Raw genomic sequence first — 50666 nt, forward strand, 5'->3', positions numbered from 1 at the left:
CGCCGCCGCAGGCTTGAAACGCCGGTCGGGCTACGCCCTCCCTGCGTTCCAAGCCTGCGGCATTCTCATCTTGATTGTCGTTGCGCTCTCACCTTGTTTGTCGCGCTATAGGCTTCGATCCGCCGGAGTGCTTTGCAGCGCGCGTACCGCAAATGTGTGCCGCAGATCGTGCAGACGCGGGCGGCGCTTCGCCGCCGGTACGACACCAGCCCTGCCGACCAGCCTGTCGAAGGTCTCTTTGACCGCAATGTAGCGCAGCGGCAGACCACGCGCGTCAACGAACACCGGATCAGTCTCGGAACAGGACCGGCGACGCGCCAGATAGCCCTTCAAGCCCGCTACTGCTGTGTTGTGCAGCGGCACCAGGCGCGTTTTCCGAACTTGGTCTCGCGGATCAGCAGGCCATCGCGCGTCACGTCGGCGACCGTCAACTTCAGCGCTTCGGAGATCCTCAACCCGGTGACTGAGAGCAGTGCGATCAATGTCGCATAGGTCCGCGAGCGCAAGCCGCCTTTGGGTCGAAGCCGAAGGGCGGCCTTGATGAGGCGATCGATCTCCGCTGCTGAGTAGATATGCGGCGAGCGCCGCGTCTTGCGGGCGCCGAAGTGATTAACCGGCGGCAGCTCATGCCGAGCGTCTTCAATCCGGACATAACGCACAAAGCGGCAGACGGCTTTTAGTCGGGCATCGCGTTGCGCGACAGACGGTCCGCGCGCCGCCCAATCGATTGCGGTTTGCGTGAGGACATGCGTTTGCCCGCGCTCGATCGCAAAGGCGGCAAAGCTCCTGAGCAGGTATCCCGCATTCAGCATCGCGAATCCAGTGGCACGGCGGAGCGCCAGATAAGTCTCGATGGCCTTCAACATCAGAGAACCTCCGGCCAGGGCTGCGCGATTTGCTTCAGGAGCGTGACATCGGCCTTGGCGTAATGGGCCGTCGTGTCGATGCCTCGGTGCCGCAGGACCAACCCGATCTTCTCGAGCGGAACGCCATGGCGCAGCATCTCGGTCGCCGCCGTGTGTCGCAGGACGTGCGCCCTCTTGGCTGGCGCCACGATGCCGGCCCGCTGCATGAGGCGTTTCACCACCGACGAGATGCCGTCACCGTTCCGGAACGGTCGAAACGGCGCGATATTGCGCAGGAACACGTGGTCGCTCGGGCAGGTCGAAGGGCGGCACGCGAGGTAGATAGCGATCGCATTTCCGGCGTCTTGCGGAAGTGGCAGACGCACTTCGTAGCGCGACTTGCCCGAGACCCGCAGCGAGCCCGTCTCCCACTCGATGTCGTCGAGGCGGAGTTGCGCCACGTCGCCGGCCCGCAGCCCGAGGCGCACCAAGAGCAGGACGATCGCGCGATCACGCCGGCGCGCAACGACTTCGCCATCGCATGCCGCGATCAGCCGGTTCACCTGCTCCGCCGCCAGATATCGCGGCAAGTCGGCAAGCCGCCAATGGGCATAGCCAGGAACGACATCGGCGAGACCTGCTCGGCAGCGGCCTTCGACAGCGAGATACCGCAAGAACGCGCGCAGGCTGGTCGTCAACTTCTCGACGGTTCCATTGCCGCAATGGCTCGCGCGGTCCAGGAAAAAGCTGCGAATAGCGGCTGGTTCCCACCGCTCTGGATCGTCCCCGAGTACCGCCATCAAGCGGGCGGCGTCGCGGGCGTAGAGCTTGATGGTGGAATCGGACGCCCCGCGGTGCTTGCGCAGCCACACTTCGAAGTGAGCCACCAGGCACGGCTCGGCACGCTGCAATGCGGCAGCGGCGGACTGGCAAACGCCGATTTCGACAAGGTGCTGACGAAAGAGCCTGGCGCCGAAAATGGTGTGGTGGTTGCGACGTCCTCCCATGGCGCGCGGACATCGACAAGTGCGCAAGTGCTCGCTGAACACCGCCAGATCAATGTCGCCGGGCATTGCCCCTTGCCGAACCACGACATGGCCGAGGTGCGCTGCCGCCCGAAAATATCGCGCGGCCGTGCCGGCGCTATAGCCCTGCCGCTCGAGCGCGGCTGCGAAACCGTCAAGAGTATGGTCCGCTTGGCCCGCTCCGCAAATGCCCCAGCATCTTCGGTGCCGAGAAGTAGATATCCAACATGTTCGTCCCCGTTTGTGACCGGCCATCTGTGGCCGCGTCGACGGAGGCGCAGGACCGCGCTGTTATGGAGATAAAAAGCGCAACAATTCACCGAAAATGCCGACGTCAGTGCGCCAGCTCCCCATTACTGAATCTGCCCATAAGGCAGGTAATGGGCGTCGCCCATTACCTGTCGCAACCGGCACTGCCCCAAATGCCAGGGACAGGCCTGCCGGGACTGGCTCGCCGCGCGTCAGGACGAGTTGCTTCCGGTTGCCTACTTCCACGTGGTGTTCACGCTGCCGGCCGAGGTCGCCGCGATCGCTTTCCAAAACAAGGCGGTGGTCTACACGATCCTATTCAAGGCGGCCGCCGAGACACTACGCACGATCGCCGCCGATCCCAGGCATCTCGGCGCAGAGATCGGCCTCATCGCGGTTCTACACAGCTGGGGCCAAACGCTCACCTACCATCCCCACCTGCATTGCATCGTGCCGGGCGGCGGCGTCTCGCCCGACGGCACACGCTGGATCTCGTGCAGGCCAAGCTTCTTTTTTGCCCGTGCGCGTGCTGTCGCGCCTGTTTCGCCGCCGCTTTCTGGAGGAACTGCGAGCGGCCCATGATGCGGGCCGGCTGGGCTGCTTTGGCGATCTCGCCCACCTGGCAAAGCCTGATGCCTTCGCCCGCAGCCGCAATGCCGGATGCGACGGAAGCCGTCGGGTAGTGTGTGCAGGAGGAAGCGGCGGATGAACTCGTGGGCGTCGAGCGTCATGACCTTCGTCCTGCCGCCATGACGATAATCTCTCCAGCGGAACGCGACGCGATCGTCGTCCATGCTGATCAGCCGGGAGTTGGCGATGGCGACGCGATGGGTGTAGCGGCCGAGATAGGCCAGCACCTGCTCCGGCCCGCCGAAGGGTGGCTTGGCGTAGACGACCCATTCGAGGCGACGGACTTCGGCGAGCATGTTCCTTGCCAATGGTCATCGAGCCGCCAAGCTCGACCTGTGCCGCAGGCTGCTGGCCAGCCCGCAGCAGGACGCTCTCGAACCGGATGCCGAAAGCGTCGCCGTCGCCGCCGCGGATCGCTGCCCCTGTTGCGGAGGACCGATGATCACGCTCGCCATCTGGCGGTGCGGACAAACGCCGCCGAGCCCTTTTGGAGCGACACCTCATGATCGCCCCCGGCGCGTCCTCATCGCCATGCGCATCCGTCGCCATGGGCGCCGGAACGCCAACTCTCGGCCCATCGCACAAGGGCGGAAGCAGCCAGGCTGGTCATGAGAGGCCCAGCAATCTGACCGACGGCACCCGCCATCACGATTCCGCCATCTATCGTGACGTCCTTCGCCGTCATCGCATCCCGAGAGCCCTTCATCAATCTGGCAAAGACTATCCCGGCCTCCGCTCCGGGCTACAATCCCCATAGCGCCAGTCCTGCCCGCGGCTCCGTTCAATCCGGCTTGCAATGAGGTCCGATAGCCAGCCCGACCGCTCCGCCGTGCCCGCGGACCTCACAGAAGCCAGATTCACAGAAATTCATACCCGAACGGATGCGCAGGGCCTTGCCATCGGCTTCTGCCTGACGCCCGGCCAGGCCTCGGACATGGCCGCCTACGAGGATCTGATGCAGGAGGAGGCGCCCGATCCGGCCGCGATGCTGGCCGACAAGGGCTACGACAGTGACGCCATTCGCAACGATCTCGAACGGCGTGGCGCAGACCCGGTGATCTCGACAAAGTCGAACCGCAGAGTTCAGTGCCAGGTCGACAAAGCCAAATACGCGCTGCGCAACCGCATCGAGCGCTTCTTCAATCGCCTCAAGCACTCACGCCGCATCTCAACCCGATACGACAAGCTGGCTTCCAGCTTCCTCGGCTTCGTTCAACTCGCTACGATCAGACACTGGATCAGGTTTGTCCACACGATCTAGCCTAAAGAGCAGGGAAGAATTCGGATAGCGGCGCTGGTTCGTCTTGATCATTGGAACCACTCAACTTTCTTTTCACAATCCTCGCTGCGGACTCGGTAGCCAATCGTGCTGACAAGCTCGGTCGCGAAGGCAGTGCTCGCAGCGAGATTGACCTCGCATCGCTTCACATTCGCAACAACGCCCGCGACACAGGTCCGGGCAAAGGCGTCGATGGCGTTGGAAAGCAGATCCACCGACCTGTGAACGCTGTAGACAATCACCGGCTCCATCGCGTTGAGCTGCAACTGTCCCGCCTCGGCGGCCATGGCGACGGTGCATTCGAGGCCGTAGACATAGAAGCAGACCTGATTAAGCGCCTCCGCCGCGACTGGGTTGACCTTGCCCGGCATTAGCGAGGAGCCGGGCTGAATTGCCGGCAGCACGATTTCACCAATCCCGCCATTCGGACCGCTCGATAGAAGCCGGAAATCGTTGGCGATCTTCGAGAGTTTCGCGGCACTGCGCTTGATCATGCCCATTTTAAGCATATACGCGCCCATGTCCCAGTTGGCCTCGATCAGATCGGGAGACCGGACCAAGGGTAGCCCGGTGATCTCAGCGAGACAGTCAAGGGCGCGGACACGGTAGAAGTCGCTGGCCGAAACCCCGGTTCCGATGGCCGTGCCGCCAAGATTCACCTCGCAGAAGAGGCTTTCGAGTTCGGCGTGGCGCTTGCAGTCTTCGCGCAGTGTGGAGGCGAATGCACCGAACTCCTGGCCCAATGTCATCGACACCGCGTCCTGCAGCTGAGTACGGCCGAGCTTCTGGATTCCGGCAAATTCCTTTGGCTTAACGGTTAAGGCACCGGCCAGGATGGCCAAGGTCTCCTGCAGGCGCCGGCTCTCGGCAATGACCGACAACCGGACCGCCGTCGCATAGGCGTCATTTGTCGATTGGGAGCGGTAACCTCATCATTCGCATGCACAAGACGCGATGCTCCACCAAGAATCTCACTGGCGCGGTTGGCGATGACCTCGTTCATGTTCATGTTGGTGGAGGTTCCTGCACCACCTTGAAGAACATCGACCGGGAACTCCGCGTCATGCTCTCCGGCGATGACCTCCCGACAAGCCGCGATGATCGCGTCGCGCTTCTCGGGCGCGAGACCGCCTTCATCGCAATTAGCCTTCGCCGCGGCGATCTTTACTTGTGCCAGCGACCGAAGAAGGTGTGGCAACCTTGCAATCGGCACGCCGGAAATCGGGAAGTTTGCGACCGCACGGGCGGTCTGCGCGCCATAATAGCGCTCCGCACGTGGACTGTCCCGAGGGAGTCGGTTTCCACGCGCAGGTTCATTGAAGGGGTCTCGTTCATCGTGGTCTCCAGTGGCCGCAGTCAGATTCGTCGCCGGATACACAGCGGATCTTCGCATACGGCGGTATTCAGGCGCTCATCTTGGGGCCGGATTCACTCCGCCCCTACAGCGGATGTTGAGTTTGTTTAGTTGTTGAAGCTACAGCGCCGACGATGCTGTTGACTGCCCATTTCCTTTGAGTTATGCAGGATTTCTGCATCGTTTTGGACAGCACGCATAAGATCCGCGGAATGAAGCTCGATCACGCAGACGCCGCCATCCTTAAGGCGGTACAACGTAATAATCGCCTGACCTCGGAAGAGCTGGCGGCGATTGCGAACCTCTCTCCCACTGCCTGCCAGCGCCGCCTCAAGCGACTGCGCCAGGAGCGGGTGATCGAGAGGGACGTTTCGATCATTTCTCCAAAGGCAGTTGGCCGGCCCATCGCGATGATCGTCATGGTCTCGCTCGAACGGGAACGCCATGACATTATTGACCAGTTCAAGAAGGCAGTCCGCGAAAGCCGTGAAGTAATGACAAGCTACTACGTCACGGGCGACGCAGATTTCTTGCTCGTCGTGACCGCCGAGAACATGGAAAGTTACGAGGAGTTCACGCGAAGTTTTTTCTATGAGAACCCCAACATTAAGGGTTTTAAGACAATGGTGGTCATGGATCGCGTCAAGGCCGGGTTCGAGCTGCCGATTGACATTGACTAAGCGGCACACCCGAGTCCACACGCGAGCGGACTTCCCGAACGCTTTCGCGGTGCATTGAACTCGGAAAATACCGCGTCCGCAGGAATTCGGCCAAACTAAGCAAAGATGGTAGAAATCCTGCGTGTAGTCGCAAAACTACGCCGCGGGGGAAACCTACGGGTACTTAAGATCGCCCATTGAGCTCCGAACGCGCGGTGCTGCTCTGACGGCGCCGCCGTAGCCAATGGGTTTTTGCATGCACGACACTATCTTGCTGGCACCCTTTGACGTGACCGACGCGGGTCTTTGCCGTTCGGACTCCTACATCAACGGCAAATGGCGGGGCGCCGGGGACGGCGCCTCCCTTCGCGTCTTCGATCCCGCAAGTGGCTCTGAAATCGGCTCGGTTGCGTCGCTCGGCGCGGCGGAAAGTGCGTCCGCAGTGGAGGCGGCGCAGGAGGCCTTCGCCCTCTGGTCTGCCCTCCTCCCGCAGCACCGCGCGGCGATCCTCCACCGCTGGTTCGACTTGATCATTGGGGCCAAGGAAGACCTCGCCCGCATCATGGTCGCCGAACAAGGTAAGCCGATCTCCGAGGCGCGCGGTGAGATCGGCTATGCGGCGAGCTTCGTCGAGTTCTATGCCGAAGAAGCCAAACGCCCCAACATCGAGGGTGTCACCAGCCACTTGCATAATGCCGAGGTCGAGCTTTGGCTCGAGCCGGTCGGCGTCGTCGCACTGATCACGCCCTGGAATTTCCCGTCCGCCATGCTGACACGCAAGGCTGCGGCCGCGCTCGCGGCAGGCTGCACGGTGGTGGCACATCCCTCTCACGAAACCCCTTTCTCGGCGCTGGCACTCGCCGAACTCGCCGAACGTGCGGGCGTTCCGGCCGGCGTGTTCAACGTGGTCACGGGTCGAGCCTCCACCGTGGTTCCGCCCTGGACCGCGGATTCGCGCGTACGGGCCCTTTCGTTCACCGGCTCGACCGAGGTCGGGCGGATCCTCTACCGGGACTGTGCCCGCACGATCAAAAAGCTGGTGATGGAACTTGGCGGCCATGCGCCGGTGATCGTGTTCGACGGCGTGGACCTCGATCATGCCGTCGCCGAGAGCATCAGGGCCAAGTTCGCCACTTCCGGCCAGGACTGCCTCGGCGCCAACCGTATCTTTGTCGAGCGTCCGATCTATGACGCCTTCTGCGATAAGTTCATCTCCGCAACCAGGGCGCTGACCGTGGGTCGGGGCATGGACGACCCGGACATCGGTCCACTGATGAACGAAAAGGCGGTCGCCAAGCAGGAAGAGCATGTCGCCGATGCTATTGCCAAGGGTGCCAAGCTCGCTTGCGGCGGCAAACGGCATGCGTCGGGCCCGCTGTTCTATGAGCCCACCGTGCTGACCGATGTGCCGGACGACGCACTGATCGTCAGCGAAGAGACGTTCGGGCCGGTCGCCGCAATCATGCCGTTCGACACCGAGAAGGAAGTCGTCGCGCGGTCCAATGACACCGAATATGGGCTGATCGCCTATGTCCACAGCCAGGATCCGCGTCAGATCTACCGCCTTACCCGCGCCCTGCAATACGGCATGGTCGCGGTCAACCGCACCAAGGTCACCGGCGCCCCCATCCCATTCGGAGGAACCAAGCAGTCCGGTCTCGGCCGCGAGGGCGCCCGCCGCGGAATGGAGGAGTTCATGGAAGTCAAATACGTCTGCCGCGACTGGGCGTGAGGCAAGAAAGGATCGATGAGATGTTGCACAACGACCACCTCCAACAATGGGACCGTGAGAGCTTCTTCCATCCCTCGACCCATCTGGCCCAGTTCGCCCGCGGCGAGGCGCCGCAGCGGATCGTCACCGGCGGCAAGGGCTGCCACATCCTCGACCGTGACGGCAACCGCCTGCTGGATGCCTTTTCCGGACTTTACTGCGTCAATGTCGGCTATGGGCGTGAGGAGATTGCGGACGCCATATCGGAACAGGCCCGTACTCTGGCCTACTACCATGCCTATGTCGGACACGGCACCGAAGCCTCGATCAAGCTAGCAAAGATGATCCTCGACCGGGCGCCGGATCACATGTCGAAGGTCTATTTCGGGCTCGGCGGTTCGGATGCAAACGAGACCAACATCAAGCTTGTCTGGTACTACAACAACGTTCTCGGTCGGCCGGAAAAGAAGAAGATCGTCTCGCGCTGGCGAGGTTACCACGGCTCAGGTCTCATGACCGGCTCGCTGACCGGCCTGGAACTCTTCCACAAGAAGTTCGATTTGCCGCTGGCCCAGGTGATCCATACCGAAGCCCCCTATTATTTCCGCCGGGAAAATCTGGCGCAGAGCGAGGAAGAATTCGTCGCCCATTGCGCCGCTGAGCTGCAAGGCCTGATCGAGCGCGAAGGCGCCGATACGATCGCCGCCTTCATCGGCGAGCCGGCGCTCGGCACCGGCGGTCTGGTGCCGCCGCCCGCGGGTTACTGGCAGGCGATCCAGGCTGTCCTCGTCAAGCATGACATTCTGCTCATTGCCGACGAGGTCGTGACCGGCTTTGGCCGCCTCGGCACCATGTTCGGTTCCGAACACTATGGCATCAAGGCGGACATCATCACCATCGCCAAGGGACTGACCTCGGCCTATGCGCCGCTTTCCGGGTCGATCGTCTCCGACAAGGTCTGGAAGGTGCTTGAGCAGGGCACGGACGAGTTCGGTGCGATCGGTCACGGCTGGACCTATTCGGCCCATCCAATCGGTGCGGCCGCCGGCGTCGCCAATCTAGAACTCATCGACCGGTTGAACCTCGTCGATAACGCCCGCCAAGTCGGCGCCTATCTGAAGAAGGCGCTTTCCGACGCCGTCGGGTCCCACACCAATGTCGGCGACGTGCGCGGCGACGGGCTGCTCTGCGCCGTCGAATTCGTCGAGGACAAGGGGGACCGGGTTTACTTCGATCCGGCGAAAACCATCGGCGCCAAGGTCAATGCAGCGCTTTTGAAGCGCGGCATCATCAGCCGTGCCATGCCGCAGGGCGACATCTTGGGCTTTGCTCCGCCCTTCTGCCTGACAAGCGAAGAAGCCGACGAGATTGCCGGCAAGCTCAAGGACGCCCTCACAGAGGTTCTCGGCTGAGGCCGAGCAACCTACACGCATCGATAAGGCGAGAACGAAATGAAAATTGGTGTCCCCAAAGAAATCAAGAACCACGAATACCGGGTCGGCCTGACGCCGGAAAGCGTCGCCGAACTGGTCTCGCGCGGCCACGATGTTGCCGTCGAATCCAATGCCGGCGCCGGCATCGGTGCCGCCGACGAGGCCTATGTGGCAGCCGGCGCGCGCATCCAGCCGACAGCGGCGGAGATCTTCGCCACGGTCGACATGATCGTCAAGGTGAAGGAACTGCAGGCCGCCGAGCGCAAGATGCTGCGCGAGGGGCAGATCCTCTATACCTATCTGCATCTCGCGCCGGACCCTGAGCAGACGAACGACCTGGTCGAAAGCGGGGCTGTTTGCATTGCCTATGAGACCGTTACCGACAATGCCGGCGGTCTGCCGCTCCTGAAGCCGATGAGCCAGGTCGCGGGGCGTATGTCGATCCAGGCCGGCGCCGCTGCGCTGGAAAACTCGCGCGGCGGCCGCGGCATGCTGCTTGGCGGCGTGCCCGGTGTCGCCCCGGCCAAGGTCGTGGTGATCGGCGGCGGCGTCGTCGGGTTCAATGCCGCGCAGATGGCCGTCGGCATGCATGCGGACGTTACCATCCTCGATCGCAACCCGGCACAGCTGGAGCGCTTGTCGAACCATTTCGAGGCCTCGGCCAAGGTCGTCTATTCGACCAAGGCAGCGCTCGAGGCGCTCGTCGCGGAAGCCGATCTGGTGATCGGCGCGGTGCTCATTCCGGGTGCGGCCGCCCCCAAGCTCGTCACCCGCGAGATGCTCGCCACCATGCAGCCGGGCGCGGTGATCGTCGATGTTGCGATCGACCAGGGCGGCTGCTTCGAGACCTCGAAGGCGACCACGCATGCCGAGCCGACCTACGTGATCGACGGCGTGGTGCACTACTGCGTCGCCAACATGCCGGGCGGCGTTGCCCGCACGTCGACCTACGCGCTCAACAACGCGACACTGGCTCATGCCATTGCGATCGCCGACAAAGGCTGGAAGCAAGCCCTTGCCGATGACGCCAACCTACGCAACGGGCTAAACGTCGCCTTCGGTGAGATTACCTACAAGGCCGTCGCCGACTATCTCGGCTATGCCTACAAGCCTGCCGAGCAGGTCGCCGCCTGAGGGCAGTTGACGGGATCCAAGGATGGAGATGGCTGCGAGGGCGATGAACGCCTGGCAGCGTGTCTCCTGGGACAAGACCACGCTCCGGCAATGCATCGATCCGGAGCGACCCAAATCGAAACTCGATGCCCCACGCCGCATGCCCTTCCCAAGCAGTCAGGGCGCATGGCGGCCCGTCCTGCCGGCGCTGTTCCTCCCCGCCGGCAGGACGTTTCTTTTTTAATTCATGATGCCAGGCATTTTTCGACAGGCTCACACCGTCCGCTCACCGGGGCCGCGATCCATGAAACTGTCACTACCTCCCAGGAGTTCGGATCTACTCCACGAAGTCGCAAAAGCGGGGCAGTAATAGCATTGCGAGGTAGACAAAGCACTGACGATTTGAAGCTCTCTTGGCGAACTGACGGCAGGTTGCCGGGCACGAATTGGCTGCTCTTCGACCGACCTAAAGCGCGCGTCCATACGGAATGCGCGTAGCAGCTATGACTGTCGCCGACCATCTTTCTCCAGTAATTTGGGCCGCTACCCAAAGCCTGCAGTCGCCAGTGCTGTCGAATGCAACAGTCATTGTCGATTGAACGCGCTGCTAACCCGCGTCCCGAAGAGCAACGCCCATGCCTCCGCGCTCGCTTTCTGTATCGCGACGATGCTGCTGTCCCCCGTCCACCAACCATTGCCAATCGCAACGACAGCGTCATGTTCGAAGACCATCGCCTCCACCACGGGCCAGACGAACAGCTGCTCATGACAGATCAGCGGCGCGATCCGAGTTCCTGCAACCTCGGCAATTGGACCCTCAAAGAAATGCGCTCTCGCTCCAGCCCGCGCCCACGGCTGCCACATCGAAACAGGCACAGGCATTCGCTGCCGATAGACGATTCGAGTCCCCTCCCCCGACACCTCCACAACGACATTGTCGTAGCCCGCCTCGTTGATGACGATCGCACCGCCCAGCACTATTGCGTCCACGCCCTGGAGGCCTTCGGCCCAGAAACGCTCTGTCGTAGGTGTCCAGATGCCGAAGGCGCTTTCCGTCAACACAATGGTCGAGACACCTGATGGTGCGGCCTGGCGGACCAGCGAGAGCGTTGCCAACTGCTGCTCGTAGTCAGCGTACTGATCTCGATTTTCATAGTGGAAATTCGTATCGATCCCAACCCACCCATCTGGCGCTCTTGGCGGGGTCCAAGTTGCGGCAGAAACCGCGAAGGCCAAGCCAAACACAAGCGTCGGGACCAGCCACGCCCTTGTGGTCATGACCGACAGACCCAGTGCGGTCACACCCAAACCCATCCAGCCCCAACCTCGAAACAGAACGCCGGCGGCGGTGATCGGGCTTGCCCATCCGATGATCCCGAATGGCGGGACGCTCATCAGGATCCAAGCAACGGCATAGCGCAGTGCTCTGCGCAATCCGGGGCTCGACGACCAAAACATGGTGTGAACGAAGACGAACAGAAGCGATGCGGAAAGCCAGGGCCCGATCCCGAGCCACATGTCGGTTTCGTAGAAGATCGACACACCGATGGGCAGGTCACGCGAGGCCGCCAGGAAATACGCCATCGCGACCAGCGCGGAAACCGCCCGCGATGGCGACCATGCCCAGAGCGCCGGGTACAGGCAGGCGACCGGCAGTGTGAGCACCTGGCCGCTCCAGGCAACAGCACCCACGACGGCCGCGCCGGCGATCAGGGCAACGGCAAAGGACATTTCACGGGTCGAAGGTAAGGATGGGCGTCGCCAGCCCGAGGACACCCTTGGCCGGGACCGGCCCGAAATATCGTGAGTCATATGACCCCCAGTAATCTGAATGAAGAAACAGCGTTCCGTCAGGTACGGCGCCGCCGCCGAATGGTGTGAGCGGCCGCCCCGACCCATCTATTGGCCGGAGTTCAGAATTCGGCAGCGTGTGCCCGTCGATCACGACGGAATGCCCGATCTCAATTGCCTGCCCCGGCAGCGCCACGACCGTCTTGATCAGGGGACTGAACCATCCGGGACATAAGCCGCGGCGTAGATATCCGCGCTCGCGCGCTTGCCGGAACGTGTCGGTCAGCGGCGGACAAATGAAGATGCGATCGCCGACTTGAACCTCGCGATCGAGCGAATCGATCCGCCAGAGACCGAGCGGGTAGCTCGGCGTGAAGTTCACCAGGAAACCGGCTGCACATCCCGCGCCGAACAGAACGACCGGAAGACAGACGAGAGCTGCCACGATTGCAATGCGCCGGCGCTTGATCACTGCTTCAGCCCCTGACTTTGCCGTTGTGTCTGGCGCAGGGCCTCACTTTCCTTCAACGCGGTTTGCGTGCGTTCGTGTGCGGCGACCTGCTGGCCGGCCCGCATCACCGGCCAGGCGGATTTCAGCTTTTCGCGCTCGGACGGAGACATGCCCTGGGCCGCCTTGTCGAAGGTCGAACCCGATGGATCCTTGGCTCCATTTCCGAGAAGCGTCCGCTCCCCGAACCGCTCCGAAACCGCCCTGTTGAACGTGTCGAGTTCGGCCTTGATCACGCGGTCGGCGAGCGCAAATCCGAGCGCCGCGGGCAGGTCGTTGCGATCGATGGCGTCACGGACCTTTTCCATGGCGCGCGCTGCCGCCGGCGACAGGGACGGGATATCGATCGAGGTCCGCTTTCGGTGTCCTTCCTCTTCCTGCCTGTTTTTCGCTGTCGCCCTCTGCCGCATGTCGAGATAGCGCTCGAGATCACGGCGGAGCGCGGGGATATTCACCTGCGCGACGCGCCGGTCTTCGCGGTCCGCCCGGCTAGCCAACAATCCATCGCGACCCTTCAGCGCCCCGAAGCTTGCCGCGTTCCGTTCGATTTCGCCGAGGCGCTCACGGGCGACATTCGGGTCTTCGACAACCGCCTCCAGTCGCATGGCCTTGAAGGCGGATTCGGGATCCGCGTAGACGAGCCGAATGCGATCCGAGAAATTGTCCCACTGCTTTTGCAGGACCGGATCGGTTTGCAGCTTTTGGTCGGCGGCATCGGTCACCGACACGGTGAAACCGGATATGCCCTTGACCATCGGCTCGGCCTTTCTGACTGACTGGGGAAATTGCTGAAGCGGGCGATCGAGGAGACCGAACCGCTCTCCGGCGGCCCGAAGCCGGAGCCCCAGATCGATGAGTTTCCGTTTCTGGCGGATGGTCCACTGAACCCTGTCGCGCATCAGGGTTCGCGCGACACGAACGAGATGGAGACCGCGATTGTTGGCGAAGCGCAGCGCCTGGGCATAGAAGCGGCCGCCTGCATAATCGAGCGTCACTTCCTTGGCGTTCTTTCGGGAAAGAAGCTTCTCCAGCCCACCGGCGAGGTGGAAGGACCGGCTGCCATAATAGAGTGTCATGTCCTCCCGGTGACGGGTCATAGCGACGTAGGTCAGATGCCGGTCGAGCGAGAGGGAGGCGAGCACCTTCACCCGGTCGACTGTGGTGCCCTGTGACTTGTGGATCGTCGTGGCGTAGCCGTGATCCAGGTTGCGGTAGAAGCGCTGGTCGACCACGACCCGCTGCGCACCCTCCCCGTCCCCGATGGTCGCAACGATACGACCCGGTGCGGCTTCGACGACCTTGCCGATCATGCCGTTCTTGACGCCGAGCGAGCCTTCGTTTTTCAGGAAGACGATCTGATCGCCGGCGGCGAACCGCCGCTCACCGTCCTCGGTTGTGAAGACATGGCCGGTCTCGATCAGCCCGCGCTCGACAAGCTTTTCCCGGGCCATCGTGTTGAGCTTGCGCACGTCGCGGCGCAGATGCGCGAGGATCAATGTCGCCTTTACCGGATCGTAGTCGCGGTTCCAGTCGGCAATGAGGGTTTCGACCGCATCGGCCTTCAGCGGCTGCGCGATCAATCGGCCCTTCGCACGATAGGAGGAAAGCGCTTCCGCCACCCGGCCACGCGCCAGATCGAGGGATGCGGCACGCATCCAGGCTTCCTTCTGACGATAGATGGTTTCGAGTTCGGCATAACCGGTGCGCTCGACGATCGCCCGAAAGGCTGCTCCCGCCTCGATCGGCTGCAGCTGCTCGGCGTCACCGACCAGGACCAGTTTGGCGCCGGCCTTCGTAACCGCTTCGACGAAACTCGCCATCTGCCGTGACGAAACCATGCCCGCTTCATCGAGAACGAAAACCGTTTTCTGATCGACATGTCGGCGGCCCTGCTGCCAGCCGAGCTCCCAGGACGCCAATGTCCGCGAGGGAATACCCGCTTCCTTCTCGAGACCCTCGGCGGCCTTGCCTGCAAGCGCGCCGCCGACGACGGTGTAGCCGGCCAATTCCCAGGCTTCGCGGGCAGCCTTCATCATCGTGGTCTTGCCGGCCCCTGCCCGGACGACCACGGTTGCGATCCGTTCCGCGCCCGCCACATGCTCGATGGCCGCACGCTGTTCTTCCGCCAGCCGCTCGTGGCGTCCGAAGACGGTTTCCAGAACCTTCGCCCGGACCGCAAACCCGCTGCTTTCCGACAGCCGGTTCGCGCGGGCAACCATCTCGGCCTCGAGCCTGATCATCGCCCGTGTCGTCAGCCGGGCCGGAACACGTGCGCCTGTTGCGAAATCGATGGTTTCATCGGCAAGCTTCAGGCATTCCGGACTTTCCGTGATGCGGGTCAAGAGCCGCTGGAAAGTCTCCGGATCATCGACATAGCGATGCAGCACCTTGGCGATGTCACGCTGATCGAAGACGCTCTTTTCGGAGGTGAGAATGTCGAGCACCAGCTCGGGCCGAGCCTCGACGCGCGCGGCGTTCTTTTGCCGTTGCGCCTCATGAAGCGCCAGCCGTTCGAGATCGATGGCGCTCGCCGCGGTCTCGGCCTTGCGCTGCAGCGCCTTGGCACCGACACCGATATGGGTGGTCGGCTCGATGTCGATGCCGCGCTCGGCATAGGACCGGCCATCGACACGGATTTCCAGTCCGGCCATGGCCAGGTGATGGTTCCGGAGATCGAGCCATCGCTGCCGTTGTACGAGGAATTCGACCTTCTCTCCGGACCAGAGCCTGTACTGGATCTTTCCGGTCTTGGTCCGTACCGGTTGCCCGTCCGGGCCGATCACGGCGACCTTCTTGGACCCGAACCCGTCTTCGGTCAGCGGGCGCAGCGTGGTCATCAGATGGATGTGCGGGTTACCGGGATCGTCGTGGAAGACCCAGTCGGCGACCTGGCCGCGGGCAAGCACCTGTTCTGAGACGAACTGCCGGACGAGCGCGACGTTCTGCTCGCGGCTCAACTCGACAGGCAGCGCGATGATGAATTCTTTCGCAAGCTGCGCGTCGCTGCGCTTCTCGAACGCCTCGACCCTGTTCCAGAAGGCCTCAGCGGCGCCGGCGACAGAACACTCCGCTACCATATCACGCGCCCATTTCGGGGCATCGGGCGCAGCAGGAACTCCTCATGGGCGGTTCTTCTTGTTGGAATAGTCGACGGTTCGCGCCTCGGCCTCGTGGCTCATTTTCGCGCAGTGGCGATAAGCGGCCGACAGCACCGCGCTGCGGCCATTTCCGCGCGAAATAAGCTGAGGTGTGAAATGCGTGATCGCCACGGCGCGGCAGGCTCCTGAGAACAAGTCCATCCTTGTTCCTTTCAGGAAGGCGGCCCACTCCAGGAGGGCCGCCGAGCGAGCCACGTCGCGTCGGCGACGTATTACTGCGCCCTTGGACGCATTCCTCGGAACGCTGGGATCATCACCCAAAGCGTCGGCTTCGCCGACCCGGCATTTCTGCCGGGATGCGCTCCACGCGCACCCGGGCGATTCTGCTCATGCCTTACGGACATTCGCGAGAACCGGGAGCAGACGGAATGAAGAAGCCATCGTCGACGATCAAACAGGAGATCGCCAGGCTGCAAGAGCAGCTCAAGGCCGCAGAAGCGCGCGAGGCGGAACGGATTGGCAGGCTCGCATTGAAAGCTGGCCTTGGCGAAATCGAAACCGACGAGACCAAGCTGCTGTCGGCCTTCGAGGAGCTGGCGAAACGGTTTCGCGGCGGAAGCAACGCGACCCGGAAGTCTCCGCCCGCGCAAAACCCGGCTGGCGCGTCTTCGGGCGGCAATAGCGAGGCTTGAGCGCATGCGACAGGCGAGCCGATCAGAAGCGCGCAGACAAGATACACGAGAGAAGATCCAGCTCGGCGGGCTCATCGCAAAGGCAGGCCTGCGCTACGAGAAACGCGCGCTCCTGCTCGGACTGCTGATCGACGGCGCCAGCCGGATCAAGACCGATGAGACTGAGCGAAACCGACTGATGGTCATCGGCGAGAAGGCGTTTTCCGATGACAGCAACTAGGGTTCTTTTCCTGACTGCACCGGTCGGCTTGATGATCGCAGTGTGTATTGGACTCACCGGCTGCGAAACGTGGTTGGCACCGTTCGGCAATTCGCCCGAGGCGCAGCAGGCGCTCGGGCGGATCGGCCTGGCCGTGCCCAGTGCGGCCGCCGCAGCCATCGGGGTTATCTTCCTCTTCGCCGCGCGCGGCGCCATCGCCATCAAGTCAGCTGGTATCGGTGTTCTGATCGGTGCGAGCGGCGTGATCGCCATTGCGGGAATGCGCGAGATCACGCGCCTCGGAAGCTTCGCTGAGGCCGTTCCGGACGGTCACCGGCTGATCGAATATGCCGATCCTTCGACCGGCATCGGCGCGATGTTCTGCTTCTTCGCCGGCATGTTCGCGCTGCGTGTCGCATTGCGCGGCAATGCCGCCTTCGCCGCCACGAGGCCGCGCCGGCTGACAGGCAAACGTGCGATCCACGGGTCGGCGGACTGGATGTCGCTCGCCGAGGCCAAACGCATGTTGGGCGAAGACGGCGGCATCGTCGTCGGCGAAGCCTATCACGTCGACAAGGACAGTGTCGCGAGCCACACGTTTCGTGCCGATGACAAGCAGTCCTGGGGCGCCGGCGGCAGGTCGCCGCTGCTGTGCTTCGACGCCTCCTTCGGCTCGACGCACGGCCTGGTCTTTGCCGGGTCGGGCGGGTTCAAGACGACGTCGGTCACGGTGCCAACAGCGCTGAAATGGGGCGGCGGGCTGGTCGCGCTCGATCCATCCAACGAAGTCGCACCCATGGTCATTGAACACCGGCGCAAGGCAGGGCGCGACGTCTTCGTGCTGAGCCCGAAGGATGCCTCCGTCGGTTTCAACGTGCTCGACTGGATCGGCCGCTACGGTGGCACGAAGGAGGAGGAAATCGTTGCCGTGGCGAGCTGGGTCGTGACGGATACTGGACGGCAGGTTTCAATGCGGGACGACTTCTTCCGCGCTGCCGCCCTTCAGTTGATCACCGCGCTGATCGCCGATGTCTGCCTCTCCGGCCATACGGAAAAAGAAAAGCAGACGCTGCGCCAGGTGCGCATGAACCTCTCCGAGCCGGAACCGAAACTGCGCGAGCGGCTGCAGACGATCCACGACAATTCCGAATCCGAATTCGTGCGCGAGAACGTCGCCGCCTTCGTCAACATGACGCCGGAAACATTCTCCGGCGTCTATGCAAATGCGATCAAGGAAACCCACTGGCTGAGCTATCCGAACTATGCCGCACTCGTGTCCGGCTCGAGCTTCTCGACCGACGATCTCGCAAATGGAAACACCGACATCTTCGTCAATCTCGACCTCAATACACTTGAGGCCCATCCGGGGCTGGCGCGCACCATCATCGGCGCATTGCTGAATGCGATCTACAATCGGAATGGGGAGACGAAGGACAGGACGCTGTTCCTGCTCGATGAGGTGGCGCGGCTTGGCTATCTGCGTATTCTCGAGAGACGGCGCGGGACGCCGGCCGCAAATACGGGATCAGCCTGCTCTGGCTCTTCCAGTCGATCGGCCAGATGCGCGAAACCTATGGCGGCCGCGACGCCACATCGAAATGGTTCGAGAGCGCGTCCTGGGTGTCGTTTGCGGCAATCAACGATCCGGAAACCGCCGACTACATCTCGCGGCGATGCGGCAACACGACCGTGGAGGTCGATCAGCTCAGCCGGACCTCGCAGATGTCGGGATCGTCGCGGACGCGCTCGAAGCAGTTGGCGGGACGGCCGCTGATCCTGCCGGAGGAAGTGCTGCGCATGCGCGGTGACGAGCAGATCGTCTTCACCGCGGGCAACCCGCCGCTGAGGTGCGGACGCGCGATCTGGTTCCGGCGCGAGGACATGAAATCGGTCGTAGGCAAGAACCGGTTCCACTGAACCGAGTGACCAAAACAATGGTGCGACGGAAAGGTTGATTCCCGCCCCAGGAAGAATGTCCGACCGAGCGCGGCTGAGAGCGGCCGCGCGATCACGCTATGCTTGCCAGCTGTCGCGATGTGTCGACAATGGCGGCACAGGGGGAGACGACAATGGCATTCTTCAGATGGCTGTTCGGCGGATCGAAATCGAACGAAGCGGCAAGATCTTCGACCCGCAACGGCTGGACCGTTTCCGAGAACGACAATCCGACGATGGTCGAAGGATCGACGCGCGTCACGGTCTTCCCGCAGGATCGTGGCTGGAAATTCTGCATCGCGGATGTCGAAGACAATGAGGAGCCCTACTTCTCGGAAGCCTACGCCAGCGAAGGCGCCGCAAAGGAGGAAGCGCTCGCCTATCTTCGTGGAGGCCCGTCACGGCACGAGCCTTTGTCGGCAGTGTACGCTGAGAATCGCCGTGAACGGTGGGAAGAACACATTCGGGACCGCGCATCGCTGATCGCTGAGATGGAGCGCTCCCTTTCGACAAACACCGAACTGGCCATCACGGCGCTGCGGAAACCGCAGGCCAAGGTCGCAAGCCACCTGAAGCAGCTTGACTGGCAGATCGCCGAATATAATCGCGCCGGTGTGTCGTCCGAACTGATCGCGTTGGCCGAGCGGCAGAAGCAGAAGCTGGCAAGACTTGCCGAAGAGATCGACAGCAGGATCAAGGCCAGACAGGCGCAACGCCCGGCGCGAAAGCCGCTGCTCTCCGACAGCCGCTTGTCGCCGGAACTGGCCGAAAAAATCGATGACCTGATCGACCTGTTCGCCAGGGAACCGATCATGGATGACAAGAAGCGGGAGCGGCTGAGCCGGCAGGCGACGCGCGCGGCAACGCAGAAGATGCTGGACGAGGGGCTCACCTATGGCGAGGGTTCTGGCGCGCCGGACTTTTTGAACCAGGACGATGCCTCGTTTCGGGCTTTCATGAAGACCGCCGATCAGGATCTCGCCTGGCAATGCGACACGGTGAGCGACGCCTTCAGGCATTACCTCATCACGGGCGAGATTCCGGCGCCGCACTATCCGATGAGGGTCGCGGTTCTGTTGCGCAAGGAGAAGGATTTCGAGCGGGAGAAGCGCTTCCTGGCAGCATGGTGCAGACATTTCCCGTCGGGCAACGGCACCACCTACGCCAAACTTGTCGAACGAGCGAGGCAGTCAGGCGCTGTCCCTGAGTGACATCAATTTCATGAATCGATCACCTGCCATCGATTCAGGAAACGCGTTGGACGGCGCTTCCACAGGAAGCGAGACTGTGGGGCATGAGCAATTCCGAACCCGCGCCCGTCCACCTTCGCCGTATCGATCCGGCGCAGAACATGCGCCGCTTTTACAGCCTCAGCATCCAGCCGACGCTGTTCGGCGGGGCGTCCCTCGTCCGCGACTGGGGCCGGATCGGAACCCGCGGGCAGATTATGGTCGAAACCTTCGATCATGCGGCGGAAGCTACCCATGCATTGGGCCGGCTTGAGAAGACGAAAAGGCGCCGCGGCTACCAGGATGCTCGAAGGCGCTGAACGACCCGGTCAACGGACAAGACAGGACGACGGCCCCACCTCGCGGCGGGGCCGTCTGGTAGTCAGTCCCGGGCCGTTGGGGCGGGACCAGATGAGCTGCAGGCCTTCCTGGCCTTCCACCTCGATCAGGGTGGCGTAGATCGGAGCGGGGAAGCTCGGGTCGTCCAGCTTGATCGACAGGTAGTCGCGGCCCTCGTTGGAGACCTTCTGCCAGGCGGCGCCGAGCTCAACGTTGGCGCCGGCGAAGATGCGGAAGTGCGGACCCTTGTCGGAGGGATTGTCGACGCGGACCAGCTTGGCCTTGACGTTGAGGTTGAGGGTTTTGATGACTCCGGAAAAGCCGTTGGCCGAAGAGGTGAAGGTGCCGATGGTAGCCATGTGTCTCATTCCTTTGGTTTTCTCGGGCCGCGCCCATCGCGACCTCGATGACGGTCTTGAGATCGGAGGCGATCGGCCTGCACCCCACCGGGGTCCCCGTTGCGCTTGCGCAATGGGGTGGTCCTTAGGGCTGGAACGTGAGTGGAAGGCGGCCGGAAGAGACTTTCTTGATCCGCAAGGAATGGCGGAAAAACCGGGGTCCCCACGCGACCTGTCGCGTGGGGTGGTTTCGACAGGGGAAGAAAGTCTCGGACGGCCGTTGCAGGGTGAAGATCGAGAGACCGCGCGAGCGGGATCGTCCTTCGGTCAGACCCCGTCACATCGAGGACGCAGATGGACGTGGCCTTCGAAACATCCGGAATGAGAACAGGCGATCTATTGGCATGATCACACCGGCGACACACCGGCGGACAAGCTCACGATCGGCCCCCAGCAAGGGGCAGGTTTCGCCGAGAAGCCGCACACGTGTCGCCTCGGCGCTTCGTTTCGCAGGAGCAACCGGGCTCCGCCACCGCAAAGGGAACCTGAACGGGCAGATGCGCACCGCCGATCATGGGCGCCCGCTCCTCGCCTGTTCTACCCGCCTGGTCGAGGCGACCGGCGAGGCAAGGACCTGCCATGCCGGTGTTGCCCTCAAGTACCGAGGCTGCGGCTCGAAGGCTCCTCCGCAAGGCGGAGCCGCGCCCTGAACCGAACAGCCGACGGAACACGCGCGCGGCTACAGGGCGCCACCCAGGGCGCCCGCTGCGGCCGGCCCGGTGGAAGTGATCACGTTTTCAGTGCGGGGTGCCGCCCACCCGCAAACCTTTGCCGACCGGGACGCCTTTTCGGCGAGGAGCCGGGCATATCGGCCGTGGATAGCGTCCCGCTCGAGATAGCGGGGTTGGAAGCCGAAGAGGTCCGCGACCTCCCGGCGAACCGAAGCCAGAAGATCGGCTTCGGCGTTGGACAGCATCCGGGTTGGCCAACCTCGGACATAGAGCATGGCCGGCGTGATCCGGCTTTCCGCCGCAATCCTGCGCGCGGCCCTGGCCTTTGCGTGCATCAACCTGTCCCGCTGTTGGCGATCGAGGAGCTGGGGCGCGATATCGCCCAGCCATCTTCCGTCCTGAAACGCGAAGGTGCTGCGGATTTCGAGCGACACCATGCGCCTGTAGAGATCGTGGCTCTCGGGCTGTCCGGTCGCCGCGACAAGGTCGGGAAGGCTGGACATGATGCAGAAGCGGCAGGAGACGCGACTCATCCCGAAACCGCGATATTCGGGATGCGATCGCAATCCATGTCGGGCGATGCAGGCAAACACGTAATCTTCGCTCCAATCGAGGATCGGCGGCCAGTTCCACAGATGCCCGCCGCGATCGAGATCGGCGATGGCGGATTTGGCGCGCCTGCGGCTCTCACGTCGGATGCCGGTGACGTTGATCACGCTCTCCCCCGGAAAGCGCGCCTTCAACGTCGCCGTGATCAAGTGCGTCTTCATCTCGGACGTGCAAAAGCGGAGCGATGGCGTGCTCCAGCAGGGGACGAGCGTGACGGTGGCGAGATCCTGATAGCGCGCCATGCTCGATTGCCAGCGGCTTTCCCAACGCTCCATCAGACCGCCCTTGTCGCGGCGCAGGACGACGAGTTCGATGCCGAGGTGATCGGCAAGTTGTTGACAGACGGGATGCGAGTCCAGCCACTCGACCGAACCGAGGTGACTGTGAACCAGAAGGCGCGGGCCGGTATGACCGACCCGGTCGAGATGCTCGCAGACCGAGAGCGCCGAGGCCTGGCTGTCCTTCCCGCCGGAGACGCCGATCGCGACGGGAGACCCCGTCGCGATCAAGGCTTCCATAGCCGGAGTGATCGCAAGACGCATCACGCCGCCTCGCGCTCTTGCGCCTGCGGCTGAAGGCTGTGGAGATAGTTCACCGCGCGTTGCGCATGAGCGGCCGCGGTGAAAATCGCCTTGCGGTCATTCTTGAGCACGGTGAGCCAACCGGCAAGGTAACTTGCGTGGTCGGCCCTAGGCTCGAGCTCCGGCACGATGCCGAGATCGGCAGCCAAAAAACACCCGCCCAAATCGGCGACGAGTTCCTCGTGGGCGCGGAACGAGCGATCCTTGTAATAGCGGGAGAGATTGCGGTCGAGCCGCTTTTCCGAACCAACCCAATGGGTCAGTTCGTGTCCGAGCGTGGCATAGTAGCTGGCCGCGTCACGAAAACTCTCGAACGGCGGCATTTGTACGATGTCGAGAGCCGGATTGAAATATGCCTTGTCGCCGCCGTGCCGGATGACCGCTCCGGTATTGGCGAAGAAGGCATCCGCGTTTTCGATCCGTTCGACCGGATCGGACACAGGTGCTGGATTGCCGTAATACTGTTGGGGAAGGCCCTCGATCTGGTCGGCGCAAAAGACCGTGTAGGCCTTGAGGAACGGGATGCCGCGTTCGACCTCGTCGCCTTGTGCGTCGACCTCTGTCCGGGTGAAGCGGCTGGCATAGACGACGGTTGCGCCGCTCTCGCCCTTGCGGACATGACCGCCCAGCTCGATGCTTTGTTTGAAGGTCATCCAGGTCGGAGAAGCGAAGCCTCTCGCAACCGCCTCCGACCAGAGAAGCAGCGTATTGATGCCCTGGTATGGCAACCCGTTATGGCGCAGCGGGCGCGTGATGCGGCCGGTGGCGTTTGCCGCACTCCAGGGCCTGACCCAGGGACGCACGCCCTTTTCCAGATCCGCGACGATCCGGCATTTTCGAGGCCGCGCCGATCGCGGCCCCGTCACGAGGTCCGCGCGGCGGAGCGGGAAGGCTGGCGGCGCACCTGAAAGGCCGCAGCGTCAGCGCAGGACGGCGCAGCCGTTGCGCCGGCCGACTGGCTCCGCCAGGACCACGGACAGGACGGGGCAACGCGCGGGCGGCGGAAAACCGAAAGGCGGCGCCGGGCGGCGCCGCGTTTCGGTGCGAAGCTGATCCGCTCAGTGAACCGACCGGCCGCCCGAATAGGGATCGTAGATGTAGAGCGCCTCGACTTCGTCGCCTTCGAGTTCGTCCTCGGGCAGCACGCCGTAGTTTTCCGCGCCGATCTGGAAGAGGATCACGGTGGTCATGAGGGTGCGGGCGAGGCTCCAGGCATGCCCTTGTGCGAGAGAAAGATCGGACATCTGAGGGCTCCATCCTGGGAGCGGGCCAATTCCCGCTCGATGGCTCCGTCAGTGTCCGGCTCCGGGCGCGATCACCGCGCAGGCGAAGACAAGCGGCCGCACGCCTCGCGTAGCGGACCCTTGATGGGTTGATCGTGGTAGATCCGGAGCCGGACCAGGAATGCCATCACAAGAGAGCGGAACTGGACCACCGCGGATCAGAGCCCGGTGGCACATGATATCCGCCGCACAGGCTGGAGCAGCTTGACAGCTTTCCGTCCCGCAGCGAGGTCTATCTTGGGATGACGCGGTGGAAGGCGAAGTTCGCCCGGCGCCGGTGACGAGCGTCAGGTCCGCTTCACGGCCTTGATGGCGGAGGCGCGGGCCGATTGCTTGATGGTCGTGGCGATCTTGCGGAGGAACGCCGCGCTGACCGAACCGATGGGCTCCGTTGAAACAAAGTCGTAGTCCTTGTCCATCTCGACGCGATTGAATTCGTCGAGAATGATCCAGCACGGGGCGAAAAGGCCGATGCGTCGGCACTCGATTTCCGGGACGCTCAGCGCGAGCTGATCGGCAAGAGGTTGCCTGGAGGTGAAAGGAAAGAGAAACACGACATCGGGATTGCCCGGCGTCTTGATGACGATGCAGACAGGGCGCGGTTTCCGGCCGGATTCCTCGCCCTTTTCCGCTTCGCGATGCCACAGATATTGGAACTCGGCGACGTCGCCCTGCTCAAGCATCGTCTTTGGCAGGTTCGAGAATGGCATCCAGTCCCGACATCAGTTCCTCATGGACGTCTTCGGGCGCATCGTGCAGAGAGTACGACTTCGTCGGACTTGGCTCGCCGCGCATGCGGTGATAGTCGCGGGCGGAGAGAACAAAAAGCTTCTCCTTGCCGTGCTTGGTGAGCACGACCGGTTCGATCATCGCCGCCTCGAGGATTTCACCCGAAGAGCGGTTCATGTCGGAGAAGGTGTATTGCTTCATCGCACGGCTCCCACGTTTTACGTAAAGTAGGTAATCTAGGTTGTTTTGTCAATCCGGTACGCCGAAACGACGAAGAAAAAGGCGGAGCCGAAGCTCCGCCCGGGCGGCTTAACCGAGGGCAGCCATTTGGAGTTCGGCCGCCTTGCGGTCGACGGTCTGACCGGGGTTCTCGACCGGGCGCTCGAACGGCTTCCATTTCTCGCCGACAATCTGTTCGTAGGCAGCAGCAGCGCCCTCGGCGGCCACGCGCAGTGCGTGAGACTGAATGCCCATGTCGGCGGCGAACTCGCGTTTCCGCTGCGCGGCGCTGTCGAAACCGACCGGGCCGTCGAGGTCTTCGTCGCGCGCATCGTTGGCGGACTTGGCCGTGGCGTCGCGGGCTTCGATCACCGCGCGGCTGTAGAACTGACCCGCGCCATGCGCCGAACGATGAAGGCGCCGACGATGCGCTGGAGGTGGATCTGCATGGCCCGTTCGCCCAAGCCCTCGTTGAGGGCCTCGGCGGTCTCGATGATCAGCTTCTCGTGCAGATCGCGAATGCCGTCACTGTCGAGGACGGGCAGGCCGAAGCTTTGAGAGATGAGGTTGGCCTGGCCGGCATCCGGGCAACAGAGCCGGACCATTTCGATTGTGGTGCCTTTGCGGAGCGCCACCACGCGTGTGGACGGACGGGATGAGCGGGCGGTCTTGGGCATGGGTAGTTCCTTGTCCTTGAGTTTCCCGAAAGCCTGGACCGGTCCCTTGACCGGCCCTCCCTTCGGGCGCGGTCCAGACCAAACCGGCGGACGGACGGGCGCTTCAAGGTCCGGAAGGGCCGGCGCGAGCAGGGCAGGTTTGCGGACAAGCAGGGCTTTCAGCCCTCGCGCGGGACGCGGGCCCGCCTTGCCGAGCGTGGCTCTTTCCGGCCGCCCCGCGGCGCGGAACGCGGCCTTGAAGCGAACGGCCGCCGGTTCAGGACCGCACACCGAACGAAGGGAGGCCGGTCGAGGGCCTGACCATCGACACGGGGAACCCAAGGGCAAATCGCCATGAGCAATCGCCCTGCCACCTGTCCGCCTGTTCACATGCCGATCCTGCACCGTCCGAGGACGGGCCCTGCGCCCGAACGACCGGCTGGCGCTCCAGGGGCAAAGCGCCTGCCTCGCGGCAGACCGGCTCACCAATGTGCCGCACGACGCTGATCGAGACCATTACCATACCGCTCGCGGAAACGGGCGATCGCCAGATCCTGCCGCGCGAGTTTTCGGACAAGCGCGTCGATTTCCGGTTGGCGCTCGGCGGTCACCGCCGCAAGCTGTGCGCGATATCGCGCGAGAAACGCGGCCGGTTCGGGCGGTTTGCCACGATGAAAACCGGAATGCCGGCGCCCGATGGCCGGGATCAGCGCCGTCATGCGGCGCGTGATCTGCCGGTCGATGATGTCGAGCTGGCGCTGGACCTGACGCCGGGCTTCCTCCATCCGCAGGAGCTCGGCGCGGTGTTCGGGCGACAACGTCATGATGCCCGCCTCCCCTGCCAGCCGACGAAACTCGACGCGCCCGCATAGACGGGGTGTCGATCGGGATCGATGACGAAGGCGAACCGGCCGATCTCGTATTCCTCGGCGGGAACCAGGAAGCGACGCTCCTCCGTGCCGACGCCGCGCCTGCCGCCAGGCGTGGCAACACACTCGACGAACCCCTTTTCGTGCTGCGAGGCGATCGCGGAGACCACGATCCAGTCGGCCGCGTGCTTCCTGAAAAAGGCGCGCTCGTCCTTCTTCCTCGATTCGCCTGGCTGAAGCACCGTCCCGGTGATCGTCTCCCAGGCATCAGGATAGCCATCCTTGACGGTCGCTTCGGCACAGCGGCGCTCGAAGCCGGTAAAGAGATGCGGGAAGGTGAACGCAACGATCGCCCAGGCTTCGTCTTCCTCATAAAAACCATCCGCCGCCCGGAGGATGGAGTGGACCCTGCCGTTCCTCTCCGGCGAGAGATGGAAGCCACCATGGCCGGCGGTCGAGTGGAAGGTTACGCCACCGGCATAAATTGTGGCGCCCTGCGACGGTCCCCACGGCGTGTGCGTCGGAGTTCGGTCTTCGCGGCGATCGAGCGCCAGCAGCTCACGCTGATGCTCGGCCTGTTCGAGCACCTTGACCCTGAAGGCCGCCTCGTCGGGCAATTCGCCGGAATGGCCGTAGAAATCCGAGTGGATCCACTCCGACAGCGGCCGGCGAATCCGCCAGCCACTGACGAGATAGTGCCGTCCGTTGCGGGCCGTCACCATGGCGTAGGCAAGTTCGCCCACGCGCGCGGCGTGGAGCCCGTCCGCGGTGCGCCCGAACTCCACGTCAGGAAGCCCGGAGGTGGCGACACATTTGTCTGTTGCTGGAATGTCGGACATTACGCCGCCCTCCCCTCAACGACATCGGCCGCGATCTCGTCGGCCGTGACCTCTTCAATAATCGCGCGCGGATAGCCATGGCGGGTGAGCCATTCCTCGGCCGCCTGGCGGTTGGCGGCAAGGTGAACCAGTTCGGCGTCCTCGCCGGGGCGCTCGAACACGCGGACGGAACCGACAGCAGGACGTTCGAGAATCGTGAAACTCAATCGTGACTCCAGCGAGAATGTCCGGTGAACCCGGATGGCGACCACGCCCTGAGAGCCATAGTCGGCCTCATGCAGGGTGAAGTTGGCGGCGTGCGAAACACTGGCGATCTCCCTTTCACCCTGTTTGCGGATCAGCCGGCCTTTGCCGTTGTTGGTCCGCCAGGTCGAGAGCTGTCTGCGGTGCCGCTCGGGCGGACGCGGTCTGCCGTCCGACCATGCAATGACTGAGCCGAAGGTGCCTGTAAAACGAGATGCGCGGACATGCTTGTCCTCCGTGTTCGAGCTGGTGGAAACGAAACCGCCGCCGGAACGACCGGCGGCGGTGATGGGCGTTCAAAGCAATAGGAGGGGAGCTGCTATTCGGCGGCTTCCCGAAACCCTTCGGGACCATCCTCGTCTTCAGCGATGGGATCGAGGATGTCGGTCGCCTCGGAAACGGGTTCGTCCTGATCGGGCGGCGGGTTGTCTTCGCCGTCGCCATCATTGACGCTGTGGTCAGTGCGCCACTGTGCGAGAGCCGTCCTGCCCGGCGCGAACAGGGCCGAGGGATGCACGAAATGCCCCTCCTTGAAGTGTTCGACCAGAGCCTCGCGCGTGTCCTTGACCCGCTGCCGCGGCAGCACCGACGTTCCTTCGCAGGAGGCCTCGAGCGCAGGACGCGACAAGCAGGACAGGAAGTCTTCCGTGCCCATATTGGCCAGGAATCGATCGGCGCCGATCACATCGCCGGCGACAAGCGCCAGAATGCCGGATTTGCTGATGTTCTCCCGGCAAGAGAGAACTTCGATCAGCACATTGCGCATGGCCACGCGCAGCGTGTCCCTGTCGAAGGCGAGCTTGCCCTCTTGATCGAACAGCATCACCGCATGCCGGCCGAAGCGATTGCCGAAGCGGTAATCACCGCCGGCGCCGGAATCGACACGAACGTTCTGGCCGGCGAAGGCGAGCACCATCAGCGCCATCAGCGTATCGTCCTCGATCGGCGCTTGGCCCAGCGCCTCGTGCAGGGCATCGGTGCGCAGGTCGCCGATCATGTCGATGCCCTTCCGGGTCACGTCCGGGCGGGGCTTCGACACCGCGACCGGCTCATCGGCGGCCTCGCCCGCGGCGGCGCCCTTCCCCTTCTTCTTGTCCTCGGGCATCCGGAACGCGACCGACTGCACCTTGCCGTCACGGTCGAGATACATGGCAGTGATCGGACCTCGACGGCTTGCCATAGACGCGCTCTGCCTTCTTCGGCAGCTCCGGCTGGCCCCAATTGTTGGCCTCGGTGATGACGCCCTTCTTGGGAAGATTGTTCGTCATCCATTCCTGCTGCGCGCCGAGGAAGGCTTCCACATCGGTGGTGTAGCGGCTGTCCTCGTCGGCTGGCGCGAACAGGTCCTCGACCCAGGCGATGCCATAGGCCTGCGCCAGTTCATCCCCGAAGCTGGCGTCACGCGCATACATGCGGGTCTTGGCAAGACCGTTGGCAACGCTCCACCAGGAAACCTGCGGATCACCCTTCGACGGCTTGTGCGCCTTCCAGACTTGCCTTTGCTCCTCGACAGAGGCCGCCGCGATGGTGCGCAGCTGACGCTCGTCGGGCATGTCGCCCTTGGCCATCTGGTCGAGCATGGCCGGCAGCACATTGGCGAGCAGGCGCAGCTTCCTGATCTGTCGCACCGGCAGGGCCAGGGCGACGGCGATCGCCTCCTCCGTCCAGCCGAGCGCAACCAGGCGTTCGATCGCCCGCCATTGATCGACGGGATTGAGCTGCTCATGCGCCAGCGTCTCCGCCAGCGAGCGCATCGCGCCCCCGTCTTCGGCACGCTCGATCACCAGCACGGCGATTTCTTCCAGACCGGCCGCGATCGCCTGCTTCACGCGACGATGACCGGCATCGATGACATAGCCATTGCCGCCGTCCGGTTCCGGCGCGACGACGGGCGGCTGCACGATGCCGACGGCCTTGATCGTGGCCAGCAGCAGCGCGTCCGCCTGCGCGCTCGCCTTCGAGCGCCGTGCCTTGTCGGGATTGTCCTTCAGCGCGCGCGGATCGACAATTTTCAGTTCCATGGAAGTGCTCCTTCACGGGGTTGCCGGACGCCGCCAAACGCTTGCGTCCTTCCTCGTCTTCTTGCCTGGAAGACATCCCCCGGCCCGAGGAGCGGACGGGCGCGGTTGAGCGCCAGCGTCAGCGGACCGCCCGATCTGCGAGCGGGCATTTTTCGCTCTTATCCTTTTCCTCCCCTTCCTCCTCTCTGCGACCTACAAGCGAACCATCCGACGCCGGCGCCGCCAGGAATTGTATCGTGGCTTCCGCAATGCCGGATATCGGCGCGCCTCCTGCATCGCCAGCACCCGATCCATCCTGAATCTCTCGGCGAGCGCATGGACGATCTTCCGGGAAGCGATGATCTGGGGCCGATGGTGCGCGGCGTGGACGAGATTCTGCCGCTGCACGGCGACGACGACCGCATGGCCGTCGGCACGTCCCGGCAGCAATCCCCACAGAAAGCGGCGCTCGACCGAGGTCTCGTTCGAGCGGCTCCGTGCCTGCAAAGTCGAAGAACACCGGAGCACGGCATTCGAGCCAGGCGCTTGGGAAGCACTCCGCCGGGAATGGTGTCGTATATACGCCCTGCAATGGCGAACGACGCAGTGAAGGACGGCCGTCAGAAAAGCGCGGCAAATCCCGCTTCAACCGGGTCCCGTCCACGATCCAGATCATGTTGCCGTGGAAGCGTTCGCGTGCGTCACGTTCTTCAGGATGCGAATACTGGAACTCGAGGGCGAGGCCGTGATCGGTCCCTACATCCGCAATATGCCGCTCGCCCCTGGCATCGCGCTGGATGACTCCTGCCAGATGGGTGGGAAAAGATTTTTCCAGTTTCGATGCCAGGGGGTTTCCGGTTCCGACCAGGGATCGCAGGGCCGTACGCCACGATGCGCCCAATAGTGAATGCGCTGGTTGCCGCATTTCGGTGTCATGGGCTGCCCGCAGCCAGGGCAAGCGCCAGTCAGACCGGGTTCGGCTTCGCGCCGTTCATTGTTCACCAATGCGTACCGCATGGATCCTCCATATGGGTTGAGGCGACCGCCTGTCGGGCAGCAGCCGGATTGTTGTTCTTGATGGAAATCTCTGTGCAGCGCGGCCAGCCTATGCTGGTGCTGTTTCTTCCGGCGTGACGGGATTTCCGCTCGCCGGTTATCGGGATGGCTTGATTCTATGCCTGGCGCCATCCTTTGCTCAGACACCTTCAACCTACCGAAACCTTGCTGCCGGTCAATGCGCTGGCGGCATGACCTCGCAGGACCGGCAGCCAGCGTCGAGCCTGCTATGCGGCAGTGCGCAAATCCTGACCATTGTCCGAAGCGGCAAGATCAGCCTCGACCCCCGCAAGTTGCCGGCGCTTCTCAGCGAGTTCGCCGGCGAAAGCGAACCCGCCCCCCTGACGCGAGCGATAGGAGGACAGCCTGCGCTTCGCATCGGCAAGGCACTGACGACAGCGTTCCCGCTCTTCCTCGAACCCGTCGAGCGCATGCTCGAGCCGAGCGACGGCCCCCAGCGGCGTAACGGTGATTGGAAGCTCGATCTCGGAACCGGCGCCGGTGCATCAGCAAGATGGTGTAGCGATAGCCGTCCTTTCCGAAGCGCTCGCCGGAATATTCCAGATTGAACCCTCCGACGGTGGCAATGACGAACTCGCCTTCTTGGCTGAGCTGCACGAGGGTGAGAATTTCCTTAAAGAGCGCGCGGCCGGCGGGCTTGCGCTCATGGAAGGTCTGGGTACCGACCTGCATGCGGAAGGCATCGCCGGTGGTGGGAACCAGCCTCTCGATATCCTGGGCGATCTCGCCGATGCGGCGTGTCGAGGATTGGATATCGCGTTCGGCATCGCGGATCTGCCGGCGGATGGCGAACTGGTCGTCCTGATGCGCGGACCGCAGAGCGTGACGCCCAGCGTGGAAGGAAGTCCGTGCAGCACCATGCCGACGCTGTCGCCGACAAGGACGATGTCGCAATGCCGGTCCACCAGCCTCGCGATCGGCGTGGTATAGGCCGTCAGGCAGACGAGCGGAGCGCCGCCCTTGCGTGAACGAACCTCGGGTGGCGTGATCGTCTTGATGTCAACACCCGTGCTAACCAGAGGCCTCCTTCCCCAGCGTTACCGACAATGGGTGTCGCGTTTGGCACATGTTTGTGCAGGTGCGAAGAGCTAAATTCGCCGTCGTGCGCGTGTCGACGCGGGCATTGATATGTTACAGAACAGAGTTAAATCGGTTCAGCTGCTTCCGCGCCGAAGCTCTGCCAAACGCCTTCGGAGACCATGGACGATCGCGCCAGAAGGACCACCAAAGCCAGGGGCCGGGCCAAGGCCAATGACCTCAAGGCGGACCTGATCGCCGTCGTCGTCGCGGTCAACGAGGGCGCACCATCGGTTCTGACGATCGGAAAGGCGGACGGCCTGCCGTCCGGCCCGTTCGAACTTGCCCATCGCTCGCTGCAGCAGGGGCTCAGGGCCTGGGTCGAACAGCAGACCGGCCAGCCGCTCGGCTATATCGAGCAGCTCTACACCTTCGCCGACCGCGACCGGGCCGGCGCGGACCAACGCGTCATTTCGATCAGCTATCTCGCGCTGACACGCGACGAGGAGGCGGCGCTCGATACGGGAGCCTCGGCGAAGCGCCGCTGGCGGAGCTGGTACGATTACTTCCCGTGGGAAGATCATCGCGCCAGCTCGCCGGCACTCGTGCTGGACGAGTTGCGGCCGCGCCTGATCGAATGGGCCGAGCGCGCGGACGATCCCGCAACGCGCCTCGAGCGCCGTCACCGGGCGGCGATCGCCTTCGGTTTCGACGACCGGTCGTGGCACGAGGAGCTCGCCCTGCAGCGCTACGAGCTGCTCTACGAGGCAGCCCTCGTCGAGGAGGCAAATCGTGGGCGGCAATCCGCCGTACCCTCCCCAGTGCCGGGCAAGACGATGATCGCCGATCACCGCCGCATCCTGGCGACGGCGATCGCTCGGCTAAGGACCAAGATCAAGTACCGGCCGGTCGTCTTCGAGCTGATGCCCCCTTCCTTCACCCTGTTGCAGCTGCAGAAGACCGTCGAGGCGCTCGCCGGCCGATTCATCCACAAGCCGAATTTTCGGCGGCTGATCGAGCAGAACGAGCTGGTCGAGGAGACCGGCGAGACCACCGGCGAGACCGGCGGACGGCCGGCAAAACTCTACCGCTTCCGCCGCGCCGTTCTCGACGAGCGGCCGGTAGCCGGCTCAAGATTGCCGCTCGCGCGGGCTTGACATCCCCTTATACTCAAGGCAGGAATATGCGCCTTATATTCAGCTAGAGTATAATTGGAGGCGTCGATGACTGCCGTGCCGGCCCCGGCCGCGTCCCTTTACGACCGCGTGCGGCGCGTGATCCCGCCGATCGAATGGCCGACCTTCGCCGGTGACATCGATGCGATCCTGGCGCTGAAGCGCGAGCGCAACGCCGTCATCCTGGCGCACAATTACCAGACGCCGGAGATCTTCCACTGCGTCGCCGACATTGTCGGGGATAGCCTTGCGCTGGCCAGGAAGGCGATGGAGGTGGACGCCGACCTCATCGTCGTCGCCGGGGTGCATTTCATGGCCGAGACAGCCAAGCTCCTCAATCCCGACAAAACCGTGCTCATCCCCGACATGGCCGCCGGCTGCTCGCTGGCCGAATCCATCACCCCGGCGGATGTGCGGCTGATGCGCCAGCGCTACCCCGGCGTGCCGGTCGTCACCTATGTCAACACGTCGGCCGCGGTGAAGGCCGAATCCGACATCTGCTGCACCTCGGGCAATGCCAGGGCGATCGTGGAATCGCTCGGAGTCCCGCGCGTCATCATGCTGCCCGACGAATATCTGGCGAAGAACATTGCCGCTGAGACGGACGTCGAGATCATCGCCTGGCGAGGCCATTGCGAGGTTCATGAGCGTTTCACGCCAGCCGACATCATTGAGCTTCGCGAAGGCAACCCCGGCGTCATCGTGCTCGCTCATCCCGAATGCCCGCCCGACGTGGTCGCGCAGGCAGACTTCGCCGGCTCGACGGCGGCGATGTCGGACTATGTGGGGAGGGTAGGGCCGGCGCGCGTGGCGCTGATCACCGAATGCTCGATGAGCGACAATGTCGCCGTCGCCCATCCGGAAGTCGACTTCGTGCGCCCCTGCAATCTCTGCCCGCACATGAAGCGGATCACACTTCGCAACATCCGCGCGGCGCTCGAACAGGACCGCCACCGGATCACTATCGATCCGCAAATCGCCGCCCGCGCGCGCCGGGCAGTGGAGCGCATGCTTCTCCAATGAACGTCGATGTGCTTGATATCGGCGGCGCGCCGGTCATCATCGGCGCCGGCGTCGCCGGGATGATGACGGCGCTTCATCTGGCGCCGGAACCGGTCATGCTCCTCACCAAAGGGCCGCTCGGCGCCGACGCCTGCAGCGACCTGGCGCAGGGCGGCCTGGCGGCGAGCCTCGGCGACGACGACAGTCCGGAACTCCATCTTGCCGACACGCTTGCCGCGGGCGACGGGCTTTGCGACGCGGCGGTCACGCGGCGGATGGTCGAGGCCGCGCCGAACGCGATCAAATCGCTGGAGCGCCATGGCGTCGACTTCGACCGCGGCCCGGACGGCGCCCTGCGGCTTGGGCTCGAGGCGGCGCATGCGCGCCGGCGGATCGTGCATGCCGCCGGCGACGGCACGGGCCGTGAACTGGTCCGCGCGCTCGCGGCTGCCGTGCGCCGAACACCCTCGATCACGGTCCTCGAACAGATGGAGGCGCGCCGCCTGGTCGTGGAGGATGGAACGATCGCCGGCGTGGTGGCCGGCGGTGAGGCCGGCGCGGTCGCCCTGCCGACATGCCGCGCAGTGCTTGCGACCGGCGGCGTCGGCGGGCTTTTTCTCGACACCACCAATCCGCCAGGCGCCTGTGGCCACGGGCTGGCGCTCGCGGCCTCGGCCGGCGCGGAACTCGCCGATCTGGAATTCGTGCAGTTCCACCCAACCGCGCTCGACATTGCACGCCGACCGATGCCGCTGATCTCCGAGGCCGTGCGTGGCGAGGGCGCCATCCTGGTCGACGAGCGCGGCGAGCGTTTTCTGGCCAACACGCCGGGCGGCGAACTCGCGGCGCGCGACGTGGTCGCGCGAGCTATCTGGCATCACCGCGCTGCCGGACATCGCGTCTTCCTCGACGCCAGGCATAGCCTCGGCCCGCGCTTCGAAAAACGCTTTCCGGGCATCGCGCATCTTTGCCGCGAGGCCGGCATCGATCCGGCGACCGAGCCGATCCCCGTGCGCCCGGCGGCGCATTATCACATGGGCGGCGTGGCGGTCGACGACGCCGGCCGCACTTCGCTTGAAGGCCTGTGGGCCTGCGGCGAAGTCGCATCGACCGGGCTCCACGGCGCCAACCGGCTTGCCAGCAACTCCCTCATGGAGGCGGTCGTCTCGGCATCCTGTGTTGCCGAGAGCGTGGCCGGCGCATCCCGGACCTATCGACGTCGCATATCTTCCTCCTTTGTACCCTCGCGGCCGGACCCTTCCGGCATCCGTCCGACCGTCTCAGCCGCACTCGGCATCATCCGCGATGGCGAGACGCTGCGCGAAGCCGCGGGAAAATTGCTGCAAATCGCTGCCAACAACGCGGCGGCGTCCGATCCAGCCATGGTCGCTCTAGTGATCGCCATTGCCGCGCTTGGCCGCGAGGAGAGCCGCGGCTCGCACTTTCGAAATGATTTCCCCGGACGCGATCCAGATGCGCGCCGCTCTCGGCTCACTCTCAAGTCGGCAATACAGGCTGCGGTCGCCCTTAGCTGGCGGGTCCCGACACGGAGCACATCAATTGAAGTCAATCTCACCCCTGCCCCCACCCTGATAGAACCGATCGTGCGGACTGCCCTCCTGGAAGATCTGGGCAGAGCCGGCGACCTGACGAGCGATGCGGTGATTCCCCGTGAATGCACTGCCAGTTTGGTGCTCAAGGCCCGGCAGCCGGGTGTCGTCGCCGGGCTCGATCTCGCAGCCTTCGCCTTCCTGCTCGTCGATCCGGCGATCGACATGCACGTGCGACGGCCGGACGGGAGCGACATCTTCGTGGGCGAGACGATCGCCAAGGTGACCGGCCCGGCGCGCGGCCTGCTTGCGGCCGAGCGAACCGCTCTCAATTTCTTGTGCCGGCTGAGCGGCATTGCGACAGCCACGGCGGCAATCGTGGATGCGGTGCGCGGCCACAAGGCGCGGATCGTGTGCACCCGCAAGACGACGCCCGGTCTGCGCGCGCTCGAAAAATACGCCGTGCGCGCCGGCGGCGGCGCCAATCACCGCTTCGGGCTCGATGACGCGGTGCTGATCAAGGACAACCACATCGCCATTGCCGGCGATATCCGCACGGCCATCGAACGGGCGCGGGCCCGCGTCGGCCATATGGTCAAGATCGAGGTCGAGGTCGACACGCTAGATCAGCTCGAGATCGCGCTCGTCTCGAAGGTCGACGCGGTTCTCTTGGACAACATGTCGCTCGAGGATCTGGCGCGGGCAGTGGCGATGGTCGGCGGTCGCGCGATCACCGAAGCGTCGGGCCGGGTGACGCCGCAGACAGCGCCGGCAATCGCAGCAACCGGCGTCGATGTGATCTCGGTCGGATGGCTCACCCACAGCGCGCCGATCCTCGACATCGGTCTCGATGCGCCGGTCGACACAAACATCTGCACGCATCTGAACTGATGGACGGACACGCAACCGTGGCCTGGAGGGAATGAATGCGAAAAATCGTCGCCGACAAGCTGCACGGCATCCATGTGACAGGCGCCGATCTCGACTATCACGGCTCGATCACGCTCGATCCCGACCATTGCGAGCAGGCCGGCTTCCTGCCGATGGAATTTGTCGAGATCTGGAACAGGAATTCCGGGGCGCGAATTTCGACCTATGTGATCCTCGGCGACCGCGGCTCGCGCTGCTGCATCCTGAATGGCGCGGCCGCCCGCACCTGCCAGCCCGGCGATCCGTTGATCATCTGCAATTCGGCTTATGTGGAAGAAGCCCAACTCACCGCGCTCAAACCGCGGGTGCTGACCTTCGACCGTGACAACCGGATCACTGGGCGGCTGACCTATTCGGTCGAGCGCGATGGGACGGGCTACCGTTTTGCCATCCTCGACGAGGCCGGCGCCGCCCTCCCCGTCCCCGCGCTGGTCGGCCAATCATGACGATCCCCCTCCAGCCACGTCGCACCTGCGCACCACCGCATTTTAGAAGGAACTTGACCATGACGAAAGGATCGAATGACAGGCCGGACAAGGATCCGGCCGTCTCTCCATCTGACGAAGACCCTTTTGAGCCATCGCATGCGGGCGGCGCCCAAGGCGTGCGGAACGACGCTCCGGTTGCTCGCGGCGGCCGCTTCGCCGCGATCGCGGCGCGGCTTCAGGAAAAGCGCGAAACTGGCAGAGGCTCGAAGCAGTGAGCCAAAGGCTGCCATGCGACCGGGGCGAAGCGCTCACCTTCATCAGCGAACAGGTGAGGGAGCTACACCAGATGGCGTCTGCTCACCGGCTTGACCTCCTCGCCTACTTCCTGGACATGGCCTACCTCCAAGGCGGCGACACGATCCGGACCGAGTGTCCCTACGCCGAACGCGGGACCGCGGAGCAAGCTTCGGGCAGGGGGTTGGCGTGCGGTGAGTCCATTGCGGACCCGGCGGGTCCGATCGACGGGCGCGTTTTCCAGGTTCCGGCTCCGGCCGGCAGACACAAAACAGGTTCGGGCGCCTCGTCCCCGCAAACATCCCCAGAGGCTGATCCGCCTTCAAGGGTAATCACCATGACGACCGACACAACCGTGGAACTCACGTCGAACCCGGCGGCGGCACTGTCCCCTGGCGGCCCGTCCCGCTGGCACCGGGATGCCGCCCAGGCCATCCACGACATGCCGTTCAACGACATGCTCTTCCTGGCGCACACGATCCATCGCCAGAACTTCGACCGCAACCGGGTGCAACTGTCGCGGCTCCTGTCGATCAAGACCGGCGGCTGTCCAGAGGATTGCGGCTATTGCAGCCAGTCCGCGCACCATGCGTCGGGGCTCAAGGCCTCAAAACTGATGGAGGTCGAGCGCGTCATCGCCGAGGCGAGGAAGGCGCGTGACGCCGGCGCCACGCGCTATTGCATGGGCGCGGCCTGGCGCAGCCCCAAGGAGCGCGACATGGAGGAGGTCATCGCCATGGTCGAGGGGGTAAGAGCGCTCGGCATGGAAACCTGCATGACGCTCGGCATGCTCGAACCCCAACAAGCCGCGCGGCTGAAGGCGGCGGGCCTCGACTACTACAACCACAACATCGACACCTCCGAGCGCCACTACGGCGAAATCATCACCACCCGCAGCTTCGCCGACCGGCTGGAAACCCTCGAAAATGTCCGCGAGGCCGGGATAAAGGTCTGCTGCGGCGGCATTGTCGGCATGGGCGAGGACAAGGCCGACCGGATCGACATACTGGTGACCCTCGCCAACCTGCCCGAGCCGCCGGAAAGCGTGCCGATCAACATGCTGATCCCGATCCCGGGCACGCCGCTCGAACATGCCGAGCCGGTCGATCCGATCGACTTCGTGCGCATGATCGCACTCGCCCGGGTGATCATGCCGCAGTCCGACGTGCGCCTCTCGGCCGGCCGCACCGCGATGAGCGACGAACTCCAGGCGCTGTGCTTCTTCGCCGGCGCCAATTCGATCTTCGTCGGCGATACGCTGCTCACGGCCGACAATCCCGGCGAGGACAAGGACGGCGCTCTCTTCAGGCGCCTTGGCATCAAGCCCACGGAACGCGAAGCCCAATGACCGGTTATGGCACGATCGGCGAGCGGCCGCTCGACCGCTATGCGGCGAGCCTTGCCGGGCTCACCCGCAGGCATCGGTTGCGCCATCTGACCGGGCCCGAGGGGATCGATTTTGCCTCGAACGACTATCTTGGGCTCGCCCGCTCGAAACGGCTGGCGGATGCGGTGGCGATGGCGATCGCCGCCGGCACGCACGTCGGGGCGACCGGTTCGCGGCTGCTGCGCGGCAACACGCCTGAGCACGAGGCGCTCGAGGCGAAGGCCGCCCACTTCTTCGGCGCCGAGCGGGCGCTGTATTTCGGGAGCGGTTATGTCGCCAATACCGCGGTGCTGACCACCCTGCCGCAAAAGGGCGACCTGATCGTGCTCGACGAACTCGTCCATGCCAGCGCGCATGAGGGCGCCCGGGCCGGCCGCGCCGAGGTAAGGTTGGTCGCGCACAACGATGCCGACGCGGTAAACGACGCCATCCATGCCTGGCGCGCGACCGGCGGCACTGGCCGCCCCTGGATCGTGGTCGAAAGCCTTTATTCCATGGATGGCGACAAGGCGCCGCTGACCGACCTGATCGCGGTGGCCGATCGCCATGACGCGTTTCTCTTCGTCGACGAGGCCCACGCGACAGGCGTGTATGGCCCGAACGGGCGCGGCCTCGGCCATGATTTCGAGGGCCGCGACAATGTCGTTTCGCTCCACACCTGCGGCAAGGCGCTGGGTGGCTCCGGCGCTTTGGTGACCGGACCGACGGTGCTCCGCGACTATCTCGTCAACCGCTGCCGCCCCTTTATCTATGCCACCGCCCCCTCGCCGTTGATGGCGGTCGCGGCAGCGGAAGCGCTCGATATCCTTCGCGACGAACCCGAGCGCAGAAAACGGCTGGCCGAACATGTCGCCTTTGCCGGCGAAGCGATCGAGCTGCGCTGCGGTGTTGCGCCGAGCGGCTCGCAGATCCTGCCCTTTCCTGTCGGCGACAATCATCGCGTCATGGCGTTTGCCGCGGCCCTGCAGGGTCGCGGCTTCGACGTGCGTGGTATCCGGCCGCCGACCGTGCCGGAGGGCACCGCGCGGCTCAGAATCTCGCTGACGCTCAATATCGAAACGGCCGACATCGCCAATCTGGTCGAGGCGCTGGCCGAACTGCAGCGCATCACACGATGAGTAGAACCTTCGTCATCACCGGCACCGACACCGGCATCGGCAAGACCGTGCTTGCCGCCGGTCTCGCCGGCCTTTTGGGCGGCAGCTACTGGAAACCAATCCAGGCGGGGCTCGACGGCGAGACCGACAGTCAGACGGTCGCGCGCCTCGCCGAATTGCCCGACGAGCGGATCCTTCCAGAGGCCTGGCGCCTGCTGAAGCCGCTGTCGCCGCATCGCGCCGCCGAGCTCGAGGCAACCGAAATCGACCCCGACCGTCTCGCCCTGCCGGAAGTCGCGGGACCCCTGATTGTCGAGGGCGCCGGCGGTCTGATGGTGCCGCTCACCCGCAGGACCCTGTTCATCGATGTCTTTACCCACTGGCGCGCTCCCGTCGTGCTGTGCGCGCGCACGGCGCTCGGCACCATCAACCACACGCTCCTGTCGATCGAGGCGCTGCGCCGGCGCGACATCCGTGTGCTCGGCGTCGCCTTCATCGGCGAAGCGATGCCCGACACCGAATGCACGATTGCTTCGATGGGCGAGGTACGCGTGCTCGGCCGGCTGCCCCCGCTCGATCCGCTGACGCCTGAAACGCTGCGGCGGGCGATGAGCACCCATTTCGACAAGGCCGCGTTCGATGAGGTCTGCGCATGAGCCGCTCCGCCGTCTGGCACCCGTTTACCCAGCACGCCATCGAACCGCCGCCGACGACGATCGCGCGCACCGAGGGCGCCTGGCTCGAGACGCGCGAGGGCAAGCGCATCCTCGATGCGATCTCGTCCTGGTGGGTGATCACCCATGGCCACCGCCACCCGAAAATCATGGCGGCGATCCGCGACGCCACCGAGACGCTCGACCAGCTGATCTTCGCCGGTCTCACCCATGAGCCGGCCGAGCAACTGGCCTCGGCCCTGGTCGGGATGGCGCCGGCCGGCCTCGACCGGGTGTTTTATTCAGACAGCGGTTCGACCAGCGTCGAGGTCGCGCTGAAAATGGCTCTCGGGTATTTCCGCAACATCGGCACGCTACGCTCGCGCATCGTCGTGATGGAGCACGGCTATCACGGCGACACGATCGGGGCGATGAGTGTCGGGGCGCGCGGCGTCTTCAACGCCGCCTATGAGCCGCTGCTGTTCGAGGTCGACACCATCCCCTTTCCGGCCGTGGGCCGGGAGCAGAAAACCCTCGATGCATTTGAAGCCGTGACACGCGATCGCAGCGCCGCCGCTTTGATTGTCGAACCACTGGTGCTGGGCGCCGGCGGCATGCTGATCTATCCGGCACGAGTGCTGGCCGAACTGAAGGGGATCGCCGAGCGTTCCGGAACGCTGTTCATCGCCGACGAGGTGATGACCGGCTGGGGCCGCACCGGCACGCTGTTTGCCTGCGAGCAGGCTGCAATCGCGCCGGACATATTGTGCACCTCCAAGGGGCTGACGGGCGGCGCGGTGCCGCTCGCGGCGACGCTTGCCACCGATGCGATTTTTGAGGCGCACTATTTGAGGGACCGGACAAAAACCTTCTTCCATTCGAGTTCCTACACGGCCAATCCGATCGCCTGCGCGGCCGCACTCGCCAATGTCGGCATCTGGCAGGAAGAACCGGTGCTGGAGCGGCTCGCCGCCCTGGCGCGGATGCAGGACGAGAACTTGGCGCGATTCCGCGACGATCCGCGATTCGAGAATGTGCGCGCCATAGGCACCATCGCCGCGCTGGCCCTGTGCGTCGAGGGTGCCGGCTATCTCGCCGAAATCGGCCCAACGCTGCGTGCCTTGTTCCTCGAGCGTGGATTGCTGGTGAGGCCGCTCGGCAATGTCATCTATGTCATGCCGCCTTATTGCGTGACGTCGGACGAGCTCGACCGCCTCTACGACGCGATCGACGAAGCGGCCGACCTGGCGGGCAACGGCCAATGAACCGTACGGCGCGCCTAGTCGGGTTTGGCCATCATGTCCCGGGCCGAAAGGTCGAGAATGCCGAGATCGAGCAAAGCCTCGGACTGGATGCCGGCTGGATCGAGCAGCGCACCGGCATCCGCTCGCGCTTCTGGGCGGAGCCCGGCGACACGCTTTCGGGCCTCGCGGCCAAAGCGGGTGCGATGGCGCTGGACGATGCCGGCATCGATCGCAAGGACTTTGGCCTGCTCCTTCTTGCGACTTCGACGCCGGACCATCTGCTGCCGCCGAGCGCGCCGCTGGTGGCGCACCGGCTCGGCTGCGAAAACTCGGGCGCGGTCGATCTCGCCGGCGCTTGCGGCGGCTTCATCTATGCGCTGACCTTCGCCGAGGGGTATGTGCGCCTGCACAACCGACCGGCCGTCGTGATTGCCGCCAACATATTGAGCCGTAGGATCAACCCGGCCGAGCGTGCAAGCGCGGTGCTGTTCGCCGATGCCGCAGGCGCGGTGGTGCTCGTACCGTCCAGCGATCGGGCCCACGGCATTCTCGGGGCGTCCCTGAGCGCCGACGGCGGAGGCTATGGCCTGATCCGGATCCCGGCCGGCGGCAGCAGCCGTCCCTTCTCGGAAGAGATCGACATCGGTGACACACGAATGACCATCGCCGACGGACGCCAAGTGTTCGTCAAGGCGGTCGACATGATGAGGCGCTGTTCTGAAGAGGCGCTGGCGGCGGCCGGCCTCTCTGCCGACGACGTCACCCGCTTCGTGCCGCACCAGGCCAATGCCCGTATTTTTGACCCCGTCGGAAAGGCACTCGGCATCGCCGACGAGCGCATCGTCAAGACGATCGCAGAGTATGGCAATTCGTCGGCCGCGACGATCCCGCTGTCGCTGTCGGTCGCCCATCGTGCCAGATCAATTGAACCTGGCGAGAACCTTCTGCTGGTGGCTGCCGGGGCCGGGCTCACCGGCGGAGCGCTGGTGGTCGGTTTCTAACTCGGCAATCGGCATGTGGTCGCTCGGGTGCCCGGCAGGAGGACTGTGCTCGCTGCCGGGCATGTAGGCCTTGGGAGCGGTACGTTGCGCGATCAAAATAACAGGTCCTGACCGATGCCAACTTGCTAATCCTTTCGCTCGTTGGCCGCATTGCTGCGATATCCTTGCAAAAGCGCCCGATGTGGATCGAGGCTCAGATGTCGGGTTGCGTTCGCAGGTCATCACTCCGGGCCCTCGATTCACGCATCAAGCCGCTTCGGCGAGACTGCTTTTGACGGCGGCCGGCGCGAGGCCTATTGGCGAGGCACTTGGTGGTGGCGTTGGGCCTGCAGGGTCGGGCTGTCTCGGGGCGGCGCTGGTCGAGGCGCTTTTTCTTGCTTTTCAATGTTATCAACAGCTGCGCTTGTTTCTGGACCAATCTGTTGCGGGGACCCGTATTCCCGCCAATTCTCGTTGCAATGGCCCGCCTGGTCTGAAGTTGCCTTCGCGTGCTTCTGGCTCAACGGCAGTTGACAGGACGGCCGCGCTTCCTTCAGTTTGAGTGCCTCACCAGGGGAGTCCCGGCAAGGGGCTGAGATACTGCTATCGTGCGCAGTGACCCGTTGAACCTGATCCAGTTCATACTGGCGTAGGGACGGTGCGAGGTTTCGCGGGTCGGCCACCCGGCTTCGGCATTCGGGCAATGACCCGACAGCAAGCGAAGCTTCACTTCCTCCTCACCGCGTGGACTGGGTCTCCGTTGCACTGAGCAGGGAGGCTCACCATGGATACCCGGAACGACCCCAAACCTCAGGTCACCACTGGTCCCCTGCCCGCCTCGTGCAAGGTGTACAGGCCCGGTACCATTCATCCTGAAATCCGCGTGCCGATGCGCGAGATCGCCGTGCACCCGAGCGCCGGCGAGCCTCCGGTCACGGTCTACGATTCCTCCGGTCGCTACACCGACCCAGACGCGTCGATCAACATCGAAAAGGGGCTGCCGCGTCTGCGCGAGGGATGGATCGAGGCACGCGGCGACGTGGTGCGCTACGACGGACGCAGCGTCAAGGCGGAAGACAACGGCTTTGCCACCGGCGACCGGCTCACGCCGCAGTTTCCCGAGCTCAACGGGCCGCTGAAGGCCAGGGGCGGCAAGGCGGTCACCCAGCTTGCCTATGCGCGTGCGGGCATCATCACGCCGGAGATGGAATTCGTTGCCATCCGCGAGAATCTCGGCCGGGAGGAACTGAAAACGAAGCTCGCCCGCGATGGCGAGAGTTTCGGCGCCGTGATCCCCGATTACGTGACGCCTGAGTTCGTGCGCGACGAGATCGCGCGCGGCCGCGCCATCCTCCCGGCCAACATCAACCACCCGAAATCGAAGCCGATGATAATCGGCCGCAATTTCCTGACGAAGATCAACGCCAATATCGGCAACTCGGCGGTGACTTCTTCGATGGCCGAAGAGGTGGAGAAGATGGTGTGGGCCACCCGCTGGGGCGCCGATACGGTGATGGATCTTTCCACCGGCCGCAACATCCACAACATTCGCGAATGGATCATCCGCAATTCGCCGGTGCCGATCGGCACCGTGTCGCTCTACCAGGCGCTGGAGAAGGTGGGCGGCATCGCCGAGGAGCTCTCGTGGGAGGTCTTCCGCGACACACTTGTCGAGCAGGCCGAGCAGGGCGTCGACTATTTCACCATCCACGCCGGCGTGCGGCTAGCCTACATCCCTCTGACCGTGGACCGTGTGACCGGCATTGTCAGCCGGGGTGGTTCGATCATGGCCAAGTGGTGCCTGGCACACCACCGGGAAAGCTTCCTCTACGAACATTTCGAGGAAATCTGCGACATCTGTCGCGCCTATGACGTGTCGTTCTCGCTGGGCGATGGGCTGCGCCCCGGATCGATCGCAGACGCCAACGATGCCGCCCAGTTCGCAGAGCTTGAGACGCTTGGCGAACTGACCAGGATCGCCTGGGCGAAGGACTGCCAGGTGATGATCGAAGGTCCCGGCCATGTTCCCATGCACAAGATCAAGGAGAACATGGACAAGCAGCTTGCGGTCTGCGGCGAGGCGCCGTTCTATACGCTCGGACCACTGACGACCGACATCGCGCCTGGCTACGATCACATCACCTCGGCCATCGGGGCGGCGATGATCGGCTGGTTCGGCACGGCGATGCTCTGCTACGTGACGCCCAAGGAGCATCTGGGCCTGCCCGACCGCGACGACGTCAAGACGGGCGTGATCACCTACAAGATCGCGGCCCACGCGGCGGACCTCGCCAAGGGCCACCCCGCGGCGAAGGTGCGCGACGATGCGCTTTCGCGCGCGCGTTTCGAATTCCGCTGGGAGGACCAGTTCAATCTCTCCCTCGATCCCGAGACGGCGCGGTCGATGCACGACGAGACCCTGCCCAAGGAGGCGCACAAGGTTGCGCATTTCTGCTCCATGTGCGGCCCGAAATTCTGCTCGATGCGCATCTCTCACGACATACGGGCAGAGGCGCAGAAGGAGGGCATGGCCGCGATGGCGGAGAAGTTCCGCGACCGCGGCGACCTCTACGTGCCGGTCGTGGATAGCGAACTCCATCGCTTGGACGGCGTCCAGGAAGGCTGACGATGCACGTGCTTGTCAAAGGCGCGGGCGTGGCCGGTCTCGCCGTCGCCCATGAACTCGCCAGTTGCGGCGCCGATGTCACTGTCGTCGAGCGACAGCCCGCCATCGGCGGTGGCGCGTCTTGGCTCGCCGGCGGCATGCTCGCGCCCTATTGCGAGCGGGAGAGCGCCGAGGAAGACGTGATCCGGCTGGGCCTGCCCGCCGCGGAGTGGTGGGAGGCTGCACTTCCGGGCAGCGTTTGCTTCAACGGAACGTTGGTTGTCGCGCCGTCTCGCGATATGGCCGAGTTGCGGCGCTTCGCCGCGCGCACGCGGGGCCATCGGCAGCTTTCCGTCGACGAGATCGGAGTACTGGAGCCGGACCTTGGCGGGCGTTTCCAGGCAGGCCTCTTCTTCGAGGAGGAAACCCATCTCGACCCGCGCCGCGCGCTGCAGGGGCTGCACGCGAAGCTTACCCTGCTCGGTGTCGACTTTGTCTTTGGGCAACCCGGCGCCCCGCCCGGCGCGCACTTCGACCGCATCCTCGATTGCAAGGGCATGGCCGCCGCACGCTCGCTCCCCGGCCTGCGCGGCGTGCGCGGCGAGGTGCTGGTTCTCAGAACATCCGAGATCTCGCTTTCCCGACCGGTACGCCTGCTCCATCCGCGTATTCCGGTCTATGTCGTGCCGCGCTCGGGAAACTGCTTCATGGCCTAACCGGCCCGAAGCTGCGATTTTGGCCAAGTTTGGGAACATTTAATGAACGTCATGGCGTGGTCGGTGATTTCAGCAGCATAGCGACGTTTTCGGCGGTAAATTTGAAACCCCGCCGATCGGGTATCCGCTCGGCGGAGATGGGATATTTCGGCCGTCGAGGATCAATGCCGGTGACCCGGAATCTTTCACCTTCGACCGTGAACTCGCGTCCGAAGTCCGAGGGTGTCAAACCGTATCGCGCGGCCAGATACTCGAACATGTCCTTTTCGAGATTGAATGCTGTGCCGTCGGAGGCGGGAATGCTGACTCGGAACACCGGCTCGAAGGCAAAGCCGGACTCCAGGCTGCGCCAGCCGGCGCCCTCTATGACCAATCCATGATCCGCGGCGATCTTTTGGCAGGCCTCGAGCATCTGGGCATGGATTGCTTCGCAAGCTGCCGGTGTCAGGCGAGTCATGCGCTTGCCTTTGCTCATTCTGATTCGCCTTTCCGCACCTGGTCCACAGTTCCTCGCGAGATTGGCGTTAAGCACCGGCGCCGTGCCGCCGTTTGCGCGGTTTCAATTTCTTGGTCGCTTGCACCAACCATTCGATAGCGCCGGGCGTCGCCTGCCAAGCCTCGCCATTCTCTTCGACGTATTCGGCCGCCTCATCTTCGCCTCCCATGGTGATGTAGCCGTCCATGGAGGCAACCAGAGGCTGCTTGCCGGACAAGACGCCGGGCACATGGCGGTTGGCCAGCCAAGCCTCTTCGGCCAGTTGGTCGGCGTCTCGATCGTTCTCACGGAAGGCAAGCAGGGCCTGCGTATAGAGCCACGCGGCAACGCCATCGTCTTGGATGAGCTTCTTAAGGGCCTTGATGGCATTGCGCGCCAAAAGATGCCCGGCCAGTACGTAGCGAATGCCTTGATTGTCGTTGGGATTGAGCTCAAGCATAGCCCAATAATGGCCAATCGCCTCCTGATGCTGGCCGAGCCGCCACAGGGCGGCGGCAAGCCCGGCCCGCGCCCGCATATAGGGGCGGGTTTCAAGAAAGCCCCAGAAGTGTCCGGCATATTCCTCGAACCCCTCAGCCCCGAGCGCCTGTTCCCCCGCCTCCACACCCTTCTGGTACCAGGTGAGGGCTTCCTCGACGGATTTCGCCTCTTCCTCGGCCAGCAGCACATAGGCGTCAGCGCACAAGGGCGACACTTTGAGCGCTTTCCTGGCCAGGGCGATCCGTTTGCTGCGGGTAGTCGCCTCCCAGGCCTCATACATGATGTGTTGCGCCGCCTCGACCGGGTCGCTCCCGCGCAGCCGCCCGCCGGCCAGACTGGCCATGAACCCCTCCATGCCGCGCCGGTCCGGCAGCGGCGGCAGTGCGTTGTCATTCTTGGGCTTCTTGGCTTCACCGTCTTCTTCCGTGGCTTTCTTCGAGACAGGCATGGTGTTTCCTCCTATTGCGCGGTTACGCCGCCTGTTTCCGCTCGAAATCGATGCGGCGATTGAGATCAAGATCGAAGCGGCCGTAGGGATTAACATGGCCGTAGATCAGTGGTGTGAGACCGCGATAGTCTTCCGGCGCAAGCCGCGCTGCCCATTTCGGCTCGCTCAGCACCGACTGCATCATCCTGGTGTTCACATAGACCAGCGACGCCTGCAGCAGATGCAGGGCCAGCGCCGAGATCTCCTGATCCTCCAGCCGGTTGGTGGCGATCTCGCCGCCCTTGCCGAAGAACACGAAGCTGGTGGCGCTGTTCCAGTTCTCGACCACGTTCAGACCTTCGTGGATTTCCCGGCGGAATGCCTCGTAGCGCAGATACCGGCACAGGAAGATCGTCTTCGCCGCCCTGCCGAGTTCGGCCAACGCCTTGTAGGTCGGATGCATCGCTTCGGCGCGGGCAAAGCGGCGCAGGATCGCCTCCGGATCGGCCGTCCCGCTGTGCATGGCGGCGGCTTATTTGACCATTTCGTTATATTGCTGCTCGATCTCGTCCCAGTTGATGACACTGGAAAGAACCGGCAGCAGATTGGGCAATTCCGCTCGCAGGCCCGGATAGGGCAGCGCCAGCTTCTGCCGGGCGATCGCCTTCAGGCGTGGCGCCAGCTCAAACCCAAGCAGATAGCAGAACGCAAAGCCGATCGCGCTCTGGCCATGGCTGTCGACGTATTGCCGCTGGATCTCCATGTCGGTGCAGTGCCGCAGCACGCCCTTAATCATCGCGGCGACCTCCGAGGACGAACACCGCTTGAGCTGCGAACAGATGCAGGTCGAACCCTTTTCGACATGCCAGTTAGATCATCACGCCGCGGCCACCGTAGCGGACATGCCATTCGGTCATCAGGTTGCCGTCCCAGGCCCCGAACTTCTTGGAATCCGATGCGCAGGTCGTGCCGGCCTCACCCCAGATGGCAGTGTTGCGGATGGCCAACGTCGCATTGGCGACCCCGGCGCAGGCCGCCTCGAGCGCGGCCCGGTCAGGGAAGCGCCGGCTCACGTGCAGCAGCTCCTCATAGCTGACATCCGGGCAGCCCGCCGCCACACGCTTCAGGCCGGCATTGGTGCCCAGCCCGTAAAGACACAAAAGCAGGCGCCGGTCGAGCACGTCTGGGGAGAGCGCCACGCGGGATGCCGACGTCTCAAAGGCGTTGAGAAAGCCGGTGTCCAGTGCCGTCTCCTTCAGCACGTCCAGGAGCTCCGTCATCGGCCAGCGCTGCCCGATGTCTGCCTTGACCGAACGAAGACCCTGCGGCTCCGGCAGCGGCTGAAAGGGCGTGATCGAGAGGCGGTTTTCGCCGCGCCACAGAATCCGCACCTTGTCGTTGGACGGGATTTCGGCGTTGAGCAACCGAAGTTCCCGCTCCAGTTCCGTCTTGATTTTCCGGCTGAAAGCGCGTGCATCCTGGGTCAGGTTCAACGCGCCATAATAGGCCCCGCGCCTGGCCTCGAAATCCCCCGGCAAATCCTCGTCCGGATTGCGATAGCGGTCCGCGCCCACCACCCAGATCTCCTTCGCCCGGATGCGGTCGCGCAATTGGCTGAGCACACAGAGCTCATAGCTGATGCGGTTGATACGCCCATCCTTGCCAATGATCGCGCTGCGCCATTTCGGCGGAATGACGCCCTCGATCGGCACGCCGTTCCTCGGAAGGACGCGGCATCCGCTGTCGAGCGTCCGCCTGATCCAGTCGAGAGCCTCAAGCACCGGCCGATGCACGGCATTGTTCGAACGAAACTCCAGAGCCGAAAGCAGCCGCGGCAGGATCCTTCGATAATGATTGGCGTAGGAGCCGCGCATCACCTCGTAGATCCGTCGCTCAAGCGTGCCCTTCGCCCGATGCTCCTTGACGATCGCCGCCAGCTCCTTGCGGCCCGCCACCGGAAAGATCACGTCACAGACCCGACCGTCCGGCGCCTCGATTGCCGCGCCGGCGATATCGACCAGCAGCCGCTCCTTGCCATAAACCTTCTCGATGTCGCGCGCGATGCCGGCAACGACCTTGCGCTTCGAGCGCACCCCGATCTTGTGAATGGCCTCCACCAGAAGATCGATCATGCCGTCGATGATCTGCGCTTCCCGCACCATCAGGAAGGCCGCATAGCGGCCCAGCTGTCGCCGTGGCGCGTGGCGGCGCATCTCCGACGCCTTTTCGGCACCGACCCGCCGAACAATCTGATCGATCCAGGATTTGCCGACGCCCGCGAGCATGTCCCTCGGCAATTCCAGCATCTTGATGAAAGCCAATCGGTCGGCAAGGGACAGCATGTTGTCCAGCGTCGCCGCGCCTGGATCATCCTTGAGGGCATGAAATCCGGTCGAACTCTCCGGCTCGGCGAGAGAGGCCTCCATCAGCGCCACCGCTTCCGGCCGCAGCCGGTCGGCGACGCTGCCGAGGAATGCCTCCACGAACCGTTGCCGCTCGGAGCGCACTAGGCGCTCCATCTCCTTTGCCGACGGCCCAAAGATCCGGCGATCCCGGCACCACAGAAAGACAGCCTCCAGCATCGCTGCAACCGATGTCCCGCCCGGGCAAAGCTCGGTCGCCATCCAGTCGGCAAGCGCGGCGCGATCCGCGCGCTGCATGCGGCGGAAGCCGAGATGACGCAGTATTTCCGCGGAGTGGCGCCGGCCCGAACGACCCGAAAAATCGTTGCCGACGTCAAGCTGGTCGGCCAGATAGGACACCGCCTCGTCGGGAACCTCGGCCGCCGTGGCGGCAAAATGTCCATACGTTGAAAAGAACTTCAGCTGTACTGCCAGCCCAAGCCTCGACCCAACCGGCTTGGCATTCACAAAGTCAACGTCGTCAAACGAGAGGCTCCACTCCCCAGCCAACGCCTCCGGCGAAACATACAAACCCATGCACCCACTCCCTGTTCCAGGAGGGGATGTTCAGTCACGCCACCAAGCCGGTCAATCCGTTCTGGCAACGTTCCACAACTTGGCCAAAATCGCAGCTTCGGGCCGGTTAGGCCTTCTTGGGCGCCGAGCGTAGCGCTTTTTTTTCGGGAGCGGTTATGTCGCCAATTTCGCGGTGCTGACGACCTTGCCGCAGAAGGACCTGGTCGTGCTTGATGAACTCATTCATGCCAGCGCGGATGAAGGCGCGCGGGCCGGCGCCCAGCACCGATTATCCGGAAAACTCCTGCGAAGTCATGACGTCAGCTCACCGGAGAGTTCTACCTGCAGATGACCACCGCAAGCAGAATGGCGGAGGGTCATAGGCGTGCCCCGCTTTGCCTGTCAAAGATGTGGACCCGGCGCGGATCGATCCTCAGTCTCACCTCTTCACCAGGCCGGACCGTAAGCCTATCTTTGACGATGGCTTCAATAGCGTCTTCGCCGAGTTTGGCGAAAACCTGTGTCTCAGAGCCGGTTGGCTCCAGCACAGAAACCGTTGCCGTCAAGCCGTCAGGCGCGATGTCGATATGCTCGGGACGTATGCCGTAGACGACCTGTTGACCACTCTGTGCCTTGACGCCACGAGCGGGCAGCACCGATCCAGTATCGGAAATGAAAATCCGTTCGCCATCCTTGGAGTCGATTCTGCCGTTGATGAAGTTCATGGCTGGCGAGCCGATGAAGCCGGCGACGAAGACATTCCCCGGATTGTCGTAAAGCTCGAGTGGTGCGCCGACCTGCTCCACCTTGCCATCCTTCATCACCACGATCTTGTCGGCCATAGTCATCGCCTCGATCTGATCATGGGTAACATAAACGATCGTAGTGCCGAGGAGGCGTTGATGCAGTTCCTTGATTTCAACCCGCATTGCCACACGCAATTTGGCGTCGAGATTCGACAAAGGCTCATCGAATAGAAAGACTTGCGGGTCGCGTACAATGGC

38 protein-coding genes, 15 pseudogenes and 1 riboswitch are annotated in these 50666 nt (G+C 63.9%); of the genes and pseudogenes, 26 read left to right on the forward strand and 27 right to left on the reverse strand.

The window, feature by feature from the left end; all coding sequences use genetic code 11:
* Positions 1-105 precede the first annotated feature (105 nt).
* The 3 genes from ACWTU8_RS30025 to ACWTU8_RS30035 are packed head-to-tail and all read right to left on the reverse strand — an operon-like array spanning position 106 to position 1918.
* Positions 106-333 carry a tyrosine-type recombinase/integrase gene (locus ACWTU8_RS30025; protein ID WP_455850988.1) on the reverse strand — a complete coding sequence of 76 codons (228 nt, stop codon included), beginning with the start codon at positions 331-333 and terminating at the stop codon, positions 106-108.
* Between the two features lie 5 nt (positions 334-338).
* Complete coding sequence (locus ACWTU8_RS30030; protein WP_455850989.1) at positions 339-866, reverse strand: tyrosine-type recombinase/integrase; 528 nt, start codon at positions 864-866, stop codon at positions 339-341.
* Positions 866-1918: a tyrosine-type recombinase/integrase gene (locus tag ACWTU8_RS30035; RefSeq protein WP_455850990.1), complete on the reverse strand. Its 1053-nt coding sequence runs from the start codon at positions 1916-1918 to the stop codon at positions 866-868. Before ACWTU8_RS30035 ends, ACWTU8_RS30030 begins: the two co-directional genes overlap by 1 nt.
* Positions 1919-2266: 348 nt before the next feature.
* Between ACWTU8_RS30035 and ACWTU8_RS30040 the strand changes: the two are divergent.
* A pseudogene (locus tag ACWTU8_RS30040) lies at positions 2267-2762 on the forward strand (IS91 family transposase); the annotation flags it as partial.
* Positions 2763-2766: 4 nt separating this feature from the next.
* Here ACWTU8_RS30040 and ACWTU8_RS30045 read toward each other — a convergent pair.
* A pseudogene (locus ACWTU8_RS30045) lies at positions 2767-3042 on the reverse strand (transposase); the annotation flags it as partial.
* Here ACWTU8_RS30045 and ACWTU8_RS30050 point away from each other — a divergent pair.
* Both ACWTU8_RS30050 and ACWTU8_RS30055 read left to right on the forward strand, forming a co-directional pair.
* Positions 3042-3255 (forward strand): annotated as a pseudogene (locus ACWTU8_RS30050) (IS91 family transposase); the annotation flags it as partial. The pseudogenes ACWTU8_RS30045 and ACWTU8_RS30050 overlap by 1 nt on opposite strands.
* A 290-nt stretch (positions 3256-3545) precedes the next feature.
* Entirely contained in the window at positions 3546-4010 is a 465-nt protein-coding gene (locus ACWTU8_RS30055) for an IS5 family transposase (RefSeq protein ID WP_455850991.1), read from the forward strand.
* Positions 4011-4057: 47 nt separating this feature from the next.
* Here ACWTU8_RS30055 and ACWTU8_RS30060 read toward each other — a convergent pair whose 3' ends face one another.
* On the reverse strand, positions 4058-4909 hold the full coding sequence (locus ACWTU8_RS30060; protein ID WP_455850992.1) for a lyase family protein: 852 nt from the start codon (positions 4907-4909) through the stop codon (positions 4058-4060).
* On the reverse strand, positions 4846-5421 hold the full coding sequence (locus tag ACWTU8_RS30065; RefSeq protein WP_455850993.1) for a lyase family protein: 576 nt from the start codon (positions 5419-5421) through the stop codon (positions 4846-4848). The genes ACWTU8_RS30060 and ACWTU8_RS30065 overlap by 64 nt, the downstream gene beginning before the upstream one ends.
* 173 nt (positions 5422-5594) lie before the next feature.
* On the opposite strand from ACWTU8_RS30065, the gene ACWTU8_RS30070 reads away from it, so the two are divergent.
* The 4 genes from ACWTU8_RS30070 (at position 5595) to ald (ending at position 10319) form a co-directional block, all read left to right on the forward strand.
* Complete coding sequence (locus ACWTU8_RS30070) at positions 5595-6062, forward strand: Lrp/AsnC family transcriptional regulator (RefSeq protein ID WP_455850994.1); 468 nt, start codon at positions 5595-5597, stop codon at positions 6060-6062.
* A gap of 235 nt (positions 6063-6297) precedes the next feature.
* On the forward strand, positions 6298-7773 hold the full coding sequence (locus ACWTU8_RS30075; protein WP_455850995.1) for an NAD-dependent succinate-semialdehyde dehydrogenase: 1476 nt from the start codon (positions 6298-6300) through the stop codon (positions 7771-7773).
* Between the two features lie 20 nt (positions 7774-7793).
* On the forward strand, positions 7794-9164 hold the full coding sequence (locus ACWTU8_RS30080; protein WP_455850996.1) for an aminotransferase class III-fold pyridoxal phosphate-dependent enzyme: 1371 nt from the start codon (positions 7794-7796) through the stop codon (positions 9162-9164).
* A gap of 39 nt (positions 9165-9203) precedes the next feature.
* Complete coding sequence (ald, locus tag ACWTU8_RS30085) at positions 9204-10319, forward strand: alanine dehydrogenase (protein WP_455850997.1); 1116 nt, start codon at positions 9204-9206, stop codon at positions 10317-10319.
* Positions 10320-10883: 564 nt separating this feature from the next.
* Here ald and ACWTU8_RS30090 read toward each other — a convergent pair.
* The 3 genes and pseudogenes from ACWTU8_RS30090 to traA form a co-directional block, all read right to left on the reverse strand.
* Complete coding sequence (locus ACWTU8_RS30090; RefSeq protein WP_455850998.1) at positions 10884-12029, reverse strand: conjugal transfer protein TraB; 1146 nt, start codon at positions 12027-12029, stop codon at positions 10884-10886.
* Between the two features lies 1 nt (position 12030).
* Positions 12031-12558, reverse strand: coding sequence for a conjugative transfer signal peptidase TraF (gene traF, locus ACWTU8_RS30095; protein WP_455851023.1), 528 nt, complete (start codon positions 12556-12558; stop codon positions 12031-12033).
* Positions 12558-15896, reverse strand: a pseudogene (gene traA / locus ACWTU8_RS30100) (Ti-type conjugative transfer relaxase TraA). Before traA ends, traF begins: the two are co-directional and overlap by 1 nt.
* A 227-nt stretch (positions 15897-16123) precedes the next feature.
* Here traA and traC point away from each other — a divergent pair.
* From traC to ACWTU8_RS30125, 5 genes and pseudogenes are all read left to right on the forward strand, one after another.
* A complete protein-coding gene (gene traC, locus ACWTU8_RS30105) occupies positions 16124-16387 on the forward strand; it encodes a conjugal transfer protein TraC (RefSeq protein WP_455850999.1) in 264 nt (87 codons plus the stop codon).
* Positions 16388-16391: 4 nt separating this feature from the next.
* Positions 16392-16607 (forward strand): conjugal transfer protein TraD, encoded by a 216-nt coding sequence (traD, locus tag ACWTU8_RS30110; RefSeq protein WP_455851000.1) that lies wholly within the window; start codon positions 16392-16394, stop codon positions 16605-16607.
* Positions 16594-18503 (forward strand): annotated as a pseudogene (gene traG / locus ACWTU8_RS30115) (Ti-type conjugative transfer system protein TraG). The gene traD and the pseudogene traG overlap by 14 nt, the downstream one beginning before the upstream one ends.
* A 152-nt stretch (positions 18504-18655) precedes the next feature.
* A complete protein-coding gene (locus ACWTU8_RS30120) occupies positions 18656-19732 on the forward strand; it encodes a hypothetical protein (RefSeq protein WP_455851001.1) in 1077 nt (358 codons plus the stop codon).
* Positions 19733-19815: 83 nt separating this feature from the next.
* Positions 19816-20070 (forward strand): WGR domain-containing protein, encoded by a 255-nt coding sequence (locus tag ACWTU8_RS30125; protein WP_455851002.1) that lies wholly within the window; start codon positions 19816-19818, stop codon positions 20068-20070.
* 75 nt (positions 20071-20145) lie between these two features.
* On the opposite strand, the pseudogene ACWTU8_RS30130 reads toward ACWTU8_RS30125, so the two are convergent.
* From ACWTU8_RS30130 to ACWTU8_RS30195, 14 genes and pseudogenes are all read right to left on the reverse strand, one after another.
* Positions 20146-20448 (reverse strand): annotated as a pseudogene (locus ACWTU8_RS30130) (DUF736 domain-containing protein); the annotation flags it as partial.
* 718 nt (positions 20449-21166) lie between these two features.
* Positions 21167-22309: a phosphoadenosine phosphosulfate reductase domain-containing protein gene (locus tag ACWTU8_RS30135; RefSeq protein WP_455851003.1), complete on the reverse strand. Its 1143-nt coding sequence runs from the start codon at positions 22307-22309 to the stop codon at positions 21167-21169.
* A complete protein-coding gene (locus ACWTU8_RS30140) occupies positions 22309-23214 on the reverse strand; it encodes an ArdC family protein (protein WP_455851004.1) in 906 nt (301 codons plus the stop codon). Before ACWTU8_RS30140 ends, ACWTU8_RS30135 begins: the two co-directional genes overlap by 1 nt.
* A 192-nt stretch (positions 23215-23406) precedes the next feature.
* A complete protein-coding gene (locus ACWTU8_RS30145; RefSeq protein WP_455851005.1) occupies positions 23407-23592 on the reverse strand; it encodes a hypothetical protein in 186 nt (61 codons plus the stop codon).
* A gap of 326 nt (positions 23593-23918) precedes the next feature.
* Positions 23919-24314, reverse strand: coding sequence for a hypothetical protein (locus ACWTU8_RS30150; RefSeq protein WP_455851006.1), 396 nt, complete (start codon positions 24312-24314; stop codon positions 23919-23921).
* Positions 24307-24561 carry a type II toxin-antitoxin system prevent-host-death family antitoxin gene (locus tag ACWTU8_RS30155; RefSeq protein WP_455851007.1) on the reverse strand — a complete coding sequence of 85 codons (255 nt, stop codon included), beginning with the start codon at positions 24559-24561 and terminating at the stop codon, positions 24307-24309. Before ACWTU8_RS30155 ends, ACWTU8_RS30150 begins: the two co-directional genes overlap by 8 nt.
* A gap of 108 nt (positions 24562-24669) precedes the next feature.
* Positions 24670-25256: pseudogene (locus ACWTU8_RS30160) on the reverse strand (hypothetical protein).
* Positions 25257-25717: 461 nt separating this feature from the next.
* Entirely contained in the window at positions 25718-26059 is a 342-nt protein-coding gene (locus ACWTU8_RS30165) for a hypothetical protein (protein WP_455851008.1), read from the reverse strand.
* Positions 26056-26943 carry a DUF7007 domain-containing protein gene (locus tag ACWTU8_RS30170; protein ID WP_455851009.1) on the reverse strand — a complete coding sequence of 296 codons (888 nt, stop codon included), beginning with the start codon at positions 26941-26943 and terminating at the stop codon, positions 26056-26058. Before ACWTU8_RS30170 ends, ACWTU8_RS30165 begins: the two co-directional genes overlap by 4 nt.
* Positions 26943-27412, reverse strand: a pseudogene (locus ACWTU8_RS30175) (hypothetical protein). The gene ACWTU8_RS30170 and the pseudogene ACWTU8_RS30175 overlap by 1 nt, the downstream one beginning before the upstream one ends.
* 93 nt (positions 27413-27505) lie before the next feature.
* Positions 27506-29207: pseudogene (locus ACWTU8_RS30180) on the reverse strand (ParB N-terminal domain-containing protein).
* A 192-nt stretch (positions 29208-29399) separates the two neighbouring features.
* A complete protein-coding gene (locus ACWTU8_RS30185; protein WP_455851010.1) occupies positions 29400-29693 on the reverse strand; it encodes a hypothetical protein in 294 nt (97 codons plus the stop codon).
* Positions 29694-30469: 776 nt separating this feature from the next.
* Positions 30470-31082 (reverse strand): annotated as a pseudogene (locus tag ACWTU8_RS30190) (lactate dehydrogenase); the annotation flags it as partial.
* Positions 31082-31282, reverse strand: a pseudogene (locus ACWTU8_RS30195) (3-methyl-2-oxobutanoate hydroxymethyltransferase); the annotation flags it as partial. The pseudogenes ACWTU8_RS30190 and ACWTU8_RS30195, both read right to left, overlap by 1 nt.
* Before the next feature lie 180 nt (positions 31283-31462).
* Here ACWTU8_RS30195 and ACWTU8_RS30200 point away from each other — a divergent pair.
* From ACWTU8_RS30200 to ACWTU8_RS30260, 13 genes and pseudogenes are all read left to right on the forward strand, one after another.
* On the forward strand, positions 31463-32437 hold the full coding sequence (locus ACWTU8_RS30200; protein ID WP_455851011.1) for an NUDIX hydrolase: 975 nt from the start codon (positions 31463-31465) through the stop codon (positions 32435-32437).
* A gap of 66 nt (positions 32438-32503) precedes the next feature.
* Complete coding sequence (gene nadA / locus ACWTU8_RS30205; protein ID WP_455851012.1) at positions 32504-33478, forward strand: quinolinate synthase NadA; 975 nt, start codon at positions 32504-32506, stop codon at positions 33476-33478.
* Positions 33475-35010, forward strand: a pseudogene (locus tag ACWTU8_RS30210) (L-aspartate oxidase); the annotation flags it as partial. The gene nadA and the pseudogene ACWTU8_RS30210, both read left to right, overlap by 4 nt.
* A 51-nt stretch (positions 35011-35061) precedes the next feature.
* The gene (nadC, locus tag ACWTU8_RS30215; RefSeq protein WP_455851024.1) at positions 35062-35898 is read left to right on the forward strand and encodes a carboxylating nicotinate-nucleotide diphosphorylase; all 837 of its coding nucleotides are present in this window, start codon (positions 35062-35064) and stop codon (positions 35896-35898) included.
* Between the two features lie 35 nt (positions 35899-35933).
* Positions 35934-36383: an aspartate 1-decarboxylase gene (gene panD / locus ACWTU8_RS30220; RefSeq protein WP_455851013.1), complete on the forward strand. Its 450-nt coding sequence runs from the start codon at positions 35934-35936 to the stop codon at positions 36381-36383.
* Between the two features lie 59 nt (positions 36384-36442).
* Positions 36443-36640, forward strand: coding sequence for a hypothetical protein (locus tag ACWTU8_RS30225; RefSeq protein ID WP_455851014.1), 198 nt, complete (start codon positions 36443-36445; stop codon positions 36638-36640).
* A 461-nt stretch (positions 36641-37101) separates the two neighbouring features.
* Entirely contained in the window at positions 37102-38007 is a 906-nt protein-coding gene (bioB, locus tag ACWTU8_RS30230) for a biotin synthase BioB (RefSeq protein WP_455851025.1), read from the forward strand.
* Entirely contained in the window at positions 38004-39164 is a 1161-nt protein-coding gene (locus ACWTU8_RS30235) for an 8-amino-7-oxononanoate synthase (protein WP_455851015.1), read from the forward strand. The genes bioB and ACWTU8_RS30235 overlap by 4 nt, the downstream gene beginning before the upstream one ends.
* Positions 39161-39799, forward strand: a complete 639-nt coding sequence (gene bioD / locus ACWTU8_RS30240) for a dethiobiotin synthase (protein WP_455851016.1) — start codon at positions 39161-39163, stop codon at positions 39797-39799. The genes ACWTU8_RS30235 and bioD overlap by 4 nt, the downstream gene beginning before the upstream one ends.
* Positions 39796-41061: an adenosylmethionine--8-amino-7-oxononanoate transaminase gene (locus tag ACWTU8_RS30245; RefSeq protein ID WP_455851017.1), complete on the forward strand. Its 1266-nt coding sequence runs from the start codon at positions 39796-39798 to the stop codon at positions 41059-41061. Before bioD ends, ACWTU8_RS30245 begins: the two co-directional genes overlap by 4 nt.
* Positions 41058-42041 carry a beta-ketoacyl-ACP synthase III gene (locus ACWTU8_RS30250; RefSeq protein ID WP_455851018.1) on the forward strand — a complete coding sequence of 328 codons (984 nt, stop codon included), beginning with the start codon at positions 41058-41060 and terminating at the stop codon, positions 42039-42041. The genes ACWTU8_RS30245 and ACWTU8_RS30250 overlap by 4 nt, the downstream gene beginning before the upstream one ends.
* A 541-nt stretch (positions 42042-42582) precedes the next feature.
* Positions 42583-42694, forward strand: a riboswitch (TPP riboswitch).
* A 110-nt stretch (positions 42695-42804) separates the two neighbouring features.
* Positions 42805-44646 (forward strand): phosphomethylpyrimidine synthase ThiC, encoded by a 1842-nt coding sequence (gene thiC, locus ACWTU8_RS30255; RefSeq protein WP_455851019.1) that lies wholly within the window; start codon positions 42805-42807, stop codon positions 44644-44646.
* A gap of 2 nt (positions 44647-44648) precedes the next feature.
* A pseudogene (locus ACWTU8_RS30260) lies at positions 44649-45335 on the forward strand (FAD-dependent oxidoreductase); the annotation flags it as partial.
* A 55-nt stretch (positions 45336-45390) separates the two neighbouring features.
* Here the strand turns inward: ACWTU8_RS30260 and ACWTU8_RS30265 are convergent.
* The 3 genes and pseudogenes from ACWTU8_RS30265 to ACWTU8_RS30275 form a co-directional block, all read right to left on the reverse strand.
* Positions 45391-45816 carry a hypothetical protein gene (locus tag ACWTU8_RS30265; RefSeq protein WP_455851020.1) on the reverse strand — a complete coding sequence of 142 codons (426 nt, stop codon included), beginning with the start codon at positions 45814-45816 and terminating at the stop codon, positions 45391-45393.
* Positions 45817-45865: 49 nt separating this feature from the next.
* Entirely contained in the window at positions 45866-46765 is a 900-nt protein-coding gene (locus ACWTU8_RS30270) for a hypothetical protein (RefSeq protein WP_455851021.1), read from the reverse strand.
* A 22-nt stretch (positions 46766-46787) separates the two neighbouring features.
* Positions 46788-49683 (reverse strand): annotated as a pseudogene (locus ACWTU8_RS30275) (Tn3 family transposase).
* A gap of 113 nt (positions 49684-49796) precedes the next feature.
* Between ACWTU8_RS30275 and ACWTU8_RS30280 the strand changes: the two are divergent.
* Positions 49797-49939 (forward strand): annotated as a pseudogene (locus ACWTU8_RS30280) (8-amino-7-oxononanoate synthase); the annotation flags it as partial.
* 100 nt (positions 49940-50039) lie between these two features.
* Here the strand turns inward: ACWTU8_RS30280 and ACWTU8_RS30285 are convergent.
* Positions 50040-50666 (reverse strand): ABC transporter ATP-binding protein (locus ACWTU8_RS30285; RefSeq protein WP_455851022.1); only part of this gene is annotated, 627 nt, incomplete at its 5' end.

The organism is Mesorhizobium sp. BHbdii, assembly GCF_053848045.1.

Excerpts from the sequence above, each read along its gene's own strand:
- ACWTU8_RS30030 (WP_455850989.1), bottom strand. The coding sequence starts at position 866 with ATGTTGAAGGCCATCGAGACTTATCTGGCGCTCCGCCGTGCCACTGGA.
- ACWTU8_RS30035 (WP_455850990.1), bottom strand. The coding sequence starts at position 1,918 with ATGCCCGGCGACATTGATCTGGCGGTGTTCAGCGAGCACTTGCGCACT.
- ACWTU8_RS30055 (WP_455850991.1), top strand. The coding sequence starts at position 3,546 with ATGAGGTCCGATAGCCAGCCCGACCGCTCCGCCGTGCCCGCGGACCTC.
- ACWTU8_RS30065 (WP_455850993.1), bottom strand. The coding sequence starts at position 5,421 with ATGCGAAGATCCGCTGTGTATCCGGCGACGAATCTGACTGCGGCCACT.
- ACWTU8_RS30070 (WP_455850994.1), top strand. The coding sequence starts at position 5,595 with ATGAAGCTCGATCACGCAGACGCCGCCATCCTTAAGGCGGTACAACGT.
- ACWTU8_RS30075 (WP_455850995.1), top strand. The coding sequence starts at position 6,298 with ATGCACGACACTATCTTGCTGGCACCCTTTGACGTGACCGACGCGGGT.
- ACWTU8_RS30080 (WP_455850996.1), top strand. The coding sequence starts at position 7,794 with ATGTTGCACAACGACCACCTCCAACAATGGGACCGTGAGAGCTTCTTC.
- ald (WP_455850997.1), top strand. The coding sequence starts at position 9,204 with ATGAAAATTGGTGTCCCCAAAGAAATCAAGAACCACGAATACCGGGTC.
- ACWTU8_RS30090 (WP_455850998.1), bottom strand. The coding sequence starts at position 12,029 with ATGTCCTTTGCCGTTGCCCTGATCGCCGGCGCGGCCGTCGTGGGTGCT.
- traC (WP_455850999.1), top strand. The coding sequence starts at position 16,124 with ATGAAGAAGCCATCGTCGACGATCAAACAGGAGATCGCCAGGCTGCAA.
- traD (WP_455851000.1), top strand. The coding sequence starts at position 16,392 with ATGCGACAGGCGAGCCGATCAGAAGCGCGCAGACAAGATACACGAGAG.
- ACWTU8_RS30120 (WP_455851001.1), top strand. The coding sequence starts at position 18,656 with ATGGCATTCTTCAGATGGCTGTTCGGCGGATCGAAATCGAACGAAGCG.
- ACWTU8_RS30125 (WP_455851002.1), top strand. The coding sequence starts at position 19,816 with ATGAGCAATTCCGAACCCGCGCCCGTCCACCTTCGCCGTATCGATCCG.
- ACWTU8_RS30135 (WP_455851003.1), bottom strand. The coding sequence starts at position 22,309 with ATGCGTCTTGCGATCACTCCGGCTATGGAAGCCTTGATCGCGACGGGG.
- ACWTU8_RS30145 (WP_455851005.1), bottom strand. The coding sequence starts at position 23,592 with ATGTCCGATCTTTCTCTCGCACAAGGGCATGCCTGGAGCCTCGCCCGC.
- ACWTU8_RS30150 (WP_455851006.1), bottom strand. The coding sequence starts at position 24,314 with ATGCTTGAGCAGGGCGACGTCGCCGAGTTCCAATATCTGTGGCATCGC.
- ACWTU8_RS30155 (WP_455851007.1), bottom strand. The coding sequence starts at position 24,561 with ATGAAGCAATACACCTTCTCCGACATGAACCGCTCTTCGGGTGAAATC.
- ACWTU8_RS30165 (WP_455851008.1), bottom strand. The coding sequence starts at position 26,059 with ATGACGTTGTCGCCCGAACACCGCGCCGAGCTCCTGCGGATGGAGGAA.
- ACWTU8_RS30170 (WP_455851009.1), bottom strand. The coding sequence starts at position 26,943 with ATGTCCGACATTCCAGCAACAGACAAATGTGTCGCCACCTCCGGGCTT.
- ACWTU8_RS30200 (WP_455851011.1), top strand. The coding sequence starts at position 31,463 with ATGGACGATCGCGCCAGAAGGACCACCAAAGCCAGGGGCCGGGCCAAG.
- nadA (WP_455851012.1), top strand. The coding sequence starts at position 32,504 with ATGACTGCCGTGCCGGCCCCGGCCGCGTCCCTTTACGACCGCGTGCGG.
- panD (WP_455851013.1), top strand. The coding sequence starts at position 35,934 with ATGCGAAAAATCGTCGCCGACAAGCTGCACGGCATCCATGTGACAGGC.
- ACWTU8_RS30225 (WP_455851014.1), top strand. The coding sequence starts at position 36,443 with ATGACGAAAGGATCGAATGACAGGCCGGACAAGGATCCGGCCGTCTCT.
- bioB (WP_455851025.1), top strand. The coding sequence starts at position 37,102 with ATGCCGTTCAACGACATGCTCTTCCTGGCGCACACGATCCATCGCCAG.
- ACWTU8_RS30235 (WP_455851015.1), top strand. The coding sequence starts at position 38,004 with ATGACCGGTTATGGCACGATCGGCGAGCGGCCGCTCGACCGCTATGCG.
- bioD (WP_455851016.1), top strand. The coding sequence starts at position 39,161 with ATGAGTAGAACCTTCGTCATCACCGGCACCGACACCGGCATCGGCAAG.
- ACWTU8_RS30245 (WP_455851017.1), top strand. The coding sequence starts at position 39,796 with ATGAGCCGCTCCGCCGTCTGGCACCCGTTTACCCAGCACGCCATCGAA.
- ACWTU8_RS30250 (WP_455851018.1), top strand. The coding sequence starts at position 41,058 with ATGAACCGTACGGCGCGCCTAGTCGGGTTTGGCCATCATGTCCCGGGC.
- thiC (WP_455851019.1), top strand. The coding sequence starts at position 42,805 with ATGGATACCCGGAACGACCCCAAACCTCAGGTCACCACTGGTCCCCTG.
- ACWTU8_RS30265 (WP_455851020.1), bottom strand. The coding sequence starts at position 45,816 with ATGAGCAAAGGCAAGCGCATGACTCGCCTGACACCGGCAGCTTGCGAA.
- ACWTU8_RS30270 (WP_455851021.1), bottom strand. The coding sequence starts at position 46,765 with ATGCCTGTCTCGAAGAAAGCCACGGAAGAAGACGGTGAAGCCAAGAAG.